Consider the following 50,231-nt stretch of genomic DNA (forward strand, 5'->3'; position numbering starts at 1 on the left):
GGCCGTGCCTGCGCCCGCCGCGCGAGGCTGCGGCACGGGCGTCGGCGCCTGCGGCTGCCGCTGCGCCGCTGGGCGCGGCAGCGCGGCTGGGACGCCCCTTCCTTCCCTTGCCTCTGCCTTTGGCAGAAGGCCTGCGGGGAGGGGCGTCCAGGCACCGAGCAGCGCTTCCAGCTGCTCGGCCGTTTCACTTGCGGCTGCGCTCTGCGCTTGCAGCCGCTCAGCCGCCCGCACGCGTCCGGCCAGCTCCGCGTGCCGGGCGGCCAAACCGGCTTGCTCCGCCGCAAAGCGCGGAGCAAGCTCCACCAACAGCCCCTCCGCAAGCGCGAGGGCTGTCCGGCGATAGCGGCCTCGAATCTCGGCCGCCACCGCCGAAGTATAATGAAGCGTGTACTCACCGGAGATCACAGCCCCGTCGCTGGTCTGATTTTCAATCCAGGCTGCTTCCATCTGCGGTAGTTCTTGTTCCAACCGAGCTTCCCATTCCGCATCCCAAAGCTCCGAGGCTTTCCCCAGCTTACGGATCATATCGCGCACATGCCAATCGATCTGCGCTTTTACCTGCTCATCCAGTCTCTCCAGGAATTCCTGCTGTCTTCGTTGCCGCTCCTGAATGCTCTTATTCTTAAACAGCCGAAACCCCGGCTTGGCTGCAGCCTCACGGCTTTCCAGATACTTTTCTGCCGTCTCCCGCAAATCCGCAGTCATAAGATAGGCATTCTCAAGCAACTGATCCAGCTTTGCTGTCCATTCTCGGCGGACCGCAGCTTGCGGGGGCTCCGCCTGGTTAGAGGTCATACGAAGCTCCAGTTCCTTGAGCTCCCCGCGAAGCTGATCAACAGACACCCCTTCGTCACCGGTCAATGCCTCAAGCTCTCGGCGCCTCTCCCCTGCCGCTTCCTCGGTTCTTTTCTTGAACTGCTGCGCTTCATGATGCAGTGAGCAAGCAATACTGAATTCCAGCAACGCCTCCTTCCGGTTCAACAGTTCGATTACGACTTGCTTCAGCTCAGGTAGCTGATTTCGTTGATGATCCGGTTCCTTTAATGAAGTACAGTAGATCGCTGCCGGAGAAATCCCCCAGACCGAGAAAGCATGCTCAACCGATTTCATGTACTGCTCAAAGGTCTGTTCTTCTTCCTGGTGCTTGTCGACCTGGTTAATAACCAGATAGAGCGGCTTCCCCCATTCCGCGATACTGCGCGCGAAGCTCAGGTTGCTGCCGGATTGCACATGGTTATAATCCATGACATAGAATACAATATCCGCAAGATGAAGCGCTGAACTCGTTGCAAGCGCATGTGCCGCCTCGCCGGAATCCACACCCGGCGTATCCAGCAGCACGCCGCCCTGGCGAAGAAGGGGAATATCTCTCCAGATAGATACCATTTCGTACTTTGCTCCATCCCGGCAATAATCATCTAATAACGCTCCGTCAATCACGCTCAGCGGCTCCCGCGAGAGCTTCTTCCCAGCCTCATGTCCACCATCGGTTGGTGTCAGCTGCATTCTCGGCGCACCATCCCGCAGCCCGGCAATATTGGCCGTCGTTGGAAGCGGGCCGGAAGGCAGCACGGAAGAACCGCAAAGTGCATTAATCAGACTCGACTTTCCTGCTGAAAAATGACCGCAAATCGCTATTGTCAGCTCTCCAGACAACCGTTTTTCAATCAAATCCTTCACTTTTCTTGCCGAATCCGCGGCGCCTTGTTCCAGATACCATGCTTCCAGCCGCGAGAGTTTTACAGCCAAATCAGATTCGATTGCCGCCGTCATCTTCAAGTCGCTTCGTCCTCTCTCTGTCCATATCTCTCTTCATTTTATCATGAATATTTATTCGTTTTAAGCCTTTACAGTGACATTGATCATTGCCAATTTGAGATTGATGAGAAAAACGTCTATCGAAGTACATTGAAAGATGAAAGAGCTCTGCTGAAAACCTATAGATTCTATAATCTAAATAAAAAAGCGTCCTCCAGATTGCGGAGAACGCTTTTGCTTAATTCAGCTTTAGATGGTCGCTGCTTCGATCTGGTCCTGCTCGGAAGGAATCAGGATTTCGAATACTTTACCATGCTGCAGAATTGTAATTCCCTTATTTTTATCGCGCATTACAACGACCTCAGGCTTCACGGACATCCGCTCCAGATAATGCTTAGGCACCTCTCCGGAATCGCTGATTGTCACGCCCTCCAGCTCTTGCTCATCATTTTCCTTCAGATCGATCTCGATAACCTTCTCGAACATATCCGAGAACAACTCAAAATTGTCGGTGTAGACGGAAATACATTTCATTTAGAATCTCATCCTCTGCTATCAATATCTTTTTGTCACTCTTCTATAGGTTTGCTGACTTGTGACCTTTTCATACGTTTCTTGCCTTCCCTGCACACATCAAGCAACGGGCAGATCTGGCAATTTGGATTCTGGGCCTTACAGTGGTATCTGCCGAAAAAAATAAGACGATGATGTGTAATCGTCCACTCTTCACGGGGCACTCTCTTCATCAGCTTCTGCTCCACCTCAAGTACGGAATCCTTCCAATTGGCAAGCCCCAGCCGCTTGCTGACCCGTTCCACATGGGTATCCACCGCGATAGCCGGTACGCCAAAGGCATTGGAAACAACGACATTAGCCGTCTTCCGGCCGACGCCCGGCAGCTTGACCAGCTTGTCATGCTCCGAGGGTACGTCTCCGCCGTATTGCTCAATCAGAATCCGGCACAAATTCTGAATATGCTTGGCCTTGCTTCTGAATAATCCAATCCGCCGAATATCCTGCTCCAGTTCCTCCAAAGGTACAGAGATATAATCCTGGGGCGTCCTGTACTTCCGGAACAGATCCGCCGTCACCTTGTTCACCGTCGCATCTGTACATTGTGCAGACAGCAGGACAGCGATCGTGAGTTCAAAAGCATTGCTGTGATTGAGCTCGCAGTGTGCATCCGGGAACATGGCTGCGATGGTAGTTAAAATATGCTTTGCTTGTCCGGCATTCACTCAAAAACACTCCCCTGCTCATGTAAAAAAACCGTCCTGAGCGGGAGCCCCCGCATCAAGACGGTTCTTCTCACAGAAATGATTTATTGCTTTTCAACCTCTACCAGCTTGTCGCCGTTAAAGTACAAAACAATTTTATCATTATCTTTGAGGGATTGCACGGTTAATGTCGTGTCACCTTGGTGAATATACAAATTCGATGTCACGCCAAAACGATAATTGTCATCCTGAATCGTGGAACGATAGACCAGAATGTCGTTATTGATCGAATCATACCGTTGGAATTTCCGTTCCAGCGAATTCAGCACCTTAATTAACAATGTTCCGTCCACATCCTTGCGAAGCTCGACATGGTCGGAAGTTGTCAGGGTAGCTGTTCCGGAGGTTACCGAGGTTCCGCGAACTACTTTTACCCCATTCCCGATAGAGTATACTTCCGGTGTGCCGGAGAAGGACTTCACGGTTACCGAAGAAGCATCAATCGCAGTAACCTTGCCGAGCGTCAGCTTCACCACTTGCAAGGAAGCAGCCGTACGGCCATTGAAGGTCACATTCACCGTCTGTCCTGCTTGCAGACTTGATACGGTAATGGCAGCCCCGGTGTCATTGAGCAGAGTAGCTTTATCTACATAGAAATTGTCGGTAACGCCATTACTTGACGCCTGAATCCGGCTATTGGATGTATTCACTGAAGAAATCTCGAATTGAACCGTCTTTCTTACAGCCAGCGTCTGCAAGGTATCCTGGTTTGCACTTAACATCACGGTTACCGGATCTCCTGCCTTCAAATCAGCAATCGTAGCTGAGGTTTTGCCATACAATTCAATAGAAGGAGCCGTTCCTTGATAAGGTACTGCCACTGTCTGACCGCCTGGGAGCAGGATCGAAACCTTCTTGGCCGCTGTATCGGTCGATACATAAGTCCCTTCATACTTGTAAACCACCTGAATCGCAAGTACGCGGTCTCCGATATGAGTCACATTAATTTTTCTGCCTTTTGTAAGCAGCGATTCAACTCCGGTCAATGTTGGAGTGGTTGAATTGTATTCCGCCTTGGTCTTGTCATCCACAGTGAAGGCATGCACCTTATTCGCAGAGTCCACAACCATCAGCGCTTTATACTTCGGCTCATAATTGACGACAGACAAATCGGTAAGCAATTCAGATTGACGGCCAGTCACAACAATTTTAGTAACTTGCTCGTCAGGGCTGATCGTTAATTCTACCTGATCTCCGCCCTTCACATCTGCAATCAGATCCTCCAGCGTCGCATCGGCGATACCGTTAATAACGATAACCGGCTTGGCAGCAAGTGCTTTGATTTCTGCTTTACCTGCAGAGTTCGTGAAACTGAGCAATGTGCTTCCTTCCACGGACAGCAAAGTCCCCTTAACGGTGCGTTCCATTGCTTTCGTAACTTCCAGACGGGTAAATATGCTATTTTTCACTGTATAGGTTACTGCAGCACCAGCCTGAAGCTCAGCCGCTCCACCCAACAGTTGATTTTGATAGATAAGAATTGAAGTGTCATCATATTTATAGGTTTCGATTGCACCGGTAGCATCGTCCTTGATGCGGATCGTCTTGTCTGCGACGCTGACCAGATCGACCGTGCCTGTGCCAGACTTATTAACAACACCCGATTTAACCTGCACGATTACGGGCTTTTTGGCCGACGTAAAGGTTTCTCTTTGCACGATGATTGTACTATCTTCCGTCAGACTATCAACTGAAATAGCATTTCCGTTCTGATCCAGGAACGACGTAGATCCGTCATAAGTGTATGTAACGGAATCATTGTTGACCAACATAAGCAGACGGTTATCAGAAAGCTTCTTCAACAGTGTGCCCTCTGTTTTCTCCAACTGCTGACTGGCATCACGAACCTCTACATAAGCTGCCGAACCAACTTTGTCTACAGCCAGTACTTTGGTATACAACTGAATCGCATTGCGTGAGCTCTTGGCTTCGGAATCCTTCGTGAAATAGAAGGAACGGCTATCCAGCGTGAAGCTCTTTAATTGTCCATTCGTAAACAAAGTGAGCTTCGAATCGGTCAATTCGGTAACAATGCCTTCATAGACATTGCTGTATCCCGGGGTTACGTACTCACTGCCGCGGCTGAAGAAGGTGGCAAGCTGGGCACGTGTTACTTTACCTAGCGGATCGAAGCGATTCCCTTCAACACCTTTCGTCAGTTCAAGCTGTACTGCAACATTGACATATCCTCTGGCTGCTGGTGAAATGCTGGTATGGTCGGCAAAGCCGGTCGTAGCGCTCGCAGCTGATTTAGCCTTCTCTTCTTGTCCCAAAGCCCGGACGAGCAGCTTGGCGATCCACTCACGGGAAGCCGTCTTCGCCCCCCAGGACTCGCTCGCTCCCGTCGCGCCCAGTTCTTCTGTCTTATCAATAAGTTTTTCGCTCAGAGCCAGCTCCAAATATGGTTTAAAGTAAGCTCCAACCTTCATCTCTTCCGGCGCACCGCTACCGCTGCCGAGCTTGCTCTCCAGATTCATGAAGCGAACCGCCATCGTAATCGCTTCCTGTTGGGTAACACTGTCAGAAGGCCGGAACTTCCCGGCATCCCCCAGAATGATTCCTTCTGCGGCGAGCTTGTAAATATGCTTTTCCGCCCAGAAGCCGTCACTTACATCGCTAAAAAGAAGAACCGAGGCTGTCGAAGTTGTTACCGCCGTGCTCTGGGCTTCTTCAGCGAACACCGCCGCTCCTCCGCTGAGGCACATCGCCGTAACAAGCATGGTGGAAACTGCCCTCTTGGTGCTGCGTTTAAAAGTACGTTTATAAGATGACATTACATTCTCCCCTTTACAAATGTTCACTTACCATGTTTCGACAACCAAGGCCCATGTTCCTTTAAATCCTGATTATTTTCTTGTCATCGGATACTCAAGTTCTACATGTCCCATCAGACTCTCGACCTGCTGACCATCCACGAGCAGCTCGATGGATTCGACCTCCTGGAACTGAAAGAGCGTGTTCTGCAAGGCCTCAACGGCCAATGCTTCCCCGCCTGCTCCAAGACGTGCTTCATCAGGAAGGGTGATATCCACAGTGAGCATCCCCTTTGACAGCTTGGCCGAATGAAACTCGACCTTCCAGAGCGGAAGCAGCTCCGAATCCCCGCTGTCCTTCAATGTCTCGAGCGCGGCCATATACTTGTCCTCATCATGGGTATAATGAATGGTCTGCTCTTTTTCAATCAGTTCATTTAATTGATCATCCGTATAATAGCTTTTAATGCTCAGTTTCTGCTGTTCAGGTGCTTCTGTTCCGGTCTCGCCGCTCGCGTTCTCAGCGCCGTTGCTGCCTTGGTTATTTGAAGCTGAGCCAGCACCTTGTTCAACCTTTGGCTCGTCATTTCCTGACGGCTGAGCCGTACCGGGCTTTTGACCGCATCCGGAAGCCAGTGCAAGCAATAACACCAGCCCGCAAATTCTCCAACTCATTCGGTTCATCTCTCATCCTCCTTCTGAAATCCGGCTTATTGAAGTCCGAGATATTCCTTGATCCCTTTTACAATACCTGCTGCAACACGGTCTTGAAAATCTTCCGTATACAGCTTGGCATTGTCGCTCTTGTTGCTCAGATAACCGCATTCAAGCAGAACGGCGGGCATCTTCGTCTCTCTGGTGACATGCAGGCTCTTGGAACGAACCCCGCGATCCGTAAGTCCGGAGGAGGATACGAGGTACTTATGCATGACCTTGGCCAGTGCCAGGCTTTCAGACCGGGTATAATAGGTCTCCACGCCGCTTGCAGTCGCGCTGCCTGCATTGGCATGAATCGAAATAAACAAATCCGCATTTAAATCATTTGCAATTTTAACCCGATCACTTAACGAAGGGTAAGTATCGCTGCTGCGTGTCAATACAAAGTCAATATTCGTTTCCTTCTTTAGCAGCTCTTGCACCTTCAGCGTCACGGACAGATTAAAATCCTTTTCTTTCTTGCCAGTAACACTGATCGCCCCGGGATCGGTTCCGCCATGACCGGCGTCAATAACTACCAGCTTCTTGCCGTTGGAGCCCGGATTCGAAACTTCCTTATTCAGATCAAGAATAATCAGTCCGTCATTGTCATTAATGAGCTCGCCCATTTTAACAACATTCATATCAAGTACAATCCGAACCGTTGACGGATTATTGCTGTACAGGGAATATCTTACCTTCGAAACTTCCGGGTAATCTGTGATATCAATGAATCCGTTCTGTGTAGAATCCAGATTTTGTCCTGTTGAGAACGTATCCGCAAATTTTGTGTTCGGCAGGTCAATGACAACACGCTGCGGGTTCGCCATGGTAAAGATATTAGGGGTTACAGTTTGATCCACCGCAATCAATAGACGATTATCGCTAAAGCTGATGCCCCCGATATTCGCCAGATTGTCAGTCTGACCGGGTTGAGTCCCTGAGTCTGTGTCCCCTGGCGTACTCCCCGTATCGCCGCCATCTCCCGGACTTGCCTCGCCACCGCCATTCTCTGTCGGCGGAGTTACCATGTATACCGTCTTCAGTTTATTATCCCAGCTTACCGAGAGTCCCATCTGTTCTCCCACGAAGCGCAGTGGGACAATAACCGTATCACTAACCAGCTTCGGAGCCACAGGCATCTGAATCTTTGTTCCGTTTACGAGCGCCGTGCTCTGATCCACGACAAGCTTCATTACTGTATCCTGCTGCTGTATAGTTACCGTTCGCGTCTTCTTCTCCCAATCGACGACATAACCAAGCTCTTCCACGACGACACGAATCGGAATCATGACCGATCCATTGATATTCTGAACCTGCCCGTTCTTGCTGAGTTCCAGCTTATTACCATCCAGATAAATGCTGGTCCCTCCCGCGGCGGCCTGTCCAGTTTGAGGAAATAAAGCAAACCACATGACAAAAAACAATAATGCTACTAATCCTTTTTTCATCCGTCACCCCTACCCTTTAGATATTTGCCTCATGATGACCGGACGAGATACCTGCTTCCAGGCATCACCAGACGACATAATAGACGCTTGGATCAGGCAAAAGTTGCGATAAAATGCTAATTTATTACCAAAAAAAAAGACTCCGGAGATAACTCCGAAGCCTTTCAAATCAATTATTTTGAGTATGGATGCTCAAGCTCCACATGGCCCATCAACGACTCAAGCTTGGCTCCGTCCACTGTGATCTCCAGCTGTTTCACCTCGTCAAACTGGAAGAAGGTCTGCAGCAGAGCATCAATAGCAAGTGCTTCTCCTCCGGCTCCCAGTCTTGCCTCATCCGGCAGCGTAATATCGATTGCCAGCAATCCATCCTTAAGATCTATTTGCTGCAGGACAACCTTTTTCCAAAGGGACATCATGCCTGTCTCCTCTGTCTGAAGTGCTCGGAATGCTGTCTCATACTTGTCTGCCTCTGCACTGTATGAGATTTCACGCTCAACTGCTGTAAGCTCTTCTATATTGTCATCGGTAAAATAGACTTTTATCGTACTTGTCAACATCTCGGGCTCCGTACTTGAATTGTCTGTGTTCTCGGGAACATCGCTTTCTTCCCCTTCACTTGCGCTTACCGGGTCAGGCTCCGCAGTGCCTGGTGCTGTAATACCATTATCCGTCGCATTGCTCTCTCCAGGAGCTGACGCTTGGGGCTTGTCTCCGCAGCCTGCCAGTCCAAGCATAAACACCAGCATCAGGATCGCCCATCCAGTCTTCTTCATGTTACAACCCCCTATTTTTCGCTTGCAAAGTCCAATCGTATTATAGACCAAGGTACTCCTTGATTCCAGCTACGATTCCCTCCGCAACTCTCTGTTGGAAAGCCTCCGTATACATTACCGCTTCATCATTAGCATTACTCAAATAACCTGCTTCCAGCAGAACTGCCGGCATTGTCGTCTCCCGTGTCACATGAAGGCTGCTGTATCTGACTTTACGATCTGTAAGTCCAGTCGCCGCTACAAGATGCTTATGCATCACGTTGGCAAACGGAATGCTATCGTCACGTGTATAATACGTTTCAGAACCTGTAACGTTGCTTTTTCCTTCGATACTATTGCCATGAACCGATACAAACAGCGTCGCATTCAGATCATTAGCGATCTTCACGCGATCCTGCAAGCTCATTGTCACGTCGGTAGAACGCGTCAGCACAAAATCAAATTCGGTCTCTTGCTTAAGAAGCTGCTCTACTTTAAGAATTACAGCCAGAGTAAAATCCTTTTCCTGTCTCTTAGTAAGACTAATCGCGCCTGGTTGGCTGCCGCCATGCCCGGCATCAATAACAACAAGCGGTCTGCCGGAACCTGTAGCCGGGTAACCAGACACAGCAGTCAAATCAACGGTAAACAGGTCCGTCCCATCGATATTCATTTGATATTCAACCCGATGATTCAAGTCAACCACAATTCGAATCGTTGAAGTCGCCTGATCAAAGATGGAATAACGCACCTGCGATACATCCGGATAATCCGCTACTGCAAAGGCACCGTTATTGGATACATCCAAAGGCAGCAAAGAAGCGAAGCTATCCGAAAACGCGGCGTTCGGAATGTCCACAACCAAACGATCAGGACCGCTCAGCAGGAAGACGTTGGGCTTAACTCCCGGATCTGCAGAAACCATCAGTCTGTTACCGCTGAAGCTGATCCCGTATATGTAAGACTTTACCTGTTGCTCAGGAGTACTATTCTCAGTTCCCGTAGTTGGCGGAACAATTTCAGAGGAGCCGTTCTCCGGTGGCTGATTCCCCATGCCCGGTTGGACTTCACCGCCCGAGCCGTCGCTCGATGTGGTCAGATAAGCCGATTTGGTCTGATTATCCCAGCTGACGGTCAAGCCTGTCTGCTCGCCGACAAATCGGAGCGGAACCAATGTGACACTATTCTGAATAATCGGAGGAGCTGCCAGCTTAACAGTTGTTCCGTTCACGACTGCTTCACTATGATCTACCTTTAAATTCAACGTATTCGTACCTTGGACAATGGTAATCGTCTTGGTGCTCTGATCCCACTCAACCTCATAACCCAAGCTTTCGACAATGACTCTTAAAGGAACGACTGTGCTGCCGTTAACAACCCCGGCTTTGGCCTGCTCCGGCTGCTCCAGCTCAACCCCGTCCAAATAAATATGGGTATCCCCTGATGCCGCATTCGATAGACTTGGAAATGCGAGGAAACAAAATAGTAATGCGATCAGACATCCGATTTTTTTCATTCTGATATCCCTACCAATCTCGTAATTTACCGGACTTGGCTCCATATAGAACCATGGCAATGAACCGACAACAACCTACAGTAAATATTACTAATTGCTTCCATAATATCAGAAAATCTGCCTGACTGATAGACTTATATTTTCATAGAAGAACAAAAACAGACAATCACCGATAGTTCGCTTAAGTTCATAGACATAGAGATGGAGACGATTGCTCTTAGAGGCAGAACTATGTGAAAATGCTATATAAGTTGAACTAAAAAAGCTGGCGGAAAGTTGATAGTGTGAAATATATAGTGAACCTTTCAAGGTGGTGATAGCAAATGATGAAGGATTGTCCTCTTTGTCGGCTCGAGTTAATTAAGCAGCAACAGCTTGTCATTCGGAATGAACATTGCATCTTTCTTCAAACCCCTCAGGAGGTATTGACCGGTTCAGGGTTGATCGTTCCTATTCAGCATCGTGAGACGGTATTCGATTTAACTGAAACGGAATGGTCTTCAACCTTTTCCCTATTGCATGAAGTAAAGGCTTATCTGGACGAGAAGCATCAGCCTCAAGGATATAACATTGGTTGGAACTGTCACCCTGTCGGAGGCCAGCACATCATGCACGCACATTTGCATGTGATTCCTCGATTCCGGGATGAGCCTTATGCGGGCAAGGGAATTCGGCATTGGTTGAAAAGTATGGCCAATAAGCGAGATATCCAGACTACATAAAAAGAGGGATTCTCAAAAATCATCGTAGCATTAGAGAACAAACTAAAAAAGTTGAGCTAGTAACGAGGTCCTTACCAGACCTTGCGTTTTCTCGCTCAACTTTTTATTTTGGGGCTTACTAGACAGCACCCTCTTCTCTTAATTAGTTACTCAGTCAGTAACCCGCTACACAGTTTGAGCAAATTTCTTCTGCTCGTAAGCGGAGATCAGATCCTCATGCTGAAGAGTCAAGCCGATGTCATCCAGCCCTTGGAGCAGGAATTGTCGGCGGTGCTCGTCAAGATCAAAATCCAGATCGAGACCGTAATCGTCGGTCAGTTTCTTACTTTCCAAATCGACGTGCAACTGATAGCCTTCGTGTGCTGCCGTACGTCGGAACAGTTCTTCCACCTGCTCTTCGGATAACTTAATCGGCAGAATCCCGTTCTTGAAGCAGTTGTTGTAGAATATATCAGCGAACGATGGCGCAATTACTGAGCGGAAGCCATAGTCCAGAATCGCCCAAGGAGCGTGTTCCCGGGAAGAGCCGCAGCCGAAGTTCACGCGGGAGATCAGAACGGATGCTCCTTCATAACGCGGCTTATTCAGCTCGAATTCCGGATTGACATTCCCCTCGGTATCAAAACGCCACTCATAGAACAGGAATTGCCCAAAGCCTGTGCGTTCGATCCGCTTCAAAAACTGTTTAGGTATAATAGCGTCAGTGTCCACGTTAACCCGGTCAACCGGACCGACGATGCCTGTCATTTTTTTAAATGCTTCCATAGTCCTCTTCCTCTCTTTCGCTTAGCTTACGACTTCGCTCTTGATATTCCATTCGCGCACATCCACGAACCGTCCTTTAATCGCAGCCGCCGCAGCCATAGCCGGGGAGACGAGATGCGTTCTGCCGCCGCGTCCCTGACGACCTTCGAAGTTCCGGTTGGAGGTTGACGCACAGCGTTGTCCAGGCTGGAGTACATCGGGATTCATCGCAAGACACATACTGCATCCAGCTTCACGCCATTCAAAGCCTGCCTCCTTGAATACTTGATCCAAGCCTTCCTTCTCTGCCTGAATCTTGACGCGGCCAGAGCCGGGAACGACAATTGCCGTCACTTTATCCGATACCTTGTAGCCCTTGGCAACTGCCGCAGCTGCGCGCAGATCCTCAATCCGGCCGTTGGTGCAAGAACCGATAAATACATAATCAATCTCAATATCTGTCATCGCTGTTCCAGGCTCAAGTCCCATATATTCCAGTGCTTTCTCTGCAGCTTTACGTTCATTATCACTAGTAAAATCAGACGGATTCGGCACGCGGTCCGTAATGCTTGTGCCCATACCCGGGCTGGTTCCCCAGGTAACCTGCGGAATCAGAGAATCCACATCGAACAAGACTACACGGTCATACTCCGCACCCTCATCTGTCGTCAGTTGCTTCCACTGTGCAACAGCCTGTTCGAAGCTGTCTCCTTGAGGAACATGCTGCCGTCCGCGCAAATAATTAAAGGTCGTCTCGTCAGGCGCGATCAATCCTGCTCTTGCGCCGCCTTCGATCGACATGTTGCACACCGTCATGCGTTCTTCCATGGACAGCTCGGTGATCGCTTCACCGGTATACTCGATAACATATCCGGTAGCAAAGTCCGTACCATACTGTGCGATGACACCCAGAATCATATCCTTCGCAGTTACTCCGGGCTTACGCTTACCGACGAATCTCACTTCCAGGGTCTTGGCTTTCGCTTGCTGCAAACATTGCGTAGCAAGCACGTGTTCAACCTCGCTCGTTCCTATCCCGAAGGCCAGTGCGCCGAATGCGCCATGTGTGGAGGTGTGGCTGTCTCCGCATACGATTGTCTTGCCCGGATGGGTCAGACCGAGTTCAGGCCCCATAACGTGAACTACCCCTTGGTCAATCGTATCGAGATCGTAAAGGGTTACGCCAAAATCGCGGCAGTTCTGCGACAAGGTGTCGATCTGCTGCTTGGAGATTGGGTCAGAAATGTTGTAGCGGTCTTTGGTAGGAACGTTGTGGTCCATAGTCGCAAAGGTCAGCTCTGGACGGCGCACCTTGCGCCCGCTCAGGCGAAGTCCCTCAAAGGCTTGAGGAGATGTGACCTCGTGAACGAGATGCAAATCGATATACAAAATGCTCGGTTTGCCTTCTTCTTGATAGATTACGTGATTGTCCCAGATTTTTTCATACATCGTCTTTTTAGTAGTCATATCATTCACCCCATACCGAAATTATCGGACATTGCTTATTGAAATAAATATATCACGCCTCTTGTCATAGTTCCAAGATATAATAACTATAGCTTTGATAGGATTGCCCTATAAGATGGTGTTCAGGACGTCATCATGAAACAACAGTTTATCGGGGCAGATTGAGCGAGCTAAGGATTCTCGGCGAGTCAATCAAGGAATGTGTGGCGAAAATAAGAACGTATTTAAGAATGTGCTTCCAGTCACAAAAGCTCTGTGAAAAAAATCATATGCTCATTTCAGAATTCCATTGCGTTAAGAGGTGCTGCGAACGATGAAGAAATACGCAAAGCCCGCTTTCTTAATTATATCTTGCATGATTGTTGTTTTCGCCGTTTGGAGTTCCTCATCCCCCGTTGAGCAGGAATCAACGGCTGAAGAGCCGGAGATTCAACACATGAATCAACCGCCGGTTGAACCGGTGATCCAGCGCGAAGGACATATCGTCAGCATCGAAATGACCGCCCAGGTCACGGATGTAGAAATATCGGAAGGCGTATTCTATAATGCCTGGACCTTTAACGGAACCGTACCGGGTCCCGTCATCCGGGTGAAAGAAGGAGACACACTCAACTTTACATTGAAAAACATGGATCCGGACATGCCGCACTCCATGGATTTTCACGCCGTCCATGCCGCGCCGAGCAAAAAGTTTATCGACGTTATGCCGACGGAGCAAGGCACCTTCACCTATCCGGCTTCAACGCCAGGCGTATTTATGTATCACTGCGGTACGAGTCCTGTCTTGCTGCATGTAGCCAACGGGATGTACGGCACAATTATCGTGGAGCCGAAAAACGGTTATCCTTCTGATTCCTTGGTAGACCGGGAATATACGATCGTCCAGAGCGAATGGTACAGAGAACACGACGAGGAAGCTTTTTTGGATGAAAATCCCGAATACGTCGTATTTAATGGCGACGACTTTACGTTGAAGCAACATCCGCTGCTCGCTAAAGTCGGAGATACGGTTCGTCTTTACGTCACGAATGTCGGGCCGAACGAAGTCTCTTCCTTCCACGTCGTGGGTACTACCATGGATCAGGTATACCTTGACGGTAATCCGAAAAACGTACTTTACGGCATGCAAACGGTCCTCCTTCCTTCCGGCGGGGCGGCAGTCGTTGAGGTCACCTTGACCGAAGAAGGAGATTATCCGATTTTGACGCATCAGCTTAACGACGCTTCCAAGGGAGCGATCGCTATTTTAAGAGTAACAAAAGATGGCCAAGACAATCACGAGCCGACAATGAATCATTAACTCAAAACAAGAGGTGAGTTCAAGTGGATAAGCAAAATGCCAAAATTGTTGAACTGGACGTAAGAGAACAGCTTCGCAACAAGCTGGAGCCTTTTCAGCTTATTATGGATACCGTGAAAACACTCGGTCAGGATGATATTTTCGTGCTGCATGCTACCTTTAAGCCAACACCGTTGCTCGGCTTTCTGAAGATGAAGGGATATGTCTCCAAGTGTGTACAGCAAGATAAAGAACACTGGATCACTACATTTGTTAACAAAAAGAATAAGCAGTGGCTGGAGGATTCTGATGATGACACCGGCGCAAAGTCTGCCTCAGCGAATCGGGAACGGAGTCGGAGTGCTTCAGATAGCGACGGTCCGAAAGTGATCGAGCTGGATAACCGCGGCCTGGAACCGCCGCAGCCAATGGTTCGCACGCTTGCCGCGCTTGACCGCTCCCGTCCGGGAGACGTGGTGAAGATTCACAATGACCGCGTACCCGTATTTTTGATCGAGGAACTGAACACCTTGGGATGCTCCTTTACCGTGGAGGATCAGCCGGACGGATCGGCAAAAGTAACTATTACAAAAGCTTAGGGGGAATTAGCCTTGAATGCTTCGATATCCCGTCTCCCCTTTCTATTTATATTGACCGGAATCTTTGGCTTCATCCTGTTTCATGTTACATCGATCATGTCGCTTACCGGGTGGATTGGCAAGGGAATTCGAGGACCGACTGGATGGTTCCATGTTCATCTGTTCGTCCTGGGATGGGCGACGATGCTGGCGATGGGGGCCATTTATCAGCTGATTAATGTGATTCTACAATCGAAGATATACAGCGAGCGGCTTGGCTACGCCCACTATTTCCTGTTTACATTCGGGCTGTTCGGGCTCCTGTTTGGCTTCATTCAAGGGGAAATCGCATGGATCGCCGGGTTTGCCACCCTTGCCTTTGCAGGCATTGTTGCTTTTGTATGGAATATGGCGATGACCTTGCTGAGTGCAGGCAAGTGGGATCCCATTACGATCAGCACTGCATGTGCCGTGTTCTATCTGTTATTAACCGGAATTAGCGGCATGTCTATGGGCATTGACTTTGGCACCGGATTTTTGGGCGAGGCGCATGAAAACTTTTTCCGGGCCCATATCTTCCTCGGAACTTTGGGATGGTTCGGCTTGCTGATTACCGGATTCAGTTACAAATTGCTGCCCATGTTTTATCTGTCCCATGATTATGATACGCGTCTTCAGTATGTCACTTTGATCTTGTGGAATGCCGGCGTGGTTACTGGAGCGGTGTCTCTCCTGTTCGGCACAAGTCTATGGGTAACCTGCGGTGCCCTGGCGCTCATCGTGCTGGCACTGATCAGCTACAACATTCATCTCCTGCAAATCCGGAGCAAGCGGCATAAACGAACGCCCGGTGCAGGCATTGCCTGGACCATTTATGGAAATCAATTGTTTGCTGTATTTGCCCTGGCACTGCTAATCAAATTGCTCGGATCGCCGGAGCAGCTGATGACGACCAAAATGATGCTGATGATCGGCTGGTTTTATTTGAACTGCTGGGTGTCCTTCATGGTCCTGTGCTATGCTTCCAAAATCGTACCGTTCCTGTGGTGGACCCATAAATATGGAAAATTGGTAGGCAAACCGGGAACTCCGGTCATGGCCGATCTATTGAACGACCGGAAAGCAAATCTGGGTTTGATACTGATTGCTTGCTCGAACCTGGCCGTCCTTGCCGGAATCGGATTGGATTCACCGGTCATGATCGCAATCTGCGGCACGGTTTTCTCACTGGTGTCGCTGGCATATATATCGCTAATTGCCCTTGTCTTTTCCCGATAATTATTAATCCTATTGGAGGTTGAATTACATGGATCGCACACAGTTTATTCGTGAGTTGCTGAAGGATGTTTACGACCCTGAGCTTGGCGTAAATATCGTCGATCTGGGACTCGTATTCGATATCCGGGACCAAGGAGATTCCGTCTATGTCCAAATGACGCTGACGACGCCAGGGTGCCCGATGCACGACACCATTGTCGGCGGCGTACGGCGTGTGCTGGAGGATAACCTCGGTATTTCCGAGGTGGAGGTGGAGCTCGTCTGGGAGCCGCGCTGGTCACCGCATATGATGTCCGAAGATGCCAAGCGGGAGCTGGGCTTTTGAAGAGGTGTTCAAAAAGTCAGCTTTTGATCACGAAGGTAATACAGAAGCATATTCGGCATCGAATCTTGAATTCAGTCAGGCTTTCCGGTGCTCACGTAGGTTTTGCTCCGCTCCTCAAACCCGACTTCATCTAACCTTCTGGATGCTGAAAATCCGACTCTTTTAACTCGCATTTGAATAGGAAAAAGCGTGAGTGATGAAGGAATTTGAGCCTTCGTTACTCACGCTTTTCAATATATTCATTTACTTCACAATAAACTTACCTGTCATGTTCTCATGATTCTTCCCGCAGGAGACGTTGCAGGAAAAATCGAACTCCCCCGCCTTGTCCGCCACAAAAGTGATTGTCTTTCCGCCTCTGACTTCCTTGTTATAACCCTTGATTTTCAGGGAATGCATCCCCTGTTCATTTTTGAGCGTAATTTTGACGGTGTCGCCCATCTTTACTTTAATCTCCTGTATATCGTAACCGCTGCTTCGGGCATGGACGGTAAATTCTTTGACCGGACCTCCGTTCAAATTGGCGCTTGCGGCAGGATCCTCGATTTTTCCGCAAGCGGATAAAATCAGTATTGCGGCCAATGCAAGGCACCCCATCCATGCGGTTCTCTTCAGCTGCGCCATAAGCCTGCTCCCCCTTGTGTGACTGTATTACTTTCATTGTAGGATGAGGAGTAGCCGGGCATCGTGATTCCAGTCACAAAGGCAAAGAACCGTATCTATGGCTTCCATTTATGTCCGCAATCTCTGCAGCGGTTCACTCGCGGCATCATAAAGCTGAACATCGAAATAATAATGACGATAAAGCCGGCAATGAGGAGCGGCCAATAGATCATCAAGCCTATCCACATCAGAACTCCGCCAAGTCCGAAAAACAATAAGAAATAGAACCTTTTGCCCCGGGTAATTACATTTTTAGATTTACAGGAAGGGCATGTCTGCCAAGAATCAACCATTCTCTTCTCTCCTCAAGCCTATAACTGGATACATTTCGCATAAAGCTTACATTAGTTTTTAGTATAAATACCCATGATATGGTTTTTCGGGATAGGCCCGATAACCCGGCTGTCACTGCTATGATTGCGGTTATCGCCCAGGACGAAAATGTGGTCCTCTGGAATCTCCCAACTCTGATCCACACCGGTATCTACCATCTGTTCCTTGATATAAGGCTCGACGAGCTTTTCTCCATTACGATATACGCTTCCGTCCTTGATCTCAATCCGGTCACCCGCAAGGCCAATCACACGCTTGACGTAAAAGATTTCATTATCCGAGGTTCCCGAGACAATCCGGATCAGCGGATGCTCCTTGAGATCATCCATCAGCGTCCGATCGCGGTCCACACGGCTATCTATGATGACTACATCCTCATAGTCAGGCAACTGGTCCAGCGTATGACGAATCTTCCAAGCGTATATCCGCTGATTATCATTTAACGTCGGCTCCATGGAATGTCCATCTACTTTGTAAGGCTGAATAACAAAAATGCCGATGATCAGACTGAGCAGGAAACCGATTCCTACGGCCAATCCCCAGCCCTGTATCTCTTTCCATATTTTCATTAAAATAATTCCCTCCATTAGAGCTTAAGTCTAGTCGCCCCATTCTTCTATCCGCATGTACCTATTATACATAGAACAAGCGGTCAATCACAAACATGTTCTGTCCGACTCTAATTCATGATATTATCCTATATAGGAAAACCTGTTAATAGGAAAAACCTATTATTCAAATTTACAACGGAAGATCGGGGGTATCCATTCGTGGAATTAAGACAACTTCAATATACGCTTCAGATTGCCGAGGAACGTAATTTTTCCCGTGCGGCCGAGAAGCTTCATATCGCCCAGCCCTCATTGAGCCAGCAGCTTTCGAAGCTGGAGCAAGAGCTTGGGGTCAAGCTGTTCCAGCGGAATACCAGCACGGTGGAACTGACTTATGCTGGAGCAAGCTTTATTGAGCATGCAAGAAAAATTATGGATGCCGTGGAGCAGCTCCGCCAAGAAATGGACGATATATCCCAGCTTCGGGCCGGCAGGGTTGTAATAGGAAGTATGCCGATTACAGGCTCGCACTTGCTGCCCTACGTTTTACCTGCCTTTAAGGAGTCCTATCCGGATATTCAGGTTACCTTGCTGGAAGATACCTCATTGAATTTGGAGAAGCTGACTGCCGGCGGCGGAACGGATCTTAGCCTGCTCTCTTTGCCATTGATCGAATCCTCGCTGGATTACGAGCCGATAGGTGAAGAAATGATTGATCTCGCCGTCCCTCCGCACCATGCCCTGGCCTCGACTTCATACAGCCCAGAGGGCGTATCCTTGTCGGCCTTGAAGAATGAACCATTCATTGTGCTGAAAAAAGGACAGGGCTTCCGCAAGCTGTGCATTGATCTGTGCCATGATGCCGGATTTGAGCCGAATATTGTATTCGAAAGCAACAATATCGAGACGGTCCAATCGCTCGTAGCCGCAGGGATGGGAGTAACTCTTGTCCCCCGCTTCATCGCACGCGCCAAGCGAAGCGAGTTGATTCCGGTCTATCTTCCGCTATCCGGACAGCCTAGCCGGACGCTGGTTATTGCTTTTCGTCATGGACGCTATCTGTCCAAGGCTGCAGAAGCATTTATCGACACATTCAAATTCATACTGACCCAGCGAAATCAGTCGTAATATTGAGGCTGCCGGTCACTGAACACCGGGATGCGGCTCCTTACCTCATGGACAAGCGAGAGGTCAATCACGCCGCTTACAATCTCTTCTTCCTCCCCGCCTTCTGCGATAATCTCTCCCCAAGGATCAATAATCAGCGAATGGCCGCAGAAGGCTTGGGAGCCTGAGTCGCCGACCCGGTTGCAGGCCGCAACGTACATTTGATTCTCGATGGCCCGGGCAATCAGGAGCGAGCGCCAATGGTTCAGGCGGGGATGCGGCCACTGTGCCGGGACAAACATGGTGTGAACGCCTTGCAGCGCAAGCGAGCGCGATAGCTCCGGAAAGCGGATATCGTAGCAGATTGCCCCGCCGCAGGAGAGTCCCTCCAGCTCGAAACGTCCTAGTGCCTTACCCTGCTCCAGATACTTATCTTCTTCCATCAGGCGAAACAGATGGATTTTCGAGTAGGAGGCAATCTCCTCTCCCTTGCGGTTATATGCATACATCGTATTGTACAGCTTCCCGTTTCTCTGCTCCGCGATCGATCCCGCCACAATCTGAACTTGATGCCGTGCAGCCAGCTCTGACATTCTCCGGCGGATCCCGCACCTCTCATCACGTTCCGCAAGGGCTGTCAGCCGATCCATCGCATATCCTGTATTCCACATTTCGGGAAGGACGATGATATCCGGCTTCTCTGGCGCTTCAGCCGCTGATTGAAGCATTTCCGTTAATTTCCGTTCATTTATCGCAGGCTCGCCAAGCTCGATATCACACTGGATCAGACTAATTCGCCGATAGCGCATACGCTTATCCATAAGTCTTTCCCCCTTACGACCCTTTTTCTATATCTTAGCTAGATAAACTTCCGACAAGCAAGAAAAATCGCTAGTACTTACCGTTGTTTTCGGATTTATGCTTTGCATTGACCAATCTTGCGTGGTATTCTATCAGTAATTCATTAAGGTTGCGAATGAGTATATATGCAAGCAAACGTAATGACGGGACCAGTAGAAGCCCGACAGCGGCCCCAGAGAGCAGATTCCGTTGGCTGTGAGAATCCGCATACCGCTAAGCTTTGAACCCTATCCCCGAACGGCCGTTGTAACAAGACGGACAGTGCCCCTGTTATCGGGTTAACCAAGTCGGATGAGTTCTCTCATCAATAAAGGTGGTACCGCGGAAGCTAAACTTTCGTCCTTTGCATACCAAAGGCGGAGGTTTTTTTGTTTTTATCAGAATTAGGTTTGTGTCCTGAAGGAGTGGTCTTCATGCAACATCGCATTGTAATCAAAATAGGAAGCAGCTCGCTCACAACGACGGAGGGCGGCTTGAACCGGGAAGCAGTAAGCTTCTTTGCTTCCGAGCTTGCCGATCTAAGGAAAGCCGGGTACCAGATCGTGCTCGTCACCTCCGGCGCGGTTGCTGCCGGATTCCGGGAAATCGGGTACCAGGAGCGGCCCAAGCTGCTTCACGAGAAGCAGGCCGCAGCCGCTGTAGGCCAAGCCTTGCTGATGCAAACCTACCGTGAAGCGCTGGTTCAGCATGGTATCTCTGCCGCCCAGGTACTGCTCACCCGTTCAGATTTTCAGAACCGGAAGCGGATGGGCAACGCCAGCATGGCGCTTGAGGAACTTCTTGGCCGGGGCATTCTTCCCATCATTAACGAGAATGATACGGTATCGGTGGATGAGCTGAAGTTCGGAGACAACGATACCCTAAGCGCGCTCGTCGGCAATTTGATCAAGGCGGATCAGTTGCTGATTCTTACAGATATGGACGGACTATACACGAAAGACCCACGGCATGATCCTCACGCCGAACGGATCAGCAAGGTCACGGAAATTACCGAAGAGATCATGGGTGTTGCCGGAGGAGCAGGCTCCTCTGTGGGCACCGGCGGAATGCGCTCCAAGATTGAAGCTGCCAAGATTGCTTCCCGCGGGGGTGTGGTCGTCTTTATCGGCAAAGCAGATACTGCCGGCGACTTGCTTGCCGGCGCCCAAGGCCGTGGACGCGGGACCTATTTTGACACCCGCAATGCCGCCTTGCCGCGTAAGAAGCAATGGCTTGGGTTCCTGTCTACTCCGCTGGGCAGCTTAACTGTCGATGACGGCGCTGAAGAAGCGATTATCCTTCATGGGCGCAGTCTCCTGCCTGTTGGCATTCGCTCCGTACATGGGCATTTTCAAACCGGTGATGTGGTCGAAGTGCAGAACCGGAGCGGTGAGGTGCTAGGACGAGGGATTGTCAACTATGACTCCGATCAGGTTCAGCAAATTATGGGCCTGCCAAGCAGTGAGGTTATGAAGCTGCTTAACGACGTACACAGACTAGAAGTTATTCATCGGGATGAATGGATCTCCCTGAAGCCGTAAGCAAGATAAATTCATTATGATTTTTTGTATATTAAATTTAAGGAGGGTTTTCAATGAGCGAAGTACGAATGAAGGCTGAATTGGCGGGTCAAGCAGCAGCCGCAACGGCGAGATTAACTACAGAACAGAAAAATCAGGCATTATTAGCCGCGGCCGACGCTTTGCTGACGAGAAGTGATGAAATTTTACGTGCGAACGAAGAGGATTTGGAGCGCGGCAGAGTAAACGGAACATCGGATTCCCTGCTGGATCGATTGAAATTAACTACTGAGCGCATTGGCGGCATTGCCGAAGGACTTCGGCAAATTGTGGAGCTTCCCGATCCGGTCGGAGATGTGCTGGAGACCATTGACCGTCCGAACGGACTTCATATCGTAAAACGCCGCGTTCCTCTCGGAGTTATCGGCATCATCTATGAAGCTCGGCCAAATGTAACCGTGGATGCCGCCGGGCTGTGCCTGAAGACCGGTAATGCCGTGGTTCTTCGCGGCGGCTCCTCCGCACTTTCCTCAAACCGGGCGATTGTCAAAGTGATTCACGAAGCCCTTGCTAAAACCGCACTGCCTGTAGATGCTATCCAATTGATCGAGGACCCGAACCGCTCTTCAGTGGACGAAATGCTGAAGCTAAACGGATTGCTTGATGTCCTCATTCCGCGCGGAGGCAGCTCCCTGATCCAGAATGTCGTCCAAAACGCTACTGTTCCGGTCATTGAGACGGGAGCGGGAATTTGCCATACTTATCTGGATGAGACAGCCAAGCCTGAGATGGCCGCTGCCATCGCGTTGAACGCCAAGGTTCAGCGTCCATCCGTCTGCAATGCAATGGAGACACTGCTAGTGCATGAGGCTTATGCCAAGGCGTACCTCTCCCAACTTGCATCCCAATTCAAGGAAGCAGGTGTAGAGCTGCGCGGGTGTGAAGAGACCCGAGAGCTGATTCCTTGGGCATCGCCTGCAACCGACGATGACTTTGCGACGGAGTATAACGATTATATCTTGAACGTGAAAATAGTCCATAACATGGACGAAGCATTAGCGCATATCGCACGCTTCGGTACGAAGCATTCAGAGTGCATTGTGACGGAAAATGAGGAGCATGCGGTCCGCTTCCAACAAGAAATTGATGCCGCTGCCGTATATCATAATGCTTCTACCCGCTTCACGGATGGCTTTGAATTCGGATTCGGAGCTGAAATCGGCATTAGCACACAGAAGCTGCATGCCCGGGGACCAATGGGTCTCCCTGCTCTCACTTCCAGCAAATATATTATTCACGGCAACGGTCAAATCCGCAGTTAACCTCAGGAGGAGAAGAAGCATGAACGACAATCGGTTCTATGAAACTGAAAAAATATGTTTTTCCGGAGCAGGCTCCATGGCAGAGTCCATCGTTCGCGGATTGATCCATAAAGGAGTAGCCCAGCCAGCTCAAATTATCATGCATAATCGCAGCAATCAGGAAAGACTTGAATACTTGTCCGGTGAATACGGTGTTCGTACAGCTTCACAGGATGCAGAGAAGGATAAGGATCTTCAGGAAGCTTCGGTAATCGTGCTCGCCATGAAGCCGAAAGATGCTGCAGAAGCATTAAAAGCGCTTGGAATGAAGCTAAACGGCAATCCGCTGATCGTGTCCGTCATCGCCGGTTTATCGATATCGACGATACAAGCGCTGCTCGGCAGAGCCCTGCCGATCGCAAGAACAATGCCTAATACCTCCTCCTCCATCGGACTCGGCGCCACCGGTATATCACTCTCCGCCGAGGTCAACGCGGAACAGCGGCAAACCGTCATGAGCATGTTCGAGGCGGTAGGACAGGTCAGTGTGATTCCCGAAGATCAAATGGAAATATTGACGGGCGTGTCCGGCAGTGGACCTGCGTACATTTATTACATGATGGAAGCCATGATTGCCGCAGGCATCGAAGGCGGATTGACTGCGGAGCATGCCCGTGAACTGACCGTGCAGACCGTTCTTGGAGCTGCGGTCATGATGAAAGAAACGGGTGAAGATCCGGCGAAGCTAAGGAAGGATATCACTTCCCCTAATGGTTCTACCCAGGCGGCCCTCGAGGTGCTAGATGCCCACCGCTTCACCGATGGCGTGAAGGCGGCGGTTCATCGCTGTGCCGAGCGCTCCCGTGAGATGGGCGAAGCGGTGAAAGCGGCTTTGTCGTGATTTCTCTATAAGTAGACGAGGGAGATAAATAACGAAAATCCATATCGTATTCCTAATTAAAAAGGCTGTGTCTTCAATAGATTTTCATCTATTGGCGACACAGCTTCTTTTTTAATTCTATTCCTGCTCCGGCTTTCTTCGCGACCGCAGGAACCAAATGACCGCAGCCAATCCGATGACTGCAATCAGCGCGTACGCAATATTTGAATACACATCCATAAATTCAACGATACTTTCCCAGTTTCCGCCGACTGCGGCGCCTACGGATACTAGAATCGTATTCCAGATGGCGGTTCCGATTGTCGTAAACAGCAGAAACAAACCGAATTTCATCTTCGACATCCCCGCCGGGATCGAAATGAGACTGCGAATGAGCGGGATCATTCGGCAGAAGAGCACCGTCCAGTAGCCGTAACGGTCAAACCAGGCGTCGGCGCGGCGGACATCTTCCTTTTTCAGCCGAAGGTATTTGCCATACTTGCCAATCCACTGCTCGAGCCGATCCACATTGACCAGGTAACCGACACCGTACAAAATAATTGCCCCGAGAATCGAACCAATTGTTGCTACCGCAATTACGCCGACTACAGTCAGGTTGGTGTAAGTGGTCATAAACCCGCCAAATGTCAAAATGACCTCGGACGGAATCGGGGGAAACACATTTTCAACTGCGATCAAGAGCAGGATTCCCCAATAGCCAAATTGCTCCATCATGTTCGTAATCCAGTTCTCCACTTGCTCCTCCAATGTTTATATGATTTGGTATCAGAAACATTATAACAGACTCAGAGGTTCACTTTCTATTTTGCTATATTACATCGCCCGGTCAGAGCGTGTCCGGTTCATCAGCATAATTCCCCCGCCGATCAGCATCACGGCAATCAGAACCGGACGCAAATATTGGGACAGTACGTATTGAATATGAAAATCCGGAAGTATGCGATCGATCATAGGGACAATAAACTCGGTTCCCACATAGTACACGCCCAGTAAAACGAGGATCACACCCAGCCAGTGCTGACTCATACCCCGCCACTTAACCAGAGGGATATCCTCCATCGGCAAAATGCCATAGCGGCTCGTCTGCTGTAGTCCGTCAAAAAAGCTAAAACACCAAATGACAGGCAGCAGGAACAAAAATGCAGGAATGCGCAGGACATCGATCAAATAGAAGCTGCCTATGAACAGGATCATCATTTGAAGCCCGCGCTTCTGCAGGCCGAGGTACATTTGCCCCGCCCCAGGAAAGGCAGATAGTAGAGTTGCCAACACCTTGCTGCGACGGCCTTCGATCCGGCCGCTCTCCCATTCGTCCAGCAAAGAGCGGTCCATCAGCGGTTCCCCAGCCTGTTTGCGGTGAATAAGCTGTGCGGCATCAAACATGCAATACAACCAAATAATCGGGATCAGGCCCAGGAAGAGCAGGAATACCGGCTCACTCGTAATACCTGTAATTACGACGGTCATCGTGATTAACCCGAAGAATAAGATCAGGAAATTCAATCCGCGCTGCATCAACCCGAGCTGAAAGTGGCCCAGTCCAGGAATAAAAGAGAGCAGCAACGTAAAGAACCGCTCCTGGCTTGCTTCCACCGGTCCTTGCAGAGCAGGATCACCATACATTCTCTGCTCCATCCTTCTCTCATCTCTCAGCATTACGATAATCAAATCCAGCATTGAAATGCACCACAGAATGACTCCCATGATAAATGCTGCCAGAAAGAGCTCCTCTTCACTAGCAATCATCGCCCCAATGGCACCGAGAAACAAGCCGCCAAAAAAGAAAAACGGGTACAAAAATGCTCTGATTTTCCTTCCCCAATAAAAATGCCCCAGTCCAGGGATGAAATTGAGCAGCAAAGCAAGCATCTTACTGCGCGGATAAGTCATTGACGATCCTTCCCTTCATTCATGAAATCATCCATCCAGGTCCCTGCACGCTCCATCCATTTACTGCTGATTGACCTGCCGGGCTCTGAAGTCCCTGTAGTGGCACCAACGCCGGACGTAATTTGATCAAATACGCCGCCTCCCAGAAGCAAAATTGTAGCCGCAGCTGCAATTCCATAATTGATCCATTGCCGTCTTGAATCGGGATGAGCCCTTGTTCCCTGATGTCCTTGCAAGCCGGTGTCCGGCAAACACTGAAGGACCCCTGAGGCGAACCCTGCCTCATCATGGATGGACGGCAATTCCTCCTCCAATGACGTGAGTGCTTCAAAATACTTTGCAAATACGGCATCATCCCGTTCAAGCAGGTTCTCCAGCTTCATCGTTAATTCTGGTGATAATTCACCGCGTATATATTTCACCCACAGCTCATTTTCATGTTCAGCCGAATGTGTCATTGCCAATCCTCCTCCTTCCAATGCTTGCGAATCCAGGCCCTGGCCCGGTACAATCTTGATTCAATCGTCTTCGGCGCTTGACCTAATTCAGCCGCAATACTATCATTGCTTTTTCCCTCCAGATAAAAAGAGGTCACTACTTGACGGTGCGAAGGCGGCAGGTCGGTAATTCGCTGCTTAAGCTCCATGCTGCGCTCCTTGCGGACCAGTCTCCGTACAAAGTCCTCTTCCCGATCCGGTAAACTGTCGGCAACCTGGGCAGGGTCCCAGTGTTCCTCCTGCCTTCGATTCTTTTTTCGTTTCATATCAATCGCCTTATTCACAGCAATCCGGCTCAGCCATGTCTTGAACCCGGATGATCGATAGTCAGGGAGAGATTTGAATGCCTGAAGGAAGGTCTCCTGTGCTGCGTCCTTGGCATCCTGCTCATCATGCAACACGGAATAAGCAGCTCTATAGACAAGCGGACTATACTCGCGTACAAAAGCCTCAAAGGCTTCGCGGTCTCCCTTTTTGAGCAGCCTGATAAATTGCTCTGATTCTTCTCCGATCTCTCTCCCCTCCCTCCACAATGATATAGACGTATGAAACAGGACTTCCCCCTGCATAAAAATAAAAAAACATTCCCATCAGACACTTTCAGTCATGAACGGGAATGTTTGTTTTCAAGAAGTCGGCTTTTCAGCACCGGGAAGGTAGCGAGAATCCGAAGAAGGCAGAACGAGTGCAGGTAAACCCTACCTCTCGAATTATCGCCCGCCTGTGCGGAAACGTTGGATATAGGCTTTCGCATCCTCTGCGGTCCGTACCCGGTTGCGGTTCCACTCCAGCAGGATCCGGTCAATATAGCGAAAATGAACCTTACCTGCAAATACCGCTTCCTTTAAGGCAAGACGTATCAGCTCCTCAGGATAGCGATCCTGATCAATCCAGCCCGAGATCGTCTCGCACTCCATAGGAGAAAGCGGTCTGGCAAATTCCGTCTCAAATACGACGAACAGATTCCGTTCCTGATCTTCCAGCTTGCGATGCTCGGAGTCTGTAGCGGGGATTTCTCCAGGAACGGTACGCCATTCTCGGGAATTCCCCTGCTGTACAGCCAATGACTCGGCCAGCCGCTCATACATGCCGGACAGATTATAGCTCTCCGAATGGCGACCGGTTGCTTCATCAGTGAATTGGTCGATACCGATCCAGCCTTCCTTCAGCAGCTTGCGTACTGCCTTCGAGACTTCCCCTGCCGGAAGCAGCAAACGGTGCTCAAGCAGCTCCATGGAAGGGAACTCGTCCTGATCCACCTGCTTGAACGCCAGCAGTTGCAGCAGAAGCATTGCCTCTGTATCGCTGAGTCCAAGACTCCGGTATTGCGTCAGCAAAGGATAAGGGATGTTAACAGTCCCCGCCTTCATGGCAAAGGACACCCCTTTGGTCCAGGCCTTCCAGGCTTCGCTCATCATCGGGTCACCATCTTAAGGATACAGACGATACAGCGTCCGAGGGAACGGAATCGTCTCCCGAACGTGATCCAATCCGCAAATCCAGGCTACGGTCCGCTCGAGCCCAAGGCCAAATCCGGAATGCGGTACCGAGCCGTATTTCCGCAGGTCCATGTACCATTGATAGGTTTCAGCTGACAAATTGTGCTCCTTGAACCGTTCTTCCATCAGCTCCGGATCGTCGATCCGCTGCGAGCCCCCGATAATCTCGCCATAACCTTCAGGCGCGATCATGTCGGCGCACAGAACAACCTCTGGTCGATTCGGGTCCGGCTTCATATAGAAAGCCTTGATGCTAGCCGGATAATGAGTGATGAATACCGGCTTGTCATAGCGTTCAGCGATGGCGGTCTCATGCGGCGCACCAAAGTCTTCGCCCCAAGGAATATCGAAATCCTGACTGTTCAAGAACTCGATGGCCTCGTCATAAGTAATCCGAGGGAACGGAGCCTGGATTTGCTCCAGCTTGGACACATCACGGCCGATGGCCTCCAGCTCAGTACGGCAATTCTTCAGGACGGACTGCACGACATAAGAGATGAATTGCTCCTGAACCCTCAGGCTCTCTTCATGATCAGTGAATGCCATCTCCGGCTCAATCATCCAGAATTCAATCAGGTGACGGCGGGTTTTTGACTTCTCCGCACGGAATGTCGGGCCGAAGGAATAAACCTTACCCAGAGCCATTGCGGCAGCTTCCATGTACAACTGGCCGCTCTGTGTGAGGTATGCATCCTCCTCGAAATATTTCGTATGGAACAAGTTCGTTGTGCCTTCCGCTGAGGTTGGTGTCAAAATCGGCGGATCGACAAGCGTAAATCCGTTCTGATCAAAGAATTGCTGAACCGCACGAATAATCTCCGCACGAATCACCATAATTGCGCGCTGCTTGGAGGAACGCAGCCACAGATGGCGGTGATCCATCAAGAAGTCAACGCCATGCTCCTTCGGGGTGATCGGATAGTTATCGGTCAGATGAAGAATTTCCAGCTCTGTTACCGTCATCTCGTAACCGGACTGGCTGCGAGGCTCCTCGCGGATAATACCGGTAACATACATGGAGGATTCCTGGGTTAAGCTCTTCGCATTGTTCCAGGTATCCTCGGATACCTCGCTCTTGACGACAACGGCCTGAATATAGCCGGTACCGTCCCGAAGCTGAAGGAACTGGATCTTCCCGCTTGAACGTTTATTGTTAAGCCAACTGCCGATTACGACGGTCTCTCCGACGTGCTCGTTAACCTGACGAATCACGGTTTTGTTCGCCATGACTGATCTCTCCTCTTAATACTGTTATCAGTGAATAATATTATTTGTTTTCCTGTACAATCCGGAACGTATCGCGGGCAATCATCAATTCCTCATTCGTAGGAATGACAAGCACGTCCACCTTAGAGTTTGGCGTGGAGATGCGGCGAGGATCGCCGGAGCGCACCTTGTTCAGTTCAGGATCAAGCTCTACGCCGAGATAAGTCAGGTTTTCGCATACTTTCTCGCGGACAACCGCAGAGTTTTCACCAACGCCGGCAGTAAATACGATTACGTCGACGCCATTCATTGCGGCAGCGTAGGACCCGATGTATTTACGCAGGCGGTATTCATACATTTCAAATGCCAGTGTAGCATTTGGTTCGCCGGCTTCCATGCCGTCCGTAATGTCACGCATATCGCTGCTGCTACCGGAAATCGCCAGCAGACCGCTGTGCTTGTTCAGCATGGAGTTCGCTTCGCTGATCGACAGCTCTTCCTTGTTCATGACGAAGGTTACAACTGCCGGATCGAGATCGCCGCTGCGCGTACCCATCATCAGGCCTTCGAGCGGAGTCAAGCCCATCGAAGTATCCACCGATATACCGCCTTGAATCGCAGTCAAGCTGGCACCGTTACCGATGTGACAAGTAATGATCTTCAGTTCTTCAAGCGGGCGCTCGACAACCTCAGCAGCCACCTTACTCACATAATCATGGGAAGTTCCGTGTGCTCCGTAACGCCGTACATGATGCTTCTTATACAGTACCTTAGGAATCGGATACAGATATACCTTCTCTTCCATCGTCTGGTGGAAAGCTGTATCAAAGGCAACCACCTGCGGCACGCCCGGCATATTCTTCTCAGCAGCCGTAATCCCCAAGATGGCAGGCGGATTATGCAATGGTGCCAGGTCAAACAAACGGCGAATTTCCGACTTCACTTCACCGGTAACCAACGCGGAGCCTTTAAAGGCCTCGCCGCCGTGTACGACGCGATGACCAACGGCTTGAATTTCGTCTACGGAATTCAATACACCGCATTCGGGGTCAACCAGCTTATCCAATACTTTACGGATCGCTGTGGTATGCTCAAGAATTTCGCTCACTTCTGTAACGTCTTCCTTGCCGGTAGGCTTGTGAGTCAGAATCGAAGAGTCCATCCCGATCCGTTCTACCAAGCCTTTAGCCAGAACAGATTCATCTGTCATGTCATACAATTGATATTTCAGGGAAGAGCTTCCCGCATTAATGACTAGTAATTTCATATCCGGTCACCATCCTTGTCGTATTTGAAAAAGCCTTCGCCGGTTTTCATACCAAGAAATCCTGCACGGACCATCTTTTTCAGTACGTAAGAAGGACGATATTTCAAATCTCCGAACTCGCGGAACATCCGCTCCAACGCGGCAAGTACGGCGTCCAGACCGAAACGGTCAGCCATTTCAAGCGGTCCGTATTGGAATTGATATCCGATTCTCATCGCATCGTCGATATCCTCAGCGGTAGCAACGCCTTCACCCAGAACATGCAATGCCTCGTTAATCATTACGCAGATAATTCTCGATGTCACAAATCCAGGGGATTCATACACCATAACACCGCGCTTCTCAACAACCTCTTCTACAAATCCCTTTGTTTCTTCGAAAGTTGCATCCGATGTTTTCAACCCACGGATCAGCTCCACAAGATTGATTTTAGCAACAGGATAAATAAAGTGCATGCCGATCACACGCTCAGGATACATTGTCGATCCGGCAATTTCCGTCAAGCTTAGTGTAGAGGTGTTGCTTGCAAGAATAATATTGCTTGGGCAAACCTGATCCAACTGCTTGAATACCTCTTTTTTCGCATCCAAATCCTCCGAAATGGTCTCGATCACCATGTCGCAGGTACCGAGTTCGGCAAAATGTGTCACTTTATGAATTTTGGACAAGATCAATTTCTTCTCCGCATTGGTCAATGCCCATTTCTCAAGCTGCTTGTCAAGACTTGTCTCGATCATGCTATAAGCATAATTGAGCTTTTCACTATTTTCTTCAACCAATAAAACATCGAGCCCCTTGGAAGCCAGCATCTCACTGATTCCTTGGCCCATGGTGCCGCCACCAATTACGCCAATTCTTTTGAAGTTCATACTTCTCTCTCTCCATCCTTTCGTGGTCTCTACACATATTGTACCCTTGATGTCGAATAATACTTCAGACTATACCCAACATATAATAATATCTTAGCATGACGGAAAAGTAAAAAAAATTACCGACATAAAGAATTATGCCGGTAAATTCATGCTGTCACGAAATTGACAACGGAATTGTTCTCCAGATAAACGTTCTTCCCGAAGCAGGATATCTAGCGATTTGTCGAATACCGCCGCATTGTCTACCAGCAGTTGCTTGGTTCTCGCGGCAAGCTCGTCTAATATCTTAGAATTTTCATTCATCAAAACTTCCTTGGTTACCATATCCATATGAATAATACCTAGCGAGGTCAGTCCGGAGGTCATCATGGTCTGCACCAGATTGAGTGCCTGTTCAAAGTCATTGCTGGACCCTGTGCTGCGTCCTCCGTAGTAGATCTCTTCTGCGGCAGCTCCTGCCAAAGCAATCATGATCTGACCTTCCAGGTAGCTTTTGGTGTACAGATATTTCTCCTCCTGCGGATTATGCCGCACATAACCCAGCGCCCGTCCACGCGGGCTGAGCACAACCTGGTTCACACTTCCCGGAGCAACAACTTCGGCTGCAACCGCATGTCCCAGTTCATGAACAGCGACTCTCCGTTTCTCTTCCTCTGTCGATTGACGATCCGTTTTCTCCCCGAGCATCACCTTGTCAACAGCCATAGAGAGATGCCGTTGGTTAATTTTCGCCTGATCATCCCGCATCGCATAGATCGCCGCTTCATTCATGACGCTTTCGAGCTGAGCGCCGGAGAAGCCGTAGGACTCTTCCGCGACCTTATCCAGACTTACCTCTTCCGCCAGCGGCTTGTTCTTGCTGTGAATGTCCAAGATATGACGGCGACCCTTTTTATCCGGAAGGTCTACCTGAATATGACGGTCAAACCGGCCGGGGCGAAGCAGGGCACTATCCAGCATTTCCTTACGGTTCGTTGCAGCGATAATCAGAATTTTTGGAGCTTCGGAGGTATAAATCCCATCCATTTCGGTCAACAGCTGGTTGAGAGTCTGATCGTATTCTCGCTGCTGTCCGCCTTCCCGTTTCCCGCCAATAACGTCGATCTCATCGATGAAGATCACCGCATTCTCTTTCTTTTCCTTGAGCGCCTTGGTTCTGGCATCTTTAAACAGTTCACGGATGCGGCTTGCGCCAACACCGACGTACATCTCAACGAACTCACTGCCCGAGGCTGCGACAAAGACGGCATTGGTATACTGAGCAGCCGCCTTCGCCATCAGGGTCTTTCCTGTTCCCGGAGGACCGGTCAACAGAATCCCCTTAATTGGTCGAATTCCGAACTTGCTGATCTCTTCATGCCGAACCATGAAATCAAGCGCTTCGCGAAGCTCCTGCTTGGCACTGTCCTGACCGCCGATTTCTTCAAAGGTCAGCCCGGTCGAAGCAATCTTTTTCCGCTTTCGTTCCTGAGATGCGGTTGCGGTAATTCCTCCACGCATTTTTACCAGCATATAGACAGAGCCCACCATAATCGCCAGAATGATTAACGGGGTAACATTCACACCTAGATAAGCCAGAAAAATCAGTAATACAGGTACGGCCCCGGCTGCAATTTCCATAGCAAGCTTACGCATTCGGCCACACTCCTATCGCCTGCGCTGCGCGCGGCAAAATGATAAATTTGCTGACTTGTCCATCGGTCAACGTGATGTATACATTCTTCTCGTCCATGTCTGCTTTTGCCGAAATTCCGGATTCAGTGGATTCCAACTGCTCCAGCGCAGCTGTAATCTCGGTATATTGCTTATTCTCCATCGCCTGGGCAATCGGGAATAACGCTTCCTGCCAGACCTGCTCCAGCCTCTCCGATTTCTGATCCTTGATTGTCAACTTCAATTCTCTGCTGCCGAGCAGCTTTTTGCCGTCAGCTTCAATCTGACGAACCAGCCCTGCAAAATCAGTATTCGGCGCCAAATCAAGATTCAATTCGACCTGATTCGGGGTAATAGAGGTTTGTACACCCTTTACGCCTTCCATTTGGCTAACCTTATGCTGAAACGGGTTCTCAACAGCCCATTGCTGGTAAGCAAACCAGCCGCCAAACAACAGCACGGCAGAGACGACCACACTGGCAACGACCGGTACAACTCGCAATTTCACGCAGATGTCCCCCTCATATATAAAAATAGTATAAACAATGTTATAGATAAGAGTATATCACATCGTATATCAAATCTAATGAGAATTTGTGAAATATATTTTAAATTTTACTTAATGTAAAAGAATAGAACTCCACTGCTGGAGTCTGCTTAGGTCTATTTGGAAAATCTTATATTTCGTTCAATCAAGGCTGCGAGGGGAGCTGTACTATTACTTTTGATTGTAAACCGGAGGTAATGTGTGAAGTGTACTTTCGATCGCTGATGCTCACTGAATCCTCTAATTGAACTAAGCCATTGAACTAAGTCATTATAGGATGGAGAGATAACAAAAAAGACCGTTTCCCAAAAATTCCGCAAAAAAAGTTGGGCAAGAAAAGATACTGACCTTTTCAGCCCAACATTAGCTAGTTTTTGTTCATTCATTTTTCTGCACTAAAATCGCCGTATGAACACCCGACCCAGCATGTTTAATGTTTTTTTGCACTAAAATTACCGAATGGGTCTCCATCCCGGCAATTTGTGCTTACTGTCTACCGGTTCGGCAGGGTGAAAACTTCATCCAACGGCTTACCGTCACTAAATCGATAGAATTTATAGTAGTGATGCGCTTTCTCTTTATAAAAAACTTGCCATACATATTCGTTCTCATAAATTCCTGGCATCAGACGAACAATGGTGCTGTTAGGCAGTTCTTCCTTAATGATGCTTCTCACTTGGGATTCCGAGACCCCTTCCGAGAGAAGCTTCACCTCGGCCTGCCCACCCTCGGGCAGCCAGACCATCACCTGTTCGCCGTCTTCGTTCTGTCCCTCTACCACCCAGCATACCTTGTCCCAGACCGATTTCCATACTTCATCAGACTTGACAAGCGTAGTCTCCGCCTTCGCCCTCTGCACAGCAAGATTCTCCGCCTGCCAGGTGTCATCATAAACATATAGATAAAAACGATAGAGGCCAAGCAGAATAAACGCAAGGATGATAAAGGAAAGCAATATCCATTTGGTTCTGTTACGCAAAAGCTCCCTTCCTTTCCTCTTCTGAATGGCTTTCTATAAAAGTTAAGCTTAGATAGAATAAGAAGCCGATCCTATCGTGCAAGCAAGCCCTCAAAGGCTCTTTGCGCTTCGAACAAAATTTTTTCTTCATCCAGAGTCAGACATTCCCGTGATTTGACGATCTGCTTGCCGTCTACCCAGACATGCTCGACATCTTGGCCGGCAGCGGAATATACCGCATGAGAGATATAATCGGTCTTCGGTAGGAAATGAGCCTGCTTCAGGTTCAAGGCGATAAAGTCCGCCTTCATTCCCGCTGCCAGCACACCTGTCTCGTCAAGGAACAACGACTTCGCGCCATATTCCGTTCCCATACGAAGTGCTTCGGCAGCCGGAATCGCGGTCGGGTCTCCTGTTACTCCTTTATGGATCAGTGCGGCGAGGCGAATCTCCTCGAACATATCCAGGTTGTTATTGCTGGCTGCGCCATCCGTACCCAAGGATACCGTCACACCTGCCCGCAGCAGCTCCGGTACACGGGCTACTCCGGAGGCAAGCTTCAGGTTGCTTCCCGGGTTGTGGGAGACGGCTACGCGATGCTCGGCAAGCATAGCAATTTCTTCGTCAGTCAAATGCACCGCATGCGCAAGCAAAGACGGACGGCTGAATAAGCCGAGATTCAACAAATGCTGGGCCGGGCGAACCCCGTAATCCCGAACATTTTGTTCCACTTCCGCTAGAGTCTCCGACATATGGGTATGAAGCGGCAGATCCAGATCATGCGCCGCTTGCACGATTTTTTCGATATAGTCCGGCGGACAGGTATATGGGGCGTGCGGCGACATCATCGTCGTAATTCTGCCGTTCGCCTTCCCATGCCAATTGCGAGCGAACAAAACCGCTTCGTCCAGCTTGCGCTGCTGCTCCTCCGGCGGACATAATCCGATTACGCCGCGCGTCAGAACCGCCCGGATGCCGGATTGTTCCACTACTGAGGCCACCTGATCCATGTGATCATACATATCAAGGAAGGTCGTAGTACCGCTCTTGAGCATCTCAATCACAGACAACGCGGTGCCCCAGTATACATCCTCGCTAGTGAACTTCGCTTCCATGGGCCACATCTTCTGCTGAAGCCATTCTTGAAGCACCATGTCGTCGCCATAGCCGCGAAGCAGCGACATCGCTGCATGTCCATGGGTATTGATTAGACCGGGCAGGAATAGAAGGCCTTTGCCGTCGAATGTCTCGGCCCCTTCCACGCCTTCCGGCCGTTCTTGGCCGATATAAGTGATTCGATCCCCTTCGATCAGCATATAGCCGCGGATCACGGTTTGTTCTTGATGCAGCACCGCGAATGTGCCGTCTTTAATCAGCCATTTTCGAGTCATGGTCTTTCATTTCCTTTCCGCCGTCCAGATAATAAGCAAGGCTCATTAAATCCGTAGTAAAGTCTGCCGCATGTACCCGCACTTCAGCCGGAACCTTGAGAATAGTCGGCGCAAAATTCAAAATGGCTCCAATGCCTGCAGCCACGAGCTTGTCAGCAACACGCTGGGCTTCAGCTGCAGGTACGGTGATAATGCCGATCCGGATATTATTGTTGCGTACCGTTTCGTCCAGCATCTCAATCGGCTGAATTTCAATATTATTGATTTTCCCGCCGATCTTACCGGGACTCGCATCAAATACGGCGACGATCTTCATATTGTCCTTTACATAGGCATTATAATTCGATAACGCTTGTCCGAGATTACCAGCTCCGATCAGCGCCACATTAATCTGTTGATCCAGATTCAGGATTTGTTGAATTTTCTCAATCAAATAAGCCACATCATAGCCGATCCCTTTCCGGCCAAAGTCACCGAAATAGGCGAGATCCTTACGAATTTGCGCCGGATTCAGATCCAGCTTCTGTCCGAGCTCCTGAGATGAAACCGTGGATACCTCTCGGCGGCTTAATTCATTAAGAAAACGCAAATAGACTGGCAATCTACGCACAACGGCGTCTGAAATTTTTTCTGACTTCATTGATTATCCCCCTATTATTGACGCAAATTAAGAAGCGTTTACGGATTTTCCGGGTCCAGCCATTCCGCAATGCGTGGAACCATCTGGCCAAGTGGCATATGCTCCATTTTGGGTCCGGGCAAAGAATACAAAAAGTACTTTCCGTAATAAGATTCCAGAATTCTAGTATCGTACACAATGACGATTCCCCGATCCTGAGAAGTGCGCACCAGCCGTCCGAAGCCTTGCTTGAACCGGATGACGGCCTGCGGAACGGACAGCTTCATGAAGGGATTCTTCTTCTCTTGCTGCAGCCGTTCGCTCTTTGCTTCCACAAGCGGATGATTCGGCGGTTGAAACGGCAGGCGAACAATCGCTAGGCTCGTGAGCGCATCTCCCGGGATATCTACGCCCTCCCAGAAGCTGCTGGTTCCCAGCAGTACGGATGCTTGCTGCCCCTGGAACCGGCGGGTAAGCTTGGTCCGGCTGCCGCTGTCCATGCCTTGGCCGATTACCGAAATATTGTGCGAGGATAGCAGCTCTTTAAGCGGATCATAGACCTGCCTCAGCATCCGGTAGGAGGTGAACAGCACGAGCATCCGGCCTTGAGTTACGATCGCTGTGTCCGCCAAGGAGCGGACGAGCGTACTGACAAAGTAATCATCCCCTACGCTTCCCTTCACGCTTGGAAAGTCCCGCGGAATCACAAGCAAGGCCTGTTCGCGGTAATTAAAAGGCGAAGGAAGCATGGAGGTCATGAGCCGGTCTTGGGCCTGCGCCTCCTGTAGACCTAATTGGTCAATCATATATTGGAAGGATTTGTCCACCGACAAGGTGGCAGATGTCATAACAATGCTCTTCTTCCGCTCGAAGAAGTAGTTCTTGAGCTGCTCGCTGACATCAATCGGCACGGCAAAAATCTGCAAGGATTTGCTTCGATAGTTCCCGTTGCCTTCAATCCAGTAGACGGTGTTTACGTCCTCCAGCTTCATGAAGGAACGCAGTGCGTCCCGTTCAGTTCCCAGGTCCTTGATTAACCCGGTTATATCAGTAATTAGACTTTCGGAGCCAAAATCCTGCTCGTCCTGCTCTTTAAGCTCGGTAAGCAGCTTCTCGGCCTTGCGTACTATATCTCCAATGGTCACATAAATCTGGTTCTCCATCACGAGCAGTTCATCCCAGCTCTTCGGCTTCTTGTGCGGCAGCAGCCGCAGCACGAATTGTCCAGGATCTCCGGAAGCGGTGTCGCTCCGCTCCGGCATCAGCGTGAACATCGCTTCAGCCAGACGATCCCAATGCTCCTTCACATCAAGGAAAGAAGGATAAAGTCCATCGATAACCGCTCCCCAGGAAGCCGCCCGCTCACTCCCTGATTGCTGAAGCTGCTGCCTCAGATTCGGAAGCTGACCGTTCTTACTGTCCTTGAATAGCCTTGTCAGGGTATGCACCACTGTGAAATATTTCATTTGCATTCCTAAATGTTTCCCGGCTACGTCCTCCAAATGGTGGGCTTCATCAATGACAAGACGCTCATAGCCAGGAAGGAGCTGGTGTCCCGCCTGGATGTCCGTGAACAGCTTGGAATGATTGGTAATGACTACGTCCGCTACCCCTGCTTCATGCTTCGCTTTGTGATAATAACACTTGCGGAACCATGGACAGGAGCGTCCAAGACAGGAATCCGATTCACTCGCCACGGTCTCCCAGAAGTCTCCTCCCCGGTTGCCGAGATTCAGCTCCTCGTCATCCCCGTTCTCTGTCTGGGCAAGCCAGACAATCATTTGAGCGGCGGTCATGACTTCTTCCTTCGGAGAGACGAAGTCCCTCCTGTTAATTTTATGTTCAAATTTGCGCAAACACAAATAGTGCTGTCTGCCCTTAAATACCGCGGCCTTGAACGGGAACGGCACAACCTCGGTCAACAGCGGGATATCCCGCTCGCGCAGTTGCTCCTGAAGGTTGATCGTATGGGTGCTCACCATGACCTTCTCATCCGTTTTTACGCTGTGATAAATGGCCGGCAGCAAATAACCTAATGATTTCCCTGTCCCTGTGCCCGCTTCTACGAGCAAATGCTTGTCTTCCTGGAAAGCGGCAGCAACTTCCTTCAGCATCAGGTTCTGCGCTTCACGCTCTTCATATTCAGGCAGTTGCTCCTTCAGAGACGATTGCACCTGCTCCATAAATTGCTCGAAGCTGACGCCCTCAAGCGGGTTATTCATCATATCGCTGCGCTCAGGCTCGATATTCATCCAGTCATCGGTCTTTAACGCGAACTGTCTGTAGTACGTATAACCATCCTGATCCACAGAAGGGTTCTGCTGACGCTGCTCCAGTACTGCATCGAAAAACCAGGCCAGATCACTGTCCTCCCCGGAGAGCAAATCCGCCAGTCGCTGTATCGTTAACATCGGCAGCTGGTCCAGCTCTTCCAGACATTTGATGAAGATCAGAGCCGTAGCTAAGGCATCACTATCCGCCTGATGCGGCCGGTCATGCTCCACCTCGAACTCCGAGGCAACCATCCCTAACTGATACGTCGTCAAGGAGGGATATAATATTTTCAGAAAATCCATGGTATCGAGAATTCGCCCTGTATACGGCAGATAGCCGGTCTTATCCAGCGCGCTCTGTAAGTAATTGAAATCAAAGGCGACGTTGTGGCCGACCAGCACGGTGTCACTGAGCAATGGAACCATCTCCATCATGACCTCGTCCAAATCAGGCGCATCCTTGACGTCCTCTTCGGTAATTCCCGTCAGACTTGTGATGAACGGCGGAATCGGAATCCCGGGCTTCACAAAAGAACTGTATACACGGGACACCGTCATGTCTTCATCTATAATGGCCAATCCAGCCTGAATAATTACATCCGAGGATTGGTTGCCCGTGGTTTCAAAATCAAGTACGGCGTATTTCATTGATTTGTAAAGTCCCTTTCTTCCAGTCTATTTAACAGCATAACAGAAGATGGCGAATTTGAAAATTGAATGTGAAATGCCTATAAAAAAAAGCGATGCCCCCTTGACAAAGGGTTCTGCATCGCCTGATAATCCTTTCCTTCAACGCCAGAAACATTACAGCAGAGAGGTCAGTTCGCTTCCATAATGCAGCTTCCCGCTGCTGCGCATGCATGATTCCAGATTCGCCAGCGGCTCTGCCAGGGAAGGATCATGGTAATGAGCCAGCTTAAAATATTCCTTCGCCTTCAAGCGCACTCCGTTCTGAGCCTCAATGCAGCCGAGTGCATTATAAATGATGGAACGAATACGTTTCGAATCACAGGTTTCCAGAACGCGCCAGAAATGCGGAACAGCTTGTTCGGATTCATTCAGATGCAGATAACACATTGCCAGATACGTTCGTGCCACCGCGCTATCCGGATACTGCTCCACGACCTGTTTAAACTGCGTCAGCGCCTGCGCAAACATCATCAGCTTGTAATACCCTTGACCTTTTACAAAGGCTTCTGCGTCCATCTCAGGCAGCTCAGGCGCAGGCAGAGCGCCTCCATCCGGGCTGACGCCGGTTTGGCGGAAATGCCCCAGTTTTTCTTCAAAGCCCAGCCATTCCTCAATAATTCCGTCGCTCATCGTTTTGAGCAGCTGCCACTTGGCAGCCAGCTCCTGACGCGCAGGACCGCTTGCTCCAGGATAATAATGAATGATTTCGTCCAGCATCCCGCTCATTTCCGCAAACATATGTTGAAACATCATCCGCATCCCACCTTTATCGAAAATGAAATCAGTGTGAGCCTTACGTTCATTTTTTGTTATGGGCTCGGATTTCATTCCCGCAGGCATTAATTGCATAGCCATGGAGGATAGGGCAAATAGTTCTGGCGTTCAATTACCGAATCGTGGCATGCAGCTCTTGCGCTGCGGTCTCCACAGGACGGTTATTCTCGTCCACGAACACAACGGTTGGCTTGTGGCTTCTCAGTTCTTCCGCCGACATTTGGGCATAAGAGATGATAATAACATTATCGCCCGGTTGAACCAGACGTGCAGCCGCTCCGTTCAGGCAGATGACCCCGCTCCCGCGAGGGCCTGGAATTACATAAGTCTCAAGTCTGGCGCCATTGTTATTATTCACAATCTGCACCTTTTCATTTTCCAGTAAATCCGCTGTTTCCATCAAATCCTCATCAATGGTAATGCTGCCAATATAGTTCAAATTCGCTTCCGTTACGGTTGCACGGTGAATTTTAGATTTCATCATCGTTCTGTACATCGCGTTACACACCTTTCTTGCTCAGAATAACGTTGTCGATCAGCCGGGTGCTCCCGAACTTCACCGCAACAGCAACCAGCGCCTCTCCATCCTCGGCTATTCTCTCGAAATCGCCAAGCGGTTGCAGACCTGGAAAGCGGACGACCTCCACATAGTCCACCTCAGCCAGAGGCTCGGCCGAGAATGCTTGTAGCAAGCTTTCTCTTGCCTTGCCCGCTGTCAGGGTATCGCCTTGGTTGAGCTGCTTTTGCATCTGCAGTAGCTGACGGGACAATACCAATGCCGCCTCGCGCTCGGCCGGGGCAAGATACACATTGCGGGAGCTCAGCGCCAAGCCGTCCTCTTCCCGCCTAATCGGACATGGAACAATCTGGACGGGCATGTTCAAGTCCTTCACCATTTGGGTAATTACGGCTACCTGCTGAGCATCCTTCTGTCCGAAGTAAGCCCGCTCAGGTTCAACAATATGAAACAGCTTGCTGACAACGGTCGTTACCCCATCGAAATGTCCGGGACGGGAAGCGCCGCACAGCCCTCCAGTCAACTGCTGACTGACCGTAATCTTGGTTAACGTCTGTGCAGGATACATCTCTTCGACTGACGGCAAGAAGACTGCGTCAACGCCTTCCTGCTCCGCCAGCAGAAGATCCTTCTCTTCGTCACGCGGATAACGCTCAAAGTCCTCGTTCGGACCAAACTGAATCGGGTTGACGAAGATACTCAGCACCACCAGATCATTGTTGCGTCTTGCTTCACGCAGCAGGCTGGCATGCCCTTCATGCAAATAACCCATCGTAGGCACGAAGCCTGTCTCAAGGACCTTGCCTTCCAGTGCCGCCTTCAAGCGCTCCTGCTTCAAATATTGTCTTAAATCCTGAATATTCCGGAATAGGTTCATTTCACAGTTTCCTCTTTCACTTTCCCGTAAAGACCCGCTATAACGGTATCCTCTGCATTGAACACATGCTCCTGTGCCGGGAATTGTCTGGTCTTCACTTCATTCACATAAGCCGCAATGCCTTGACGAATTTCAGCGCCGATATCCGCATAGGTCTTCACGAAGCGCTTCTCGCGGTAGTCGGAATCGTACTTCAGCACGTCGTGGAAGACGAGGACCTGACCGTCTACCGCCCGTCCTGCCCCGATACCAATGGTAGGCACGGATACAGCCTTCGAAATCGCTTCGGCCACCTCTTCGGTCACGAGCTCCAGCACGATCCCGAATACACCGGCACGCTCCAGCGCCTTGGCATCCTCCATGAGACGGCGGGCATCCTGCTCATCCTTGCCTTGCACGCGGTAGCCGCCGATCTGATTGACCGATTGCGGTGTCAAGCCGATATGGCCCAGCACCGGCACGCCTGCCTGGACAATGCTCTGCACCTGAAGCGCAATCTCCGCACCGCCCTCCATTTTAACCGCATGGGCATGGCCTTCCTGCATAATTCTTCTTACTGTCCGGAGCGTCTCATCAATGCTCCCGTGGTATGTCATGAACGGCAAATCCGCTACAATGAACGTATTCCCGGCAGCACGGGCGACAGAACGGGTATGATAGACGATATCGTCCGTAGTCACCGGAATCGTGGAATCATAGCCCAATACTACATTGCCAAGCGAATCTCCAACAAGAATGATGTCGATATCCGCTTCCTCCGCCAGCTTCGCGGAAGGGTAGTCATAGGCTGTAATCATCGTGATCGGGTTGCCTTCCTGTTTCATTTTTCTCATCTTCACAATGTTTAGTGCACGTTTTTCAGCCATCGTTGTCATTATCCTCCTTCGGTATTTTGCACACCAGGGTATTCTGGACGCACAAAAAAAACCTTTTAGTTTGGCACTAAAGGTCCCGAATCCACACAAAAGAAGAGTCGTCTTTCGCTCGTTCTTTCTGTCTCGGTCCTCATCGGCTCAGAGCAGAATCCATGCGATCTTGGAAACTCTGTACTTCATTACCTATCTACTTAAGTCTGCCCATCAGAGTGCAATTCGATTTCAATCGATATCGCCTCATGTGGACAGTATAACAAATTACATCCTATTTTTCATCAGTCAAGTTCAAGTTCTCCAGAAAAAATCGTGGCAAGCGCTCCGGATTCATCCAGAATCACTAATCCGCCCGAATCATCCAAGCCGACTGCCCTGCCTGTGTTCATCCCCTGATGCCCTGCGACCGACACGCCCCGCCCGATCGTGACGGACATGTCCTCCCACAGTAATTTGATCGGCTGGAAGCCTTCAGATTGATAAAGCTCCATCAGCTGTTCCATTCGAAGGAGCACCTCTGCCGCAAGCTCTGCCCGATCTTGAGTCTGACCCGCAGCAAGCTTTAGCGAAGTAGCAATGCCCTGTAAATGTCCGGGAAGGTCTTCCTGCTCCAAATTAACATCAATTCCGATTCCCGCGATGCAATATTTCATCCGGGTGTCTTCGCCTGCTGATTCAAGCAGAATCCCGCACACCTTCTTGCCGCCTACGAGCAGATCGTTCGGCCATTTGATGCCAGACTCCACGCCGGTTACCTTGCGTATCGCCTGGCATACCGCTACTGCGGTCATCAAGGTGAGCTGCGGGGCGGATCTTAGGGGCAGCTCGGGCCGCAGAACCACACTCATCCATATGCCTTTGCCGGGCGGAGAATGCCAGCTGCGCCCTTGCCTTCCTCTTCCGACAGTCTGCTGTTCAGCAAAAACAAGCGTGCCTTCCGGCTCACCTTCCTCTGCCAATTCCTTAGCTACGGCTTGGGTAGAGCTTGTTACGCTCAGCAGTTGCAGTTTCCTCCCATAGAGCTTCGTTTGCAAGTACCGCTCCAGCCGTTCAGCAGTCATCCGATCTGGTGCATGAAGCAGGCGATAGCCCCTGCGGGATACCGCATCAAATTCATAGCCTTCTTCTCTTAGCTTGTTGATCTGCTTCCAGACTGCGGTTCGGCTGATCTTTAGCAGCTTGCTTAATTCTTCACCGGACAAATATTCCCCTGTTGAAGCGTGTTCCTCAAGCAAGGTTAACAGTCTAGATGTGTCCATTCGTATTCACCACAGCTTTCGCATGTTCAAGAAGTACATTTTTCTCATTTCTTAGTTCCCCTGCCGCAACGGCAAATAGTAATCCGTTTAATAGCTCGGTTAGCCAAGGGCCGCCTTTCCGCCCGGTTGCGGCAATGATCTCGCCGCCGTTCAGTTCCAGGTCCGACAGGGCAAATACCGTGATCGCTCTAAACCACTCTGCCTCCGGGAAATCCGTTGGAAGATTAGCTTTACCCGGAACATCCCCTTCGGTTTCTGGGCTAAGGTTCTTCACCAGAGCCTTTCTCCGAAGCAGCCAGCCTTCCGCCGTCTCCTTGCCGAGCCGAAGCGCAGTCTTGATGAACCGGCTTCTCCGCGCCTCCGGCGAAATGGAGTGATCTTCATTCATCGTGTTCATCACTTCATCGAAGATGATGATATTGGACACCGCCTGGGACAACTTTCTTGAGAATGTCCAACGCTTCAGCAGCGGGCCCGCCTCATCGCCCTGAACGCTCAAGCCTTGAAGCAGCAGCGACCACCGAAGCTCCGGCAGCTCAGCCCCTTCTGCATGCTCGATGGCAGCTAGCCAGTCATTCTGGGCTTCCTTGGCAGACCACCGCAGCGCCGCCATAGGAACAGGTGCGTTTATGTATTCTAACAAGCCGCTTCTCCGCAATAGCTCCAGTCCCCGCAGCGGGCGAGGGCCTGCGATCATCTTTTCCAGTTCAGCGCGAATACGCTCGGTTGCAATATAGGCGATCTTGTCGCGGCAAATCCGAAGACCTGACCAGGTACTCTTGGTCGGACGGAAACCGAAGACCGAGGCGAACCGAACAGCACGCACCATGCGCAAGGCATCCTCGTCAAAGCGTTCGGCAGCACTGCCTACCGCACGAATGACACCCGCTTCAATATCCTGAAGCCCGTGATACGGGTCACTAACCTTTCCGTGACGATCCATAGCGATGGCATTCATAGTGAAATCACGCCGCTGCAAATCCTGCTCCAGATCACGTACATATTGCACCTCTGAGGGCCTGCGGTGATCTTCATATTCCGCTTCCTTGCGAAAGGTCGTCACCTCGAACGCATGGTCCTCCATAAGTACGGTTACAGTACCATGCTGAATTCCAGTCGGCACAGTCCGTTCAAACAGAGCAACGACCTGTTCCGGTGTAGCCGAGGTAGCAATATCCATATCGTGGACCGGGCGTCCCATCAATTCATCCCGAACGCATCCGCCTACGAAGTAGGCTTCGAAGCCCTGCATTGTAAGCCGTTCCAACACCAGCTCCCCCTGACGAACCATCAGGGGGGGAACCATTCTCCATCTGTTCATAGCATCAGCCTCCAAGCATACTTCTCGTGCGAATCTAAGGCTCAAGGACAGATGTGATTCACGCCGGGAGCCTCGCGTTGAAGCACTCGATAGTAGATCGACTCGTAAGTCTGCATCATCCGTTCGCTGCTAAAATCATTCTTGGCACGCTGCAGACAGGCTTCGCGAAATCTATTCATCTGTTCAGGCTGGGTCAGCAATGCGAGGCAATGTTCGGCCATCGCATCCACATCGCCAATCGGAGCCAGATAACCAGTCTCACCGTGTGTTATCAATTCCGGGATACCGCCCGCGATAGAGCCCACCGTAGGCACGCCACATGCCATTGCCTCCAGAGCGACAAGCCCGAAGCTCTCCTTCTCGGAAGGAAGCAGCAGCAGATCCGCCATGGAGATCACCTGAGCGATATCATCCTGTTTGCCCAGAAAGTGCACCTTATTCTCCAAGCCCATCTCCCGGATTTTCCATTGAATCTTCGGAAGGTCCGGGCCTTCGCCGACAAATAACAGCTTAGCAGGCACCTGCTCCTGGACCTTCTTGAATACATCAACCACATCGCCAACCCGCTTCACCGGCCGGAAATTCGAAATATGCATCAATACCTTTTCGCCTGGCTCAGCAAAGTCATTTTTGCAATTGCAGGTATTGCGCGGATAATATTCTCGTGGATCTACGAAATTGTAGGTCAGATCAATCTCCCGGGTAATATCCAGTACTTCCCGGGTCTCCCGGGTCAGATCCTTGGACACCGAGGTTACAGCATCGCTCTCATTAATAGCAAGCCGGATCAGATCCTTCAACGACTCATCCTGTGCCAGTACAGTAATATCCGTTCCATGCAAGGTCGTGACCACCTTCAGCTTATCGCCAACCATCTGTTTGGCCAGGAATGCGCACACAGCATGCGGAACGGCATAATGCACATGAAGCACATCCAGCTCCTGCTGCTTGGCGACTTGAGCCATTTTGGTAGCTAGTGATAGATCATAAGGCGGATAGCGGAACACATAATAGTCGCTGACATCCACTTCGTGATACTTAATATTTTTATGGAAGCTGCCAAGACGGAAAGGAACGCTATGCGATATAAAATGAACCTCATGCCCCTTCTCCGCAAGCAGCTTGCCGAGTTCTGTCGCAACTACTCCTGACCCGCCGAGAGACGGGTAACATGTAATGCCGATCTTCAGAAATGAATCCATCCGCCAGCGGCCTCCTTGATTCCTTAATTCACAAGTATAGTTTATGAGCGGCTGGCTCCGAACAGATGAACAAGATAAGGTGTCTTTACTGTGAAGCCTTCGGCATAAGGTATCAGCCGGGCTTGCCCCAGCAAGGCATCTCTGGCCTGCACCCTTTCGATATACCCCTGGTTGAGCGGCGTCGGTGCAACATCCTCACCTTCCGCTTTCATGAACTGGGAACGGTAACAGCCAAGCGCCTGCTCTTTGAGCACATAATGGTCCGTTACATCCACAAGCACATCCGGGGTTTTCCAGTCGTTAATATAGTAAAAATACAGCTCCGGCAGACTAACCGCCGGCTTGTCCGGCATATACCGGCGCAGCTTCGCATTAAATACCGCCTCTTGCACCAGCTTGCTGCATGCCACATGATCGGGATGGCGATCCTCCCAATGAGGAGCAAACACCATCTTCGGTGCATAGGTGCGAATAACCTCTGTTACAGCAGCAATCTGTTCCGGTGTCCCGAATAATCCGCGGTCCGGCAGACCGAGATTTATGCGCATGGCAACGCCAAGCACCCGGGCAGCCGCATCAGCTTCCTGAAGCCTTAGCTCTACCGTGCCATTCGAAGATAATTCGGCGTACGTCAGGTCGCACAGACCAACCCGCATACCGGCAGCGGTATGCTTGGCAATAGTGCCTGCCATGCCAATCTCCGCATCATCCGCATGAGCACCGAACACAAGGATGTCCAACGGTTCTACAGATATACTCATCCTTACCCCAATCCCGGCTTGTTGGATTCAACCAGCTCACGCCAGCCGAAATCTCCGCGATCCAAAGCGCGAACCAGAATCTCCGCCGTAGCCAAATTCGTCGCGACAGGAATGCCGTGCACATCGCACAATCTCAACAGCGCGGTAATGTCCGGCTCATGCGGTTGTGCCATTAATGGATCACGGAAGAAGAGCACGAGATCCATTTCATTTTGCGCGATCAGAGCACCGATTTGCTGATCGCCGCCAAGCGGCCCTGACAGGAAGCGGTGAATCTGCAGATCTGTCGCTTCCATAATACGCATCCCTGTCGTACCGGTCGAATACAGCTTTTTCCCCTTGAACACATGCTCATAGGCAATCACAAAATTAACGATATCTTCTTTTTTACGGTCGTGCGCAATAAAAGCGATATTCAACATGTTCTCTCTCTCCCCTTACTATCCATCCATTAAATGTTCGAAACCATAAACCATGCCTTCGCATTGAAGCACTTTCTTGACCGCCAGATTGACGCCCGGCATGTAGCCTGCACGATCATAGGAATCGTGGCGTATCTTGAGACTTTGTCCGAATCCGCCAAAGATGACCTCCTGCTGCGCAAATACTCCAGGCAGCCGGACACTGTGGATTCTAAAGCCATTATAATAGCCGCCTCTGGAGCCTTCAATCGTCTCTTCCTCGTTCGGATTGCCCTGGCGCAGCTCTTCACGGTTAGCCGCAATCAGTTCAGCGGTCTTCACCGCAGTTCCCGAAGGCGCATCCAGTTTCTGATCCCCATGATATTCGATAATCTCCAGATGCGGAAAATATTTGGCTGCTTCCGCAGCGAACTTCATCATCAGAATTGCGCCAATGGAGAAGTTCGGTGCAATGAGCCCGCCAAGCTTCTTGGCCCGGCACTGCTTGTCCAGACCTTCGATCTGTTCCGGCGTAAAGCCGGTCGTACCGATTACAGGAGCAACGCCATGCTTGATGGCTAGCTCGGTGTTTCCGTATGCTGATGCCGGGGTAGTGAAATCAACCATGACATGCGGCTTGCTCTCGAGCAGCGCAAGCTCCAGATCGGATGTCAGCTTCACACCGCAGGGCTTCATTCCTGCAAGCGCGCCTGCATCCTCTCCATCATTATCGATGCTGATTGCAGCAACCAGCTCCAGACTATCATCCTCCAGCACCATTTTGACGACTTCGCGTCCCATTCTGCCAGCTGCTCCGGCCACAGCAACTCTGATTCTATCCGTCATCCTGATACCTCCACTTGTTCAACTAGGTTTTCATGGCTTTGCGTATTCTCTGCTCCAGTTCCCGAAGCTGTGTCGCTACCGCTTCATCCTGGGGCAATGACGATGCATCCCGCAGCGCCTTCAGCGCATTCACATATTGACCTGTCTCGGCATAGGCAATAGCTAACCACACCTGCGAGTCTACAGACAGCGGATCCAACTGGACGGCCCGCTTCAACAGACGAACCGCAGATGATGAATTGCTTCCCTGTGATGAACTGCTGGAAGAAGAATCCAACCGCTTCTTGGCCAGCTGTGTTAGCTCCTTGGCTTGCATCCGGTCAAAATGCAGCTTATATTCCTCCTGTGCAGGCATTAAAGCGACTGCCAGTCTGGCATGGGCAATTGCTTTGTCCAGCCTGCTGCTGCGCGCACACGTGATGGAGCACCGATAATGAATATCTGCGTTATCCGGCTCAATGGAAAGCGCCTGCTCAAACCAGGATATCGCCTGTTCAAAATCATTATTGTAAATGCTTCGGTATGCCTTCTTAAGGTAGTCCTCCGCTTTCATCTGCTCCCCCCCTGTCATGGGCTGTTCACAGTACAGCATATGACAGAGGTCCTTATTCGGTGTCCTTCCGAGTCCACCGATTCGCATCGCGGGTATTGAATTTATGCATCACCTTGTTGTGAGCCTCCGTCAGATCGATGCCCAGCGAATTGGCGAAGCACATCGTGATGAACATAATATCCCCAAGCTCCAATTCAATGGAATTGTCCGCTTCGTCTGCTTTTTTCTTTTTCTCGCCATAGCTATGATTGACCTCTCGGGCCAATTCTCCGACTTCTTCACTCATTCTAGCCATCAACGCAAGCGGACTGAAATAGCCTTCCTTAAACTGCGATATGTATCGGTCCACTTCCCGCTGCATTTCGGCGAGAGACTTCTCTTCCATCCGACATTCCTCCGCAAGTTGTGAGTTTCATCCCTATGTTATCGCAAAGAAGTTTTGAAGACAAATCATTTTTAATCGCACGAAAAAAAGATATACTAAGAAAGTGTGCTGAGAATTCACTTTATATGGATAGGTGAGGGATGGAGTTAATGAATTCATTTAAATTATCGGGGGTTGTGAAAACGGTGCTTCCTATTTTATTGGGAACCGCAATCTATGCCTTCGGACTTCTCTATTTTATTATACCCAATCAGCTTATGGAGGGCGGTGTGACCGGGATCACGATCCTGCTCAAATACGCTTTTGGTATTTCCCCATCGTTCTCCAACCTGCTTCTGAATATCCCCTTATTCTTTCTGGGATGGAGAATTCTTGGCGGACGCCAGATTGTTTATACGGGAATCGGGATCGGTTCCCTGTCCTTTTTTTTATGGATCTTCGAAAAGATGATTGAGCATGGCTGGATCGAAACCTTTGAAACGGATTATATTCTTGCCTCTCTCTATGCGGGTGTAACGCTTGGCGCAGGACTTGGCATTGTATTCCGCTTCGGCGGCACGACGGGCGGCTCCGACATAGTAGCCCGAATTATGAACCGCAAATATGGCTTCAGTATGGGACAGGTCATTCTGACTATCGATATCATCATTATTGCACTGTCTCTCTTCTATGTAGCGAAGGAAAACATTTTGTATACCCTTGTCGCGGTATTCATCGCTTCCAAAGTCATCGACTTTATCCAGGAAGGGGCATACTCGGCCAAGGCCTTTACCATCATCAGTGATCATGCTCCGGACATTGCGGATATTATTACGAAGGAAATGGATCGAGGAGTGACCTTGATTCCTGCGATCGGCGCCTACTCCAAGCAATCCAAATACATGGCATACTGCGTTGTATCAAGGCCGGAGATCCGCCGTCTCCATCAAATCGCCAAATCGGTCGACCCCCGGGCATTCATCATTATCAATGATGTGCATGATGTGCATGGGGAAGGATTTAAGGAAGATTAGCATGAAGAACGGCATGTTGAATGCCTTAGATAAGAAAGGCGAGCCCCATCTATAAGGGCTCGCCTTTTTACTTGAAGATTTTCATTCTTCTACATATTAATTCTCAGGTTTTTAATTCAAAGCGCCTATCGCAAATCCAGCGATCTACTTTAATACGGAGGTAATTAATGGAAAGTTAAAATTTTAAGAAAGAATTGTCGAAATTGGTCGTATAATGATAATTATCCGACAAAAATTCAGGGGGACATATGAATGACTACTAGTAACAACATGATT

Annotated in this window: 50 protein-coding genes; 10 read left to right on the forward strand and 40 right to left on the reverse strand. The window is 50.1% G+C overall.

The genetic code is table 11. The features are described from left to right. The 8 genes from KQJ23_RS21500 to KQJ23_RS21535 all read right to left on the reverse strand — a co-directional run. Window positions 1-1,773, reverse strand: a 1,773-nt coding sequence (locus KQJ23_RS21500) for a dynamin family protein (protein WP_249529982.1), incomplete at its 3' end; no start/stop codon positions are given. A 234-nt stretch (window positions 1,774-2,007) separates the two neighbouring features. After that, on the reverse strand, window positions 2,008-2,292 hold the full coding sequence (locus KQJ23_RS21505) for a hypothetical protein (RefSeq protein WP_044478854.1): 285 nt from the start codon (window positions 2,290-2,292) through the stop codon (window positions 2,008-2,010). A 35-nt stretch (window positions 2,293-2,327) separates the two neighbouring features. Beyond that, complete coding sequence (nth, locus tag KQJ23_RS21510; protein WP_216480968.1) at window positions 2,328-2,996, reverse strand: endonuclease III; 669 nt, start codon at window positions 2,994-2,996, stop codon at window positions 2,328-2,330. A gap of 83 nt (window positions 2,997-3,079) precedes the next feature. Further along, a complete protein-coding gene (locus tag KQJ23_RS21515) occupies window positions 3,080-5,809 on the reverse strand; it encodes an S-layer homology domain-containing protein (protein WP_216480969.1) in 2,730 nt (909 codons plus the stop codon). A gap of 72 nt (window positions 5,810-5,881) precedes the next feature. Continuing rightward, window positions 5,882-6,472 (reverse strand): GerMN domain-containing protein, encoded by a 591-nt coding sequence (locus KQJ23_RS21520; RefSeq protein WP_216480970.1) that lies wholly within the window; start codon window positions 6,470-6,472, stop codon window positions 5,882-5,884. 26 nt (window positions 6,473-6,498) lie between these two features. After that, window positions 6,499-7,899, reverse strand: a complete 1,401-nt coding sequence (locus KQJ23_RS21525; protein WP_249529977.1) for an N-acetylmuramoyl-L-alanine amidase family protein — start codon at window positions 7,897-7,899, stop codon at window positions 6,499-6,501. Between the two features lie 209 nt (window positions 7,900-8,108). Further along, window positions 8,109-8,711: a GerMN domain-containing protein gene (locus tag KQJ23_RS21530; RefSeq protein ID WP_216480972.1), complete on the reverse strand. Its 603-nt coding sequence runs from the start codon at window positions 8,709-8,711 to the stop codon at window positions 8,109-8,111. Window positions 8,712-8,751: 40 nt separating this feature from the next. Next, complete coding sequence (locus KQJ23_RS21535; RefSeq protein ID WP_216480973.1) at window positions 8,752-10,206, reverse strand: N-acetylmuramoyl-L-alanine amidase family protein; 1,455 nt, start codon at window positions 10,204-10,206, stop codon at window positions 8,752-8,754. A gap of 326 nt (window positions 10,207-10,532) precedes the next feature. Here KQJ23_RS21535 and KQJ23_RS21540 point away from each other — a divergent pair, with 326 nt between their 5' ends. Then, window positions 10,533-10,928, forward strand: a complete 396-nt coding sequence (locus tag KQJ23_RS21540; RefSeq protein WP_216481010.1) for an HIT family protein — start codon at window positions 10,533-10,535, stop codon at window positions 10,926-10,928. A 165-nt stretch (window positions 10,929-11,093) separates the two neighbouring features. Here KQJ23_RS21540 and leuD read toward each other — a convergent pair whose 3' ends face one another. Both leuD and leuC read right to left on the reverse strand, forming a co-directional pair. Beyond that, the gene (leuD, locus tag KQJ23_RS21545) at window positions 11,094-11,693 is read right to left on the reverse strand and encodes a 3-isopropylmalate dehydratase small subunit (protein WP_216480974.1); all 600 of its coding nucleotides are present in this window, start codon (window positions 11,691-11,693) and stop codon (window positions 11,094-11,096) included. A gap of 21 nt (window positions 11,694-11,714) precedes the next feature. After that, entirely contained in the window at window positions 11,715-13,139 is a 1,425-nt protein-coding gene (leuC, locus tag KQJ23_RS21550; RefSeq protein ID WP_216480975.1) for a 3-isopropylmalate dehydratase large subunit, read from the reverse strand. Between the two features lie 355 nt (window positions 13,140-13,494). Here leuC and KQJ23_RS21555 point away from each other — a divergent pair, with 355 nt between their 5' ends. From KQJ23_RS21555 to KQJ23_RS21570, 4 genes are read left to right on the forward strand one after another with little or no spacing between them, the layout of a single operon-like run. After that, on the forward strand, window positions 13,495-14,439 hold the full coding sequence (locus KQJ23_RS21555) for a multicopper oxidase domain-containing protein (RefSeq protein ID WP_249529978.1): 945 nt from the start codon (window positions 13,495-13,497) through the stop codon (window positions 14,437-14,439). Window positions 14,440-14,462: 23 nt separating this feature from the next. Beyond that, a complete protein-coding gene (locus KQJ23_RS21560; protein ID WP_216480977.1) occupies window positions 14,463-15,017 on the forward strand; it encodes a DUF2249 domain-containing protein in 555 nt (184 codons plus the stop codon). A gap of 12 nt (window positions 15,018-15,029) precedes the next feature. Continuing rightward, window positions 15,030-16,274, forward strand: a complete 1,245-nt coding sequence (locus KQJ23_RS21565) for a hypothetical protein (protein WP_249529979.1) — start codon at window positions 15,030-15,032, stop codon at window positions 16,272-16,274. Between the two features lie 28 nt (window positions 16,275-16,302). Beyond that, window positions 16,303-16,599, forward strand: a complete 297-nt coding sequence (locus KQJ23_RS21570) for a metal-sulfur cluster assembly factor (RefSeq protein ID WP_044478865.1) — start codon at window positions 16,303-16,305, stop codon at window positions 16,597-16,599. Between the two features lie 243 nt (window positions 16,600-16,842). Here the strand turns inward: KQJ23_RS21570 and KQJ23_RS21575 are convergent, their stop codons facing one another. From KQJ23_RS21575 to lepB, 3 genes are all read right to left on the reverse strand, one after another. Then, window positions 16,843-17,223, reverse strand: a complete 381-nt coding sequence (locus KQJ23_RS21575; RefSeq protein ID WP_249529980.1) for a cupredoxin domain-containing protein — start codon at window positions 17,221-17,223, stop codon at window positions 16,843-16,845. Between the two features lie 95 nt (window positions 17,224-17,318). Next, window positions 17,319-17,555, reverse strand: coding sequence for a hypothetical protein (locus KQJ23_RS21580; RefSeq protein WP_216480978.1), 237 nt, complete (start codon window positions 17,553-17,555; stop codon window positions 17,319-17,321). A gap of 51 nt (window positions 17,556-17,606) precedes the next feature. Beyond that, on the reverse strand, window positions 17,607-18,164 hold the full coding sequence (lepB, locus tag KQJ23_RS21585; RefSeq protein ID WP_216480979.1) for a signal peptidase I: 558 nt from the start codon (window positions 18,162-18,164) through the stop codon (window positions 17,607-17,609). 201 nt (window positions 18,165-18,365) lie between these two features. On the opposite strand from lepB, the gene KQJ23_RS21590 reads away from it, so the two are divergent. Further along, window positions 18,366-19,274 (forward strand): LysR family transcriptional regulator, encoded by a 909-nt coding sequence (locus KQJ23_RS21590; RefSeq protein ID WP_216480980.1) that lies wholly within the window; start codon window positions 18,366-18,368, stop codon window positions 19,272-19,274. Here KQJ23_RS21590 and KQJ23_RS21595 read toward each other — a convergent pair. Next, a complete protein-coding gene (locus KQJ23_RS21595; protein WP_216480981.1) occupies window positions 19,265-20,074 on the reverse strand; it encodes a carbon-nitrogen family hydrolase in 810 nt (269 codons plus the stop codon). The genes KQJ23_RS21590 and KQJ23_RS21595 overlap by 10 nt on opposite strands. A gap of 453 nt (window positions 20,075-20,527) precedes the next feature. Here KQJ23_RS21595 and proB point away from each other — a divergent pair, with 453 nt between their 5' ends. The 3 genes from proB to proC are packed head-to-tail and all read left to right on the forward strand — an operon-like array spanning window position 20,528 to window position 23,815. Next, the gene (gene proB, locus KQJ23_RS21600) at window positions 20,528-21,634 is read left to right on the forward strand and encodes a glutamate 5-kinase (RefSeq protein WP_216480982.1); all 1,107 of its coding nucleotides are present in this window, start codon (window positions 20,528-20,530) and stop codon (window positions 21,632-21,634) included. 53 nt (window positions 21,635-21,687) lie between these two features. Beyond that, complete coding sequence (locus KQJ23_RS21605) at window positions 21,688-22,935, forward strand: glutamate-5-semialdehyde dehydrogenase (protein ID WP_216480983.1); 1,248 nt, start codon at window positions 21,688-21,690, stop codon at window positions 22,933-22,935. 19 nt (window positions 22,936-22,954) lie between these two features. Further along, entirely contained in the window at window positions 22,955-23,815 is an 861-nt protein-coding gene (gene proC, locus KQJ23_RS21610; RefSeq protein ID WP_216480984.1) for a pyrroline-5-carboxylate reductase, read from the forward strand. 117 nt (window positions 23,816-23,932) lie between these two features. Here proC and KQJ23_RS21615 read toward each other — a convergent pair whose 3' ends face one another. The 26 genes from KQJ23_RS21615 to KQJ23_RS21740 form a co-directional block, all read right to left on the reverse strand. Further along, window positions 23,933-24,550 (reverse strand): DedA family protein, encoded by a 618-nt coding sequence (locus KQJ23_RS21615; protein WP_216480985.1) that lies wholly within the window; start codon window positions 24,548-24,550, stop codon window positions 23,933-23,935. Between the two features lie 78 nt (window positions 24,551-24,628). After that, window positions 24,629-25,705: a hypothetical protein gene (locus KQJ23_RS21620; RefSeq protein ID WP_216480986.1), complete on the reverse strand. Its 1,077-nt coding sequence runs from the start codon at window positions 25,703-25,705 to the stop codon at window positions 24,629-24,631. Next, window positions 25,702-26,163, reverse strand: coding sequence for an anti-sigma factor (locus KQJ23_RS21625; RefSeq protein WP_216480987.1), 462 nt, complete (start codon window positions 26,161-26,163; stop codon window positions 25,702-25,704). Before KQJ23_RS21625 ends, KQJ23_RS21620 begins: the two co-directional genes overlap by 4 nt. Then, a complete protein-coding gene (locus tag KQJ23_RS21630; RefSeq protein ID WP_249529981.1) occupies window positions 26,160-26,735 on the reverse strand; it encodes an RNA polymerase sigma factor in 576 nt (191 codons plus the stop codon). The genes KQJ23_RS21625 and KQJ23_RS21630 overlap by 4 nt, the downstream gene beginning before the upstream one ends. A gap of 177 nt (window positions 26,736-26,912) precedes the next feature. After that, window positions 26,913-27,620 (reverse strand): DnaD domain-containing protein, encoded by a 708-nt coding sequence (locus KQJ23_RS21635; protein ID WP_216480989.1) that lies wholly within the window; start codon window positions 27,618-27,620, stop codon window positions 26,913-26,915. Window positions 27,621-27,632: 12 nt separating this feature from the next. Further along, a complete protein-coding gene (gene asnS, locus KQJ23_RS21640; protein ID WP_216480990.1) occupies window positions 27,633-28,928 on the reverse strand; it encodes an asparagine--tRNA ligase in 1,296 nt (431 codons plus the stop codon). 40 nt (window positions 28,929-28,968) lie between these two features. After that, on the reverse strand, window positions 28,969-30,174 hold the full coding sequence (locus KQJ23_RS21645; RefSeq protein ID WP_216480991.1) for an acetate/propionate family kinase: 1,206 nt from the start codon (window positions 30,172-30,174) through the stop codon (window positions 28,969-28,971). Further along, complete coding sequence (locus KQJ23_RS21650) at window positions 30,171-31,043, reverse strand: 3-hydroxyacyl-CoA dehydrogenase family protein (protein WP_216480992.1); 873 nt, start codon at window positions 31,041-31,043, stop codon at window positions 30,171-30,173. The genes KQJ23_RS21645 and KQJ23_RS21650 overlap by 4 nt, the downstream gene beginning before the upstream one ends. 135 nt (window positions 31,044-31,178) lie before the next feature. Continuing rightward, window positions 31,179-32,681 carry an AAA family ATPase gene (locus KQJ23_RS21655; protein WP_216480993.1) on the reverse strand — a complete coding sequence of 501 codons (1,503 nt, stop codon included), beginning with the start codon at window positions 32,679-32,681 and terminating at the stop codon, window positions 31,179-31,181. After that, window positions 32,674-33,207, reverse strand: coding sequence for a hypothetical protein (locus tag KQJ23_RS21660; protein ID WP_216480994.1), 534 nt, complete (start codon window positions 33,205-33,207; stop codon window positions 32,674-32,676). The genes KQJ23_RS21655 and KQJ23_RS21660 overlap by 8 nt, the downstream gene beginning before the upstream one ends. A 532-nt stretch (window positions 33,208-33,739) precedes the next feature. Then, a complete protein-coding gene (locus KQJ23_RS21665; protein WP_216480995.1) occupies window positions 33,740-34,225 on the reverse strand; it encodes a cell wall elongation regulator TseB-like domain-containing protein in 486 nt (161 codons plus the stop codon). A gap of 71 nt (window positions 34,226-34,296) precedes the next feature. Next, window positions 34,297-35,595 (reverse strand): amidohydrolase, encoded by a 1,299-nt coding sequence (locus KQJ23_RS21670; protein WP_216480996.1) that lies wholly within the window; start codon window positions 35,593-35,595, stop codon window positions 34,297-34,299. Next, window positions 35,573-36,235: a redox-sensing transcriptional repressor Rex gene (locus KQJ23_RS21675; RefSeq protein WP_216480997.1), complete on the reverse strand. Its 663-nt coding sequence runs from the start codon at window positions 36,233-36,235 to the stop codon at window positions 35,573-35,575. Before KQJ23_RS21675 ends, KQJ23_RS21670 begins: the two co-directional genes overlap by 23 nt. Window positions 36,236-36,273: 38 nt before the next feature. Beyond that, window positions 36,274-39,135 carry an ATP-dependent DNA helicase DinG gene (dinG, locus tag KQJ23_RS21680; protein ID WP_216480998.1) on the reverse strand — a complete coding sequence of 954 codons (2,862 nt, stop codon included), beginning with the start codon at window positions 39,133-39,135 and terminating at the stop codon, window positions 36,274-36,276. Between the two features lie 156 nt (window positions 39,136-39,291). Next, entirely contained in the window at window positions 39,292-39,930 is a 639-nt protein-coding gene (locus tag KQJ23_RS21685) for a tetratricopeptide repeat protein (RefSeq protein WP_216480999.1), read from the reverse strand. Between the two features lie 133 nt (window positions 39,931-40,063). Then, window positions 40,064-40,447 carry an aspartate 1-decarboxylase gene (gene panD / locus KQJ23_RS21690; protein WP_212939113.1) on the reverse strand — a complete coding sequence of 128 codons (384 nt, stop codon included), beginning with the start codon at window positions 40,445-40,447 and terminating at the stop codon, window positions 40,064-40,066. Between the two features lie 4 nt (window positions 40,448-40,451). Further along, a complete protein-coding gene (gene panC / locus KQJ23_RS21695) occupies window positions 40,452-41,345 on the reverse strand; it encodes a pantoate--beta-alanine ligase (RefSeq protein WP_216481000.1) in 894 nt (297 codons plus the stop codon). Continuing rightward, entirely contained in the window at window positions 41,342-42,211 is an 870-nt protein-coding gene (gene panB, locus KQJ23_RS21700; RefSeq protein ID WP_216481001.1) for a 3-methyl-2-oxobutanoate hydroxymethyltransferase, read from the reverse strand. Before panB ends, panC begins: the two co-directional genes overlap by 4 nt. Window positions 42,212-42,495: 284 nt before the next feature. Next, on the reverse strand, window positions 42,496-43,473 hold the full coding sequence (locus tag KQJ23_RS21705; RefSeq protein WP_216481002.1) for a biotin--[acetyl-CoA-carboxylase] ligase: 978 nt from the start codon (window positions 43,471-43,473) through the stop codon (window positions 42,496-42,498). Beyond that, window positions 43,460-44,794, reverse strand: a complete 1,335-nt coding sequence (locus KQJ23_RS21710) for a CCA tRNA nucleotidyltransferase (RefSeq protein ID WP_216481003.1) — start codon at window positions 44,792-44,794, stop codon at window positions 43,460-43,462. Before KQJ23_RS21710 ends, KQJ23_RS21705 begins: the two co-directional genes overlap by 14 nt. A gap of 41 nt (window positions 44,795-44,835) precedes the next feature. Beyond that, window positions 44,836-45,996, reverse strand: coding sequence for an N-acetyl-alpha-D-glucosaminyl L-malate synthase BshA (gene bshA / locus KQJ23_RS21715; RefSeq protein ID WP_216481004.1), 1,161 nt, complete (start codon window positions 45,994-45,996; stop codon window positions 44,836-44,838). 41 nt (window positions 45,997-46,037) lie between these two features. Further along, complete coding sequence (gene bshB1 / locus KQJ23_RS21720; protein WP_216481005.1) at window positions 46,038-46,757, reverse strand: bacillithiol biosynthesis deacetylase BshB1; 720 nt, start codon at window positions 46,755-46,757, stop codon at window positions 46,038-46,040. Between the two features lie 2 nt (window positions 46,758-46,759). After that, window positions 46,760-47,179, reverse strand: coding sequence for a methylglyoxal synthase (mgsA, locus tag KQJ23_RS21725; protein ID WP_216481006.1), 420 nt, complete (start codon window positions 47,177-47,179; stop codon window positions 46,760-46,762). A gap of 18 nt (window positions 47,180-47,197) precedes the next feature. Beyond that, on the reverse strand, window positions 47,198-48,004 hold the full coding sequence (dapB, locus tag KQJ23_RS21730; RefSeq protein ID WP_216481007.1) for a 4-hydroxy-tetrahydrodipicolinate reductase: 807 nt from the start codon (window positions 48,002-48,004) through the stop codon (window positions 47,198-47,200). A 22-nt stretch (window positions 48,005-48,026) separates the two neighbouring features. After that, complete coding sequence (locus tag KQJ23_RS21735; protein ID WP_216481008.1) at window positions 48,027-48,557, reverse strand: tetratricopeptide repeat protein; 531 nt, start codon at window positions 48,555-48,557, stop codon at window positions 48,027-48,029. Between the two features lie 52 nt (window positions 48,558-48,609). Continuing rightward, a complete protein-coding gene (locus KQJ23_RS21740; RefSeq protein WP_044478912.1) occupies window positions 48,610-48,942 on the reverse strand; it encodes a nucleotide pyrophosphohydrolase in 333 nt (110 codons plus the stop codon). A gap of 149 nt (window positions 48,943-49,091) precedes the next feature. Here KQJ23_RS21740 and KQJ23_RS21745 point away from each other — a divergent pair, with 149 nt between their 5' ends. Continuing rightward, window positions 49,092-49,955 (forward strand): YitT family protein, encoded by an 864-nt coding sequence (locus KQJ23_RS21745; RefSeq protein ID WP_216481009.1) that lies wholly within the window; start codon window positions 49,092-49,094, stop codon window positions 49,953-49,955. The last annotated feature ends 276 nt before the right edge of the window (window positions 49,956-50,231 follow it).

This window comes from Paenibacillus brevis, assembly GCF_018919145.1.
Lineage (GTDB): Bacteria > Bacillota > Bacilli > Paenibacillales > Paenibacillaceae > Fontibacillus > Fontibacillus brevis.

Coding starts and splice junctions, on each gene's coding strand:
- KQJ23_RS21745 (WP_216481009.1), top strand. CDS start 49,092: ATGAATTCATTTAAATTATCGGGGGTTGTGAAAACGGTGCTTCCTATT.
- KQJ23_RS21685 (WP_216480999.1), bottom strand. CDS start 39,930: ATGATGTTTCAACATATGTTTGCGGAAATGAGCGGGATGCTGGACGAA.
- KQJ23_RS21570 (WP_044478865.1), top strand. CDS start 16,303: ATGGATCGCACACAGTTTATTCGTGAGTTGCTGAAGGATGTTTACGAC.
- leuC (WP_216480975.1), bottom strand. CDS start 13,139: ATGACTACTAAAAAGACGATGTATGAAAAAATCTGGGACAATCACGTA.
- KQJ23_RS21505 (WP_044478854.1), bottom strand. CDS start 2,292: ATGAAATGTATTTCCGTCTACACCGACAATTTTGAGTTGTTCTCGGAT.
- KQJ23_RS21710 (WP_216481003.1), bottom strand. CDS start 44,794: ATGAACAGATGGAGAATGGTTCCCCCCCTGATGGTTCGTCAGGGGGAG.
- KQJ23_RS21620 (WP_216480986.1), bottom strand. CDS start 25,705: ATGACTTATCCGCGCAGTAAGATGCTTGCTTTGCTGCTCAATTTCATC.
- KQJ23_RS21655 (WP_216480993.1), bottom strand. CDS start 32,681: ATGCGTAAGCTTGCTATGGAAATTGCAGCCGGGGCCGTACCTGTATTA.
- KQJ23_RS21605 (WP_216480983.1), top strand. CDS start 21,688: ATGAGCGAAGTACGAATGAAGGCTGAATTGGCGGGTCAAGCAGCAGCC.
- KQJ23_RS21645 (WP_216480991.1), bottom strand. CDS start 30,174: ATGAAATTACTAGTCATTAATGCGGGAAGCTCTTCCCTGAAATATCAA.
- lepB (WP_216480979.1), bottom strand. CDS start 18,164: ATGAAAATATGGAAAGAGATACAGGGCTGGGGATTGGCCGTAGGAATC.
- KQJ23_RS21675 (WP_216480997.1), bottom strand. CDS start 36,235: ATGAAGTCAGAAAAAATTTCAGACGCCGTTGTGCGTAGATTGCCAGTC.
- KQJ23_RS21535 (WP_216480973.1), bottom strand. CDS start 10,206: ATGAAAAAAATCGGATGTCTGATCGCATTACTATTTTGTTTCCTCGCA.
- KQJ23_RS21520 (WP_216480970.1), bottom strand. CDS start 6,472: ATGAACCGAATGAGTTGGAGAATTTGCGGGCTGGTGTTATTGCTTGCA.
- dinG (WP_216480998.1), bottom strand. CDS start 39,135: ATGAAATACGCCGTACTTGATTTTGAAACCACGGGCAACCAATCCTCG.
- dapB (WP_216481007.1), bottom strand. CDS start 48,004: ATGACGGATAGAATCAGAGTTGCTGTGGCCGGAGCAGCTGGCAGAATG.
- KQJ23_RS21525 (WP_249529977.1), bottom strand. CDS start 7,899: ATGTGGTTTGCTTTATTTCCTCAAACTGGACAGGCCGCCGCGGGAGGG.
- KQJ23_RS21670 (WP_216480996.1), bottom strand. CDS start 35,595: ATGACTCGAAAATGGCTGATTAAAGACGGCACATTCGCGGTGCTGCAT.
- asnS (WP_216480990.1), bottom strand. CDS start 28,928: ATGGCGAACAAAACCGTGATTCGTCAGGTTAACGAGCACGTCGGAGAG.
- KQJ23_RS21580 (WP_216480978.1), bottom strand. CDS start 17,555: ATGGTTGATTCTTGGCAGACATGCCCTTCCTGTAAATCTAAAAATGTA.
- leuD (WP_216480974.1), bottom strand. CDS start 11,693: ATGGAAGCATTTAAAAAAATGACAGGCATCGTCGGTCCGGTTGACCGG.
- KQJ23_RS21540 (WP_216481010.1), top strand. CDS start 10,533: ATGAAGGATTGTCCTCTTTGTCGGCTCGAGTTAATTAAGCAGCAACAG.
- bshB1 (WP_216481005.1), bottom strand. CDS start 46,757: ATGAGTATATCTGTAGAACCGTTGGACATCCTTGTGTTCGGTGCTCAT.
- KQJ23_RS21515 (WP_216480969.1), bottom strand. CDS start 5,809: ATGTCATCTTATAAACGTACTTTTAAACGCAGCACCAAGAGGGCAGTT.
- mgsA (WP_216481006.1), bottom strand. CDS start 47,179: ATGTTGAATATCGCTTTTATTGCGCACGACCGTAAAAAAGAAGATATC.
- KQJ23_RS21555 (WP_249529978.1), top strand. CDS start 13,495: ATGATTGTTGTTTTCGCCGTTTGGAGTTCCTCATCCCCCGTTGAGCAG.
- KQJ23_RS21635 (WP_216480989.1), bottom strand. CDS start 27,620: ATGATGAGCGAAGCCTGGAAGGCCTGGACCAAAGGGGTGTCCTTTGCC.
- panC (WP_216481000.1), bottom strand. CDS start 41,345: ATGAACCTATTCCGGAATATTCAGGATTTAAGACAATATTTGAAGCAG.
- bshA (WP_216481004.1), bottom strand. CDS start 45,996: ATGGATTCATTTCTGAAGATCGGCATTACATGTTACCCGTCTCTCGGC.
- KQJ23_RS21735 (WP_216481008.1), bottom strand. CDS start 48,557: ATGAAAGCGGAGGACTACCTTAAGAAGGCATACCGAAGCATTTACAAT.
- KQJ23_RS21595 (WP_216480981.1), bottom strand. CDS start 20,074: ATGGATAAGCGTATGCGCTATCGGCGAATTAGTCTGATCCAGTGTGAT.
- panB (WP_216481001.1), bottom strand. CDS start 42,211: ATGGCTGAAAAACGTGCACTAAACATTGTGAAGATGAGAAAAATGAAA.
- KQJ23_RS21650 (WP_216480992.1), bottom strand. CDS start 31,043: ATGAACTTCAAAAGAATTGGCGTAATTGGTGGCGGCACCATGGGCCAA.
- KQJ23_RS21530 (WP_216480972.1), bottom strand. CDS start 8,711: ATGAAGAAGACTGGATGGGCGATCCTGATGCTGGTGTTTATGCTTGGA.
- panD (WP_212939113.1), bottom strand. CDS start 40,447: ATGTACAGAACGATGATGAAATCTAAAATTCACCGTGCAACCGTAACG.
- KQJ23_RS21740 (WP_044478912.1), bottom strand. CDS start 48,942: ATGGAAGAGAAGTCTCTCGCCGAAATGCAGCGGGAAGTGGACCGATAC.
- KQJ23_RS21575 (WP_249529980.1), bottom strand. CDS start 17,223: ATGGCGCAGCTGAAGAGAACCGCATGGATGGGGTGCCTTGCATTGGCC.
- KQJ23_RS21625 (WP_216480987.1), bottom strand. CDS start 26,163: ATGACACATTCGGCTGAACATGAAAATGAGCTGTGGGTGAAATATATA.
- KQJ23_RS21705 (WP_216481002.1), bottom strand. CDS start 43,473: ATGGACACATCTAGACTGTTAACCTTGCTTGAGGAACACGCTTCAACA.
- proC (WP_216480984.1), top strand. CDS start 22,955: ATGAACGACAATCGGTTCTATGAAACTGAAAAAATATGTTTTTCCGGA.
- proB (WP_216480982.1), top strand. CDS start 20,528: ATGCAACATCGCATTGTAATCAAAATAGGAAGCAGCTCGCTCACAACG.